At 71.4% G+C, this 55,631-nt stretch carries 55 protein-coding genes (1 of these 55 cut by a window edge); 27 read left to right on the top strand and 28 right to left on the bottom strand.

Annotated elements, in window-relative coordinates; genetic code table 11:
* The 4 genes from secA2 to GA0070612_RS22685 form a co-directional block, all read right to left on the bottom strand.
* Positions 1–746: the 5' portion of an accessory Sec system translocase SecA2 gene (secA2, locus tag GA0070612_RS22670; protein WP_088989752.1), read on the bottom strand. 1,546 nt of this gene lie to the left of the window's left edge; only the first 746 of its 2,292 coding nucleotides appear in the window; the start codon lies at positions 744–746; its stop codon lies off the left edge, out of view.
* A gap of 72 nt (positions 747–818) precedes the next feature.
* Positions 819–2,594 (bottom strand): ABC transporter ATP-binding protein, encoded by a 1,776-nt coding sequence (locus GA0070612_RS22675; protein ID WP_088989753.1) that lies wholly within the window; start codon positions 2,592–2,594, stop codon positions 819–821.
* An 84-nt stretch (positions 2,595–2,678) separates the two neighbouring features.
* On the bottom strand, positions 2,679–3,767 hold the full coding sequence (locus GA0070612_RS22680) for a zinc-dependent alcohol dehydrogenase (protein ID WP_088989754.1): 1,089 nt from the start codon (positions 3,765–3,767) through the stop codon (positions 2,679–2,681).
* Positions 3,760–4,770 (bottom strand): Gfo/Idh/MocA family protein, encoded by a 1,011-nt coding sequence (locus GA0070612_RS22685; RefSeq protein WP_088989755.1) that lies wholly within the window; start codon positions 4,768–4,770, stop codon positions 3,760–3,762. The genes GA0070612_RS22680 and GA0070612_RS22685 overlap by 8 nt, the downstream gene beginning before the upstream one ends.
* Before the next feature lie 144 nt (positions 4,771–4,914).
* On the opposite strand from GA0070612_RS22685, the gene GA0070612_RS22690 reads away from it, so the two are divergent.
* From GA0070612_RS22690 to ctaD, 5 genes are all read left to right on the top strand, one after another.
* A complete protein-coding gene (locus GA0070612_RS22690) occupies positions 4,915–5,979 on the top strand; it encodes a glucosyl-3-phosphoglycerate synthase (RefSeq protein WP_408630512.1) in 1,065 nt (354 codons plus the stop codon).
* 22 nt (positions 5,980–6,001) lie between these two features.
* Entirely contained in the window at positions 6,002–7,159 is a 1,158-nt protein-coding gene (locus tag GA0070612_RS22695; protein ID WP_088989756.1) for a glycosyltransferase, read from the top strand.
* A gap of 125 nt (positions 7,160–7,284) precedes the next feature.
* Positions 7,285–7,743, top strand: coding sequence for a DUF4383 domain-containing protein (locus GA0070612_RS22700; RefSeq protein ID WP_088989757.1), 459 nt, complete (start codon positions 7,285–7,287; stop codon positions 7,741–7,743).
* A gap of 111 nt (positions 7,744–7,854) precedes the next feature.
* Positions 7,855–8,577: an ATP-binding protein gene (locus GA0070612_RS22705; protein WP_088989758.1), complete on the top strand. Its 723-nt coding sequence runs from the start codon at positions 7,855–7,857 to the stop codon at positions 8,575–8,577.
* A 124-nt stretch (positions 8,578–8,701) separates the two neighbouring features.
* Positions 8,702–10,693: an aa3-type cytochrome oxidase subunit I gene (gene ctaD / locus GA0070612_RS22710; RefSeq protein WP_088989759.1), complete on the top strand. Its 1,992-nt coding sequence runs from the start codon at positions 8,702–8,704 to the stop codon at positions 10,691–10,693.
* Positions 10,694–10,819: 126 nt separating this feature from the next.
* Here the strand turns inward: ctaD and GA0070612_RS22715 are convergent, their stop codons facing one another.
* Positions 10,820–11,962, bottom strand: coding sequence for a SigB/SigF/SigG family RNA polymerase sigma factor (locus tag GA0070612_RS22715; protein ID WP_088989760.1), 1,143 nt, complete (start codon positions 11,960–11,962; stop codon positions 10,820–10,822).
* A gap of 223 nt (positions 11,963–12,185) precedes the next feature.
* Positions 12,186–13,628, bottom strand: coding sequence for a hypothetical protein (locus tag GA0070612_RS22720; RefSeq protein WP_231924296.1), 1,443 nt, complete (start codon positions 13,626–13,628; stop codon positions 12,186–12,188).
* Between the two features lie 145 nt (positions 13,629–13,773).
* On the opposite strand from GA0070612_RS22720, the gene GA0070612_RS22725 reads away from it, so the two are divergent.
* Positions 13,774–14,004, top strand: coding sequence for a CDGSH iron-sulfur domain-containing protein (locus GA0070612_RS22725; protein WP_088991693.1), 231 nt, complete (start codon positions 13,774–13,776; stop codon positions 14,002–14,004).
* A 346-nt stretch (positions 14,005–14,350) separates the two neighbouring features.
* Here GA0070612_RS22725 and GA0070612_RS22730 read toward each other — a convergent pair whose 3' ends face one another.
* The 3 genes from GA0070612_RS22730 to GA0070612_RS22740 are packed head-to-tail and all read right to left on the bottom strand — an operon-like array spanning position 14,351 to position 18,378.
* Entirely contained in the window at positions 14,351–15,457 is a 1,107-nt protein-coding gene (locus GA0070612_RS22730; protein WP_088989761.1) for an iron-containing redox enzyme family protein, read from the bottom strand.
* A gap of 49 nt (positions 15,458–15,506) precedes the next feature.
* Positions 15,507–17,261: a thiamine pyrophosphate-binding protein gene (locus GA0070612_RS22735; protein ID WP_088989762.1), complete on the bottom strand. Its 1,755-nt coding sequence runs from the start codon at positions 17,259–17,261 to the stop codon at positions 15,507–15,509.
* Positions 17,254–18,378 (bottom strand): baeRF2 domain-containing protein, encoded by a 1,125-nt coding sequence (locus GA0070612_RS22740; protein WP_088989763.1) that lies wholly within the window; start codon positions 18,376–18,378, stop codon positions 17,254–17,256. Before GA0070612_RS22740 ends, GA0070612_RS22735 begins: the two co-directional genes overlap by 8 nt.
* A gap of 142 nt (positions 18,379–18,520) precedes the next feature.
* Between GA0070612_RS22740 and GA0070612_RS22745 the strand changes: the two genes are divergently transcribed.
* Positions 18,521–19,069 (top strand): hypothetical protein, encoded by a 549-nt coding sequence (locus GA0070612_RS22745; RefSeq protein WP_197699470.1) that lies wholly within the window; start codon positions 18,521–18,523, stop codon positions 19,067–19,069.
* A 94-nt stretch (positions 19,070–19,163) separates the two neighbouring features.
* Here GA0070612_RS22745 and GA0070612_RS22750 read toward each other — a convergent pair whose 3' ends face one another.
* Positions 19,164–19,502: a DUF3817 domain-containing protein gene (locus tag GA0070612_RS22750; protein WP_088989765.1), complete on the bottom strand. Its 339-nt coding sequence runs from the start codon at positions 19,500–19,502 to the stop codon at positions 19,164–19,166.
* 132 nt (positions 19,503–19,634) lie between these two features.
* Here GA0070612_RS22750 and GA0070612_RS22755 point away from each other — a divergent pair, with 132 nt between their 5' ends.
* Together GA0070612_RS22755 and GA0070612_RS22760 are read left to right on the top strand one after the other, a co-directional pair.
* Complete coding sequence (locus tag GA0070612_RS22755; protein ID WP_088991694.1) at positions 19,635–21,113, top strand: glutamate--cysteine ligase family protein; 1,479 nt, start codon at positions 19,635–19,637, stop codon at positions 21,111–21,113.
* A 187-nt stretch (positions 21,114–21,300) separates the two neighbouring features.
* A complete protein-coding gene (locus GA0070612_RS22760; RefSeq protein WP_088989766.1) occupies positions 21,301–22,305 on the top strand; it encodes a S66 peptidase family protein in 1,005 nt (334 codons plus the stop codon).
* A 71-nt stretch (positions 22,306–22,376) separates the two neighbouring features.
* Here GA0070612_RS22760 and GA0070612_RS22765 read toward each other — a convergent pair whose 3' ends face one another.
* The 4 genes from GA0070612_RS22765 to GA0070612_RS22780 form a co-directional block, all read right to left on the bottom strand.
* A complete protein-coding gene (locus GA0070612_RS22765) occupies positions 22,377–22,763 on the bottom strand; it encodes a DUF2267 domain-containing protein (RefSeq protein WP_088989767.1) in 387 nt (128 codons plus the stop codon).
* Between the two features lie 107 nt (positions 22,764–22,870).
* Complete coding sequence (locus tag GA0070612_RS22770; protein ID WP_088989768.1) at positions 22,871–23,467, bottom strand: GNAT family N-acetyltransferase; 597 nt, start codon at positions 23,465–23,467, stop codon at positions 22,871–22,873.
* A gap of 425 nt (positions 23,468–23,892) precedes the next feature.
* On the bottom strand, positions 23,893–25,065 hold the full coding sequence (locus GA0070612_RS22775; protein WP_088989769.1) for a zinc-dependent alcohol dehydrogenase: 1,173 nt from the start codon (positions 25,063–25,065) through the stop codon (positions 23,893–23,895).
* A 31-nt stretch (positions 25,066–25,096) separates the two neighbouring features.
* Complete coding sequence (locus tag GA0070612_RS22780) at positions 25,097–26,047, bottom strand: SRPBCC family protein (protein ID WP_088989770.1); 951 nt, start codon at positions 26,045–26,047, stop codon at positions 25,097–25,099.
* A gap of 231 nt (positions 26,048–26,278) precedes the next feature.
* On the opposite strand from GA0070612_RS22780, the gene GA0070612_RS22785 reads away from it, so the two are divergent.
* From GA0070612_RS22785 to GA0070612_RS22795, 3 genes are all read left to right on the top strand, one after another.
* Positions 26,279–27,295, top strand: a complete 1,017-nt coding sequence (locus GA0070612_RS22785) for a carboxypeptidase-like regulatory domain-containing protein (RefSeq protein WP_088989771.1) — start codon at positions 26,279–26,281, stop codon at positions 27,293–27,295.
* A 169-nt stretch (positions 27,296–27,464) separates the two neighbouring features.
* Positions 27,465–27,863, top strand: coding sequence for an SCP2 sterol-binding domain-containing protein (locus GA0070612_RS22790; RefSeq protein ID WP_088989772.1), 399 nt, complete (start codon positions 27,465–27,467; stop codon positions 27,861–27,863).
* A gap of 3 nt (positions 27,864–27,866) precedes the next feature.
* Entirely contained in the window at positions 27,867–29,924 is a 2,058-nt protein-coding gene (locus GA0070612_RS22795) for an amylo-alpha-1,6-glucosidase (protein WP_088989773.1), read from the top strand.
* 61 nt (positions 29,925–29,985) lie between these two features.
* Here GA0070612_RS22795 and GA0070612_RS22800 read toward each other — a convergent pair whose 3' ends face one another.
* The 3 genes from GA0070612_RS22800 to GA0070612_RS22810 form a co-directional block, all read right to left on the bottom strand.
* On the bottom strand, positions 29,986–30,975 hold the full coding sequence (locus GA0070612_RS22800; RefSeq protein ID WP_157742569.1) for a hypothetical protein: 990 nt from the start codon (positions 30,973–30,975) through the stop codon (positions 29,986–29,988).
* A gap of 136 nt (positions 30,976–31,111) precedes the next feature.
* Positions 31,112–32,107, bottom strand: coding sequence for a MerR family transcriptional regulator (locus GA0070612_RS22805; protein WP_088991695.1), 996 nt, complete (start codon positions 32,105–32,107; stop codon positions 31,112–31,114).
* Positions 32,108–32,111: 4 nt separating this feature from the next.
* Positions 32,112–32,780 (bottom strand): HEAT repeat domain-containing protein, encoded by a 669-nt coding sequence (locus tag GA0070612_RS22810; RefSeq protein WP_088989775.1) that lies wholly within the window; start codon positions 32,778–32,780, stop codon positions 32,112–32,114.
* A gap of 121 nt (positions 32,781–32,901) precedes the next feature.
* Between GA0070612_RS22810 and GA0070612_RS32855 the strand changes: the two genes are divergently transcribed.
* The 3 genes from GA0070612_RS32855 (at position 32,902) to GA0070612_RS22820 (ending at position 34,442) form a co-directional block, all read left to right on the top strand.
* Positions 32,902–33,030, top strand: coding sequence for a hypothetical protein (locus GA0070612_RS32855; RefSeq protein ID WP_269458268.1), 129 nt, complete (start codon positions 32,902–32,904; stop codon positions 33,028–33,030).
* 141 nt (positions 33,031–33,171) lie between these two features.
* A complete protein-coding gene (locus GA0070612_RS22815) occupies positions 33,172–33,324 on the top strand; it encodes a carbonic anhydrase (RefSeq protein ID WP_231924297.1) in 153 nt (50 codons plus the stop codon).
* 26 nt (positions 33,325–33,350) lie between these two features.
* On the top strand, positions 33,351–34,442 hold the full coding sequence (locus GA0070612_RS22820; protein ID WP_088989776.1) for a winged helix DNA-binding domain-containing protein: 1,092 nt from the start codon (positions 33,351–33,353) through the stop codon (positions 34,440–34,442).
* A gap of 4 nt (positions 34,443–34,446) precedes the next feature.
* On the opposite strand, the gene GA0070612_RS22825 is transcribed toward GA0070612_RS22820, so the two are convergent.
* Positions 34,447–34,890 (bottom strand): DUF5990 family protein, encoded by a 444-nt coding sequence (locus GA0070612_RS22825; protein WP_088989777.1) that lies wholly within the window; start codon positions 34,888–34,890, stop codon positions 34,447–34,449.
* A 254-nt stretch (positions 34,891–35,144) separates the two neighbouring features.
* On the opposite strand from GA0070612_RS22825, the gene rph reads away from it, so the two are divergent.
* The 3 genes from rph to GA0070612_RS22840 all read left to right on the top strand — a co-directional run bounded on the left by rph (position 35,145) and on the right by GA0070612_RS22840 (position 40,227).
* Positions 35,145–37,769 (top strand): rifamycin-inactivating phosphotransferase, encoded by a 2,625-nt coding sequence (gene rph, locus GA0070612_RS22830; RefSeq protein ID WP_231924298.1) that lies wholly within the window; start codon positions 35,145–35,147, stop codon positions 37,767–37,769.
* A gap of 356 nt (positions 37,770–38,125) precedes the next feature.
* On the top strand, positions 38,126–39,631 hold the full coding sequence (locus tag GA0070612_RS22835; RefSeq protein WP_088989778.1) for a DUF1996 domain-containing protein: 1,506 nt from the start codon (positions 38,126–38,128) through the stop codon (positions 39,629–39,631).
* An 80-nt stretch (positions 39,632–39,711) separates the two neighbouring features.
* The gene (locus GA0070612_RS22840; protein ID WP_157742570.1) at positions 39,712–40,227 is read left to right on the top strand and encodes a hypothetical protein; all 516 of its coding nucleotides are present in this window, start codon (positions 39,712–39,714) and stop codon (positions 40,225–40,227) included.
* Positions 40,228–40,359: 132 nt separating this feature from the next.
* Here GA0070612_RS22840 and GA0070612_RS22845 read toward each other — a convergent pair whose 3' ends face one another.
* From GA0070612_RS22845 to GA0070612_RS22860, 5 genes are all read right to left on the bottom strand, one after another.
* Complete coding sequence (locus GA0070612_RS22845) at positions 40,360–40,692, bottom strand: hypothetical protein (RefSeq protein ID WP_088989780.1); 333 nt, start codon at positions 40,690–40,692, stop codon at positions 40,360–40,362.
* A 112-nt stretch (positions 40,693–40,804) separates the two neighbouring features.
* Positions 40,805–40,966 (bottom strand): hypothetical protein, encoded by a 162-nt coding sequence (locus GA0070612_RS31575; protein WP_157742571.1) that lies wholly within the window; start codon positions 40,964–40,966, stop codon positions 40,805–40,807.
* Positions 40,967–41,328: 362 nt separating this feature from the next.
* Entirely contained in the window at positions 41,329–41,952 is a 624-nt protein-coding gene (locus GA0070612_RS22850) for a DUF6518 family protein (protein WP_088991697.1), read from the bottom strand.
* Between the two features lie 85 nt (positions 41,953–42,037).
* On the bottom strand, positions 42,038–42,472 hold the full coding sequence (locus GA0070612_RS22855; protein ID WP_088989781.1) for a DUF6069 family protein: 435 nt from the start codon (positions 42,470–42,472) through the stop codon (positions 42,038–42,040).
* Positions 42,473–42,512: 40 nt separating this feature from the next.
* Entirely contained in the window at positions 42,513–43,490 is a 978-nt protein-coding gene (locus tag GA0070612_RS22860) for an RNA polymerase subunit sigma-70 (protein ID WP_088989782.1), read from the bottom strand.
* A gap of 510 nt (positions 43,491–44,000) precedes the next feature.
* Between GA0070612_RS22860 and GA0070612_RS32860 the strand changes: the two genes are divergently transcribed.
* Complete coding sequence (locus GA0070612_RS32860; RefSeq protein WP_269458269.1) at positions 44,001–44,132, top strand: hypothetical protein; 132 nt, start codon at positions 44,001–44,003, stop codon at positions 44,130–44,132.
* Positions 44,133–44,236: 104 nt separating this feature from the next.
* On the opposite strand, the gene GA0070612_RS22875 is transcribed toward GA0070612_RS32860, so the two are convergent.
* Complete coding sequence (locus GA0070612_RS22875; protein WP_088989784.1) at positions 44,237–45,559, bottom strand: TolB-like translocation protein; 1,323 nt, start codon at positions 45,557–45,559, stop codon at positions 44,237–44,239.
* 333 nt (positions 45,560–45,892) lie between these two features.
* Between GA0070612_RS22875 and GA0070612_RS22880 the strand changes: the two genes are divergently transcribed.
* On the top strand, positions 45,893–46,564 hold the full coding sequence (locus tag GA0070612_RS22880; RefSeq protein WP_231924299.1) for a hypothetical protein: 672 nt from the start codon (positions 45,893–45,895) through the stop codon (positions 46,562–46,564).
* On the opposite strand, the gene GA0070612_RS22885 is transcribed toward GA0070612_RS22880, so the two are convergent.
* Complete coding sequence (locus GA0070612_RS22885) at positions 46,514–47,764, bottom strand: DUF418 domain-containing protein (protein ID WP_088989785.1); 1,251 nt, start codon at positions 47,762–47,764, stop codon at positions 46,514–46,516. The two genes, GA0070612_RS22880 and GA0070612_RS22885, sit on opposite strands and share 51 nt — an antisense overlap.
* 78 nt (positions 47,765–47,842) lie before the next feature.
* Between GA0070612_RS22885 and GA0070612_RS22890 the strand changes: the two genes are divergently transcribed.
* The gene (locus GA0070612_RS22890) at positions 47,843–48,586 is read left to right on the top strand and encodes a TetR/AcrR family transcriptional regulator C-terminal domain-containing protein (RefSeq protein WP_231924300.1); all 744 of its coding nucleotides are present in this window, start codon (positions 47,843–47,845) and stop codon (positions 48,584–48,586) included.
* A 102-nt stretch (positions 48,587–48,688) separates the two neighbouring features.
* On the opposite strand, the gene GA0070612_RS22895 is transcribed toward GA0070612_RS22890, so the two are convergent.
* On the bottom strand, positions 48,689–49,021 hold the full coding sequence (locus GA0070612_RS22895; RefSeq protein ID WP_088989786.1) for a YciI family protein: 333 nt from the start codon (positions 49,019–49,021) through the stop codon (positions 48,689–48,691).
* A 50-nt stretch (positions 49,022–49,071) separates the two neighbouring features.
* On the bottom strand, positions 49,072–49,617 hold the full coding sequence (locus GA0070612_RS22900) for a TetR/AcrR family transcriptional regulator (protein ID WP_088989787.1): 546 nt from the start codon (positions 49,615–49,617) through the stop codon (positions 49,072–49,074).
* Positions 49,618–49,838: 221 nt separating this feature from the next.
* On the opposite strand from GA0070612_RS22900, the gene GA0070612_RS22905 reads away from it, so the two are divergent.
* The 3 genes from GA0070612_RS22905 (at position 49,839) to GA0070612_RS22915 (ending at position 52,666) form a co-directional block, all read left to right on the top strand.
* The gene (locus tag GA0070612_RS22905) at positions 49,839–50,624 is read left to right on the top strand and encodes an SDR family NAD(P)-dependent oxidoreductase (protein ID WP_231924301.1); all 786 of its coding nucleotides are present in this window, start codon (positions 49,839–49,841) and stop codon (positions 50,622–50,624) included.
* Between the two features lie 46 nt (positions 50,625–50,670).
* Entirely contained in the window at positions 50,671–52,218 is a 1,548-nt protein-coding gene (locus GA0070612_RS22910; protein WP_231924302.1) for an aldehyde dehydrogenase, read from the top strand.
* A gap of 70 nt (positions 52,219–52,288) precedes the next feature.
* Positions 52,289–52,666 carry a hypothetical protein gene (locus GA0070612_RS22915; RefSeq protein WP_088989790.1) on the top strand — a complete coding sequence of 126 codons (378 nt, stop codon included), beginning with the start codon at positions 52,289–52,291 and terminating at the stop codon, positions 52,664–52,666.
* 24 nt (positions 52,667–52,690) lie between these two features.
* Here GA0070612_RS22915 and GA0070612_RS22920 read toward each other — a convergent pair whose 3' ends face one another.
* Positions 52,691–53,032, bottom strand: a complete 342-nt coding sequence (locus tag GA0070612_RS22920) for a GlsB/YeaQ/YmgE family stress response membrane protein (RefSeq protein WP_231924303.1) — start codon at positions 53,030–53,032, stop codon at positions 52,691–52,693.
* 141 nt (positions 53,033–53,173) lie between these two features.
* Here GA0070612_RS22920 and GA0070612_RS22925 point away from each other — a divergent pair, with 141 nt between their 5' ends.
* From GA0070612_RS22925 to GA0070612_RS22935, 3 genes are all read left to right on the top strand, one after another.
* Positions 53,174–53,827: a hypothetical protein gene (locus GA0070612_RS22925; protein ID WP_088989791.1), complete on the top strand. Its 654-nt coding sequence runs from the start codon at positions 53,174–53,176 to the stop codon at positions 53,825–53,827.
* Between the two features lie 49 nt (positions 53,828–53,876).
* The gene (locus GA0070612_RS22930; RefSeq protein WP_197699221.1) at positions 53,877–54,092 is read left to right on the top strand and encodes a DUF6357 family protein; all 216 of its coding nucleotides are present in this window, start codon (positions 53,877–53,879) and stop codon (positions 54,090–54,092) included.
* Positions 54,093–54,468: 376 nt separating this feature from the next.
* Positions 54,469–55,449 carry an AraC-like ligand-binding domain-containing protein gene (locus GA0070612_RS22935; protein ID WP_088989792.1) on the top strand — a complete coding sequence of 327 codons (981 nt, stop codon included), beginning with the start codon at positions 54,469–54,471 and terminating at the stop codon, positions 55,447–55,449.
* Positions 55,450–55,631: the final 182 nt, after the last annotated feature.

A 55,631-nucleotide genomic window follows, 5' to 3' on the forward strand; every position in this document is an offset into this window, starting at 1 on the left:
GTGTAGTGCTTGCCCTTGCGCAGGCCGCGCACCAGCCCGGCGGCGGCGTGCACCGGGTCCTGCTCGCCCGGCACCGCGCCGGCCAGGACCATCGGCACCCGCGCCTCGTCGATCATGATCGAGTCGGCCTCGTCGACGATCGCGGTGGTCAGCGGGGGTTGCACCCGGTCCTCGACGTCGGTGACCAGCTGGTCGCGCAGGTAGTCGAAGCCCGCCTCGCTGACCGAGACGTAGGTGACGTCGCAGGAGTACGCGTCGCGCCGCTCCTGCGGCGAGGACGCCTCGTTGACCCAGCCGACGGTGAGGCCGAGCAGGGTGTAGACCGGCTCCATCCACTGGGCGTCGCGGCGGGCCAGGTAGTCGTTGATGGTGAGCACGTGCACCGGCCCGTTGCCGAGCCGAACGTGCCCGTACGCGGCGATCGTGGCGGTGAGGGTCTTGCCCTCACCGGTGGCCATCTCGGCGACCTTGCCGGACAGCAGCGACATCGCGCCGAGCAGCTGCACGTCGTACGGCCGCTGGTCGAGGCCCCGGCGGGCGGCCTCGCGGCCGACGGCGCAGATCTCCTCGTAGCCGGTCGCGGCGCCGGCGGCCTCGGTCAGCTCGGCGTCGTCGAGCGCGGCGAGCTCGTCCGCGCGCGCCTCGATAGCCGGCAGCAGTTTCTCCAGCGGAGCAAGATCCACGGTCGAGCCGGGGCGCTGAAGGAACCGCCGGAACTTGCTCTTGAACCGTTGCGACACACCCATGAGCGGCAACGGTACGCGATTCGGGCCGGCCTGCGCGGCCCGGCCGCCGACAAGTTGGCGGATCGGATGCGCTCAGCCGACCAGTAGCTGGTGGGCGGCCAGCTCACGGTAGAGCGGGTCGGTCGCGGTCAGCTCGGCATGGGTGCCGACGGCGACCACCCGACCGCCGTCGAGGACCACGATCTGGTCGGCGTCGACCACGGTGGCGAGCCGGTGCGCCACGATCAACAGCGTCCGGCGGACGGCCACCGCGTCGATGGCCCGGCGCAGGGCGGCCTCGTTGCGCGAGTCGAGGTTGCTGGTGGGTTCGTCGAGCAGCAGCACCGGCGGGCCGGCGAGCAGGGCACGGGCGATGGCCAGCCGCTGCCGCTCACCACCGGAGAGCAGCACCCCGCCCTCCCCCACCTGGACGTCCAGCCCGTCGGAGGTGCGGTGCGCCAGGTGCGCGAGGTTGACCTCGTCGAGGACCTCGCGAAGCCGGTCGTCGGTGGCGTCCGGCGTGGTGATCAGCAGGTTCTCCCGCAGCGTGCCGGCGAGCACGGGGGCTTCCTGTTCGACGTAGCCGAGCCGGGCCCGCAGGGCGTCGCGGGGCAGGTCCCGCACGTCGCTGCCGTCGAGCCGGACCGCTCCGGCGCTCACCTCGTAGAAGCGTTCGACCAGCGCGAGCAGTGTCGACTTGCCGGCGCCGGAGGGGCCGACCAGCGCGGTACGGGTGCCGGTGGGCACCGTGAAGCTCACCTCGTGCAGCACCGGCTCGCCGCCCGGGTAGCCGAACCCCACCCGGTCGAACTCGATCATCGGCGCGGGCCGCCGCGGGCTGGTCGTCGCGACGGCGGGCGCCGGCCGGTCCGCCGCGCCCTCCGCGGGCACGGCGAGGATCTCCTCGATCCGCTGGAGGGCGCCCAGACCGGACTGCAACTGGGTGTACGCCCGCAGCACCTGGCCCAGCGGCAGCGCCAGCAGGAACAGGTACATGACGAAGGCGACCAGGTCGCCGACGGAGATCGCCCCGGCGGCGACCCGCGCCCCGCCGATGCCGAGCACCAGCAGGAACGCGCCCTGCACGGTGATCGAGCCGATCGGGCCGACCACCGACTGCACCCGGGCCACCCGCAGCCCGGCCGTGTACGCCTCCCGCGCGCTGCCGGTGACGGTCTGCGTCTCCCGGGCCTCGGCGCGGCTGGCCCGGATCGTCCGGGCCGCCGAGATGGCCCGCTCCACCGCCGAGGTCATCTCGCCGATCCGCTCCTGGGCGGCACGGGCCAACGCCCGCACCCGGCGGACGAAGGTGAGCGCGAAGCCGAGCCCGAGCGCCACGCCGAGCAGGGTGACGCCGAAGAGCAGCGGGTCGAGCAGCACCATGGCCGTGCCGGCGCCGACCACCGTCACCGCCCCGGTGACCGTCTCGAACAGCCCGGAGGTGACGACCGCGCGCAGGAGTGTGGTGTCCGAGCCGACCCGGGACAGCAGGTCGCCGGTGCGTCGGCTGTCGTACTCGGCGATGGGCAGCCGCAGCAGGTGACCGGCGAGCCGGCGGCGGGTGCCCAGCACCAACCCTTCGGCGGTGCGTTGCAGCAGGTAGTCGCGTAGCCCGCCGATGGCCGCGCCGAGCACCACGAGGACCACGAGGATCGTCACCAGCGCCGAGACCGGGTGGGCGTTGCCGATCCGGTCGAGCACCGACCGGGTGAGCAGCGGCTGCGCCAGCGACGCCGCCGCGCCGAGCAGCGACAGCACACCCACGACGACCAGGGTGCCGCGGTGCTCACGGAGGTACGGCAGCAGCGCGGCCAGGCCGACCGGCCGGTCCTTCGCGGTGCCGACCGGCCGGTCCTTCGGGGTGCTCATGCCGGGAACGGTAGTCCGCCGCGTCACCCGCCCGGGCGGGGTCCGGGCCGCGACCGGCCGGTCCGGCACCCGCCCGGGGTGCGCTCAGGCGGACAGCACCACCTGGAGTTCCCGGCGTCGACGGTCAGCCAGGTCGGTGAGCAGCGTGGGGGCCTCGTCGAACGGCACCACCGCCGAGACGAGGTGCTTGCGGACCGTGTCCCCGTACGCGCGGAGCAGGTCGACGGTCTCGGCGGAGAGCCGTTCCCGGTCCCAGGTGGGGGCGAGCCCGCGGGGCACCCGGCCGATCTGCGCGCAGCGCAGCGAGAGGCCGTTGTGGTGGAACTCCTCGCCGAGCCGGACGGCGTCCGCGCCCTCCTGGTAGAACGCGAGGTCGATGACGGTGCCCTGGGGGCGCAGCAGCCGCAGGGCGAGGTGCAACGCCCAGGCCTGCCCCCGGCACTGGAACACCACGTCGGCCCCCCGGTCGCCGGCGGTGTGCGCCCAGCGGGTCTTGAGCACGACCGCCGGGTCGTCCGCTTCCGGGTCGAGGGTTTCCAGGCCGAGCGCCTCGGCGGCGTGGCGGCGGTGCGGGGTGGGGTCGAGCACCACCACCGAGGCAGCGCCGTTGCGCCGGGCGAACAACGCCGTCAGCAGCGCCACCACGCCGGCGCCGACCACGGCGACGCGCCGGCCGCGTACCCCGTCGCCGAGGGCGCGGACGTCGGCGCCGTGCAGGTCGGCGGCCGCGTGCAGGAGGCCGTTGGCGCAGATCGGGCCCATGTGCGCGACGTAGACGCCGAGCAGCGGGTCCAGGTCCTCGGGCAGCGGCACGAACCGTTCGGCGACCGGGTCGGCCAGCCAACCGGTCCGGTGCCCGTAGGTCATGGCGCCGACCGCGCCCACCGCGACGGCCGGCGTCGCGCTCTCCACCACGCGGCCGACCTGCATGTAGCCCAGCCGGGTCACCGGGTACGGGGTGCTCGCCGCGCCCGGCTGGAACAGGCCCAGGTCGGCGTTCCAGGTGACGTTCAGGTAGGGGTTGGTGCCCTTGACGTAGCTCAGCTCCGTGCCGGCGGAGACGCCACTGAAGAGCGTCTCGACCCGGAACGTGCCGGGGCGCAGCGGCGCGGCGTCCTGCTCGACCAGCTCGACCCGGCCGGGACCGGTGACCACCACGACCCGGTCAGGCATCGACGGTCACCCCCGTGTGCAGCGCCGCGGGGGCGGTCGGGGTGGCGAGTCGTACGGTCGTGCCGGTGCGGGCCGAGTCGGCCACCGCGAGGGCCAGTCGCTGGGTCGCGAGGGCCTCGGCGTACGGGACGCGCACGTCGTCGCCGACGCCCCGGACGGCGTCGACGAAGGCGCGGTCCACCGCGACCCGGGCCGCCTCCGGGTCGGCGGGCACGTGTCGTTCGCCGTCGGCGTCGCGGATCGACAGGCCGTCCTCGGTGAGGGCGAGAGCCAGCCCGTCGGCGAGGATCTCCAGCCCGGCGCGGTGCTTCCAGCCGAGCACACAGGCCGCGCTGAGGGTGCCGACCGCCCCGTCGGCGAAGCGCAGCACGGCGGTCGTCACCGAGTCGATGTCGGCGCCGTCGACCGGCGGCGGGGTGCCGTTGCCGTACGCGGTGACCTCGGTCACCTCGCCGGCCAGCACCCGGACCAGGTCCAGCACGTGGGCGGCCTGCTCGACCACCGGGCCACCGGAACGGTCCCGCCGCGACCACCAGGCCACCGGGGGCACCTTGTCCAGCCAGGTGCCGGAGACCATCCGGACGGGACGGTCGGCGAGCAGGTCGCGGGCGTGGTCGAGCACGTCCAGGTACCGCCAGTGGTGGCCGACGGCGGTGCGCAACCCCCGGCGTGCGACCAGGTCGGCGATCCGTTCGGCGGTGCCCAGGTCGACCGCCACGGGTTTCTCCACGAACATCGGCACCCCGGCCTCGACCAGCGCCTCCTCGGCGGGGCCGTGCGCGAACGGCGGCACGCAGACGTACACCGCGTCGGGGTTGGTGGCCAGCAGCTCGGCGATGTCGGCGCAGACCCGCGCGCCGTGCCGTGTGGCCAGCGCGGACGCCGCCTCCCGCGCGACGTCGGTGACCCCGACCAGTTCGACGTCGTCGAAGCCGGACAGCACGCGCGCGTGACGTTGTGCCACTCCGCCGGCTCCGACCAGACCCACCCGGCACTGACGCATTAGTCACCCCTTCGAAGGACTTTCAGGTGCGGTGGGAGCAGTCCCCCGGGGTGTGCGCAATCAAACGTTCATGCCCCGGGAACGCACTGGCGTCACCTCTGTGATCAAGCTGTTGCCAAGAAAGCGGTTAACGCGTGGCAGGCAATGGGAACAACCAAATTCGGTTTTCCACGCACGAATGGAGGGGTGCCCGTGCGGGATGCGACATCGAGCGTTTCACCGGTGGTGGAGGCGTGGGCCACGTATCGGACGACGACGACGGCAGACTGGCCGACGCGTCGGCTGATGCGGGCCAAGGGCGAGACCCGGGTCAGCGTGGTGCTGCCGGCGCGCAACGAGGAGGCCACCGTCGGCGCGATCGTGTCGACCATCCGAGAGCACCTGATGGACCGGGTCGCCCTGGTCGACGAGCTGATCGTGGTGGACTCACGCTCGACCGACCGCACGGCGCAGGTGGCTCGGGCCGCCGGCGCGGAGGTCGTCGGTCAGGACGCGATGACCCGGGGGCTGCCCCGGCTCACCGGCAAGGGCGACGCCCTGTGGGCCGGACTGGCCGCCGCCGAGGGGGACGTGGTGGCGTTCATCGACGCCGACCTGCGGGAGTTCCGGCCGCACTTCGTGACCGGGCTGCTCGGCCCGCTGCTGACCGACTCCTCGGTGGACTTCGTGAAGGGGTTCTACCACCGGCCGTTGGTCGGCGCCGCCAGCGTCGAGCAGGACGGCGGGGGTCGGGTGACCGAGCTGATGGCCCGACCGCTGCTCAACCTGTTCTGGCCCGAGTTGGCCGGTTTCGTGCAGCCCCTCGCGGGTGAGTACGCGGGCCGCCGGGACGTGCTGGCCCGGGTGCCGTTCGTGTCCGGGTACGGCGTGGAGACGGCCATGATGATCGACCTGCTCGACCTGGTCGGCCTGGACGCCATGGCGCAGGTCGACCTCGGCGAGCGCAAGCACCGGCACCAGGACACGGCGGCGCTGGGCCGGATGTCCGCGCAGATCATGCTGACGGCCTGGTCCCGGTTGCAGCGGCGCGGCTGGGCGACCCCCGGGTTGACGCCGGAGGCGTTGCTGACCCAGTTCCGTCGCGGCGGCTCGGACACCCTGCCCAACCTGGACCGCGAGATCGTGGTCACCGACGTGTCCATCGAGGAACGCCCGCCGCTGGCCGAGCTGCGCCACCGGCTGCCCCGCCGACGGGTGGCCGCCGCGTGAGCGCGAGAGAGGGACGAGCCGGATGAGCCTTACCGTGCTGATGAACGCCGGGCCGTGGCTGTCCGTGCCACCGCCCGGCTACGGCGGCATCGAGAACGTGGTCGCCACCCTCGTGCCGGAGCTGCGCCGACTCGGCGTACGGGTGGTGCTCGCCTCGGTGGGCAGCAGCACCCTCCCGGTCGACGAGCGGGTGTCGGTGTTCGCCGACGGGCAGTTCGCGTCGTTGCAGCGGCCGTACAACCAGGTGTGTGGTGTCGCCCAGGCGCACCTGGCCGGCGTGGTCCGCGAGCTGCACTCCCGCGACGACATCGACCTGGTGCACGACCACGTGGAGGCGGTCGGTCTGGCCACGCTCGCCGCGATGGGACCGGCCGGCCCGCCGACCCTGCACACCCTGCACTGGGACCTGGCCAAGCACCCGGCGCTCTACGGCAGCCTGGACGGCGGCGACCGGGTCCGGGTCAACGGGGTCTCCGCGTCGCAGCTGGCCCGGGCACCGCTGGCGCTGCGGGAACACTCGGTGGGGCACGTGCACCTGTCCACCCCGCTCGCCGTCGACGCCGACCGTCGACCCCGACCGGAGAAGGGCGAGCACCTGCTCATCCTGGGCCGGATCAACCCGGGCAAGGGTCAGGACGTGGGTGCCCGACTGGCCCACCGGGTCGGGTTTCCGCTGGTGCTGGCCGGTCCCGTGGGGCCGTACCATCGACCGGCCGATCTGGCCGCGGCCGGCGACGAGGCCCGGCAGAACCCGGACGTGCGGTTCTTCCTCGACGAGGTGGCCCCGCACGTCGACGGTGACCTGGTCCGCTGGGTGGGCACGGTGGCCGGCCAGGAGCGCGACGACCTGCTCGCCAGCGCTCGCGCGTCGCTGTTCCCGCTGCGGTGGGAGGAGCCCGGCGGCACGGCGGTGGTCGAGTCACTCGCCCTGGGCACGCCGGTGGTGGCGACCTCCCGGGGCTGCCTGCCGGAGCTCATCGAGCACGGCCGTACCGGCCTGCTCACCGCCGAGGAGGAGGAGTTGGGCGATCTCGTGCTCGCCGGCGACCTGCTCGACCCGGACGAGTGCCGGCGGGTGGCCGCGCAGCGGTTCACCCCGGCGGTGATGGCCCACCGCTACGTGGAGCTGTACGAGCGGGTCCGCGACCTGTCCCGCGCGCCGAGGCTGCTGCCGGCCTGACCGTCGCGGCCTCTGTCGGCCTGACCGTCGGCGGCTCTGTCGGCCTGACCGTCGGCGGCGTTTGCCGGTGGCGGCAACGGGTAGCCGGCAGCGCTCGTACCCGCCGTCGCAGCGAGGAGCCGGGAATGGTCGGACCGATGGCCCACTCCCGGGCCCGACCCAACCCGGCCGACGGCAAGGCGCCGGTCCGGCGGGCCGCGTCGACGGTGGGGGTGCTGTTCCTGCTGATCGGCGTGCTCGGCTTCGTACCCGGGATCACCAGCGGGATGCACGACCTGCGCTTCGCCGGCCACGGCTCGGGCGCGTACCTGTTCGGGGTCTTCCAGGTGTCGGTGCTGCACAACCTGGTGCACCTGGCGTTCGGGGTGGCGGGGCTGGTGCTGGCGCGGACGGTCGCCGGGGCCCGGACGTTCCTGATCGGCGGCGGTGCCGTCTATCTGGTGCTCTGGCTCTACGGTCTGTCGGTGGACCACGACACCGGGGCGAACGTGCTGCCGGTGAACGGCGCCGACGGTTGGCTGCACCTGGGCCTCGGCGTCGGCATGATCGCGTTGGGCGTCCTGACCGGGCGACCCCGACCGTGACCTGCGTCATCGCGGCCGGTCAGCCGTCCCGCTGCGCCGTCGGCCCGGTTTGACGGCGGGCGGCCACGGGTAGTGGGGAGCTCCCGAACCCGCAACGAATCGAGGGCGCCGATGTCGAGCCGGATCACCTGCGAGGTGCGCACCACGGCACCGGTGGCGGTCGTCCGGCTCGCTGGTGCGCTGCATCTGGGCACCATGCGCTCGGTGCACCGGGCGCTCAGCGACGCGCTCGTCGACCAGCCGGAGGCGTTGGTGGTCGACCTGGCCGACGTGAGCGTGGAGGACCGCCTCGCGCTGTCCGTCTTCGCCGCGACCGCGCGTCGCGCCGAGGAGTGGCCGGCCGTGCCGGTGGTGCTCTGCGCCCCGTCGCCGGTCGCCGCGCGCTGGCTGGCCGAGTCGACCACCTGCCGCGTGGTCCCGGTCACCGCGGACTGCGCGGAGGCCACCCGGATGGCGAGCGCCACGCTGCGGATGCGGGCCCGGTTGGAGCCGGTGGCCGAGGCGTGCCGGCGGGCCCGGGAGCTGGTCACCGACGCGTGCGCCCGGTGGAACCTGCCCGAGGCGGCCGGACCGGCCGCGTTGGTGCTCAGCGAGCTGGTCGGCAACGTGGTACGCCACGCCGGCACCCCGATGCAGGTGACGGTGACCCTGCGCCGACCGTACCTGCACCTGGCGGTGGTGGACGGCAGCAGCGCGCAGGCCCAGCCGGGCGGGACTGACCTGCACGCCGAGGGTGGCCGGGGGCTGATGCTGGTCCGGGAACTGGCCCAGCGTTGGGGCAGCGTGCCGGCCGGTCAGGGCAAGGCTGTCTGGGCGATGCTGCCGGCAACCTGAGTGTTCGGGCGCTTGCGCCCGGTACCAGCGATCTGACCGAATTTACCGCTCTGGCCTGGTTACATGGTGCAAGGGTCGGGTAGGCACGCCCGTCCTTTCTGCCGTCACGACGGGGTGAGCAGCCATGCCCAAGCGGGTAACCACGGAACCCGGTCGCGACCGGGGCCCGGCGATCCTGGCACCGGCCCGGTTCGGGGGGTTCCCGGGAGCGGTACGAGCACCGGTCCCCGGCAACTCGTTGATCAAGTTCCTGGCCACGACCGACCACAAACAGATCGGCCTGCTGTACCTGCTCACCTCCTTCGGGTTCTTCGTGGTGGCCGGGCTGCAGGCGATGGTGATGCGCGCGGAGCTGGCCCGACCGGGGATGCAGTTCCTCTCCCCCGAGCAGTACAACCAGTTGTTCACCTCGCACGGCGCGGTGATGCTGCTGCTGTTCGCCACACCTGCGGCGTTCGGGTTCGCCAACTTCATCGTGCCGATCCAGATCGGCGCGCCGGACGTGTCGTTCCCCCGCCTCAACGCGCTCGCCTACTGGCTGTACCTGTTCGGCGGGCTCATGGTCATCGCCGGGTTCATCACGCCGGGGGGTTCGGCGGACTTCGGCTGGACCGCGTACAGCCCGCTCAGCGATGTGGACCACAGCCCCGGCGTGGGCGCGAACATGTGGGTGCTCGGCCTGGTCGTCTCCGGCCTGGGCACCATCCTCGGCGCGGTCAACCTGATCACCACGATCCTCACCCTGCGCGCGCCTGGGATGACCATGTTCCGGATGCCGATCTTCACCTGGAACATGCTGTTCACCAGCGTTCTGGTGATCCTCGTCTTCCCGCTGCTGGCCGCCGCGCTGCTGGCGCTGTCGGCCGACCGGTTGCTCAACGCGCACGTGTACGACCCGGCGACCGGCGGGCCGATGCTCTGGCAACACCTGTTCTGGTTCTTCGGCCATCCCGAGGTGTACATCATCGCGTTGCCGTTCTTCGGCATCATCACCGAGATCATCCCGGTGTTCTCCCGTAAGCCGCTCTTCGGCTACACCGGGATCGTGCTGGCCACCGTCGCGATCACCGTGCTGTCCATGACGGTGTGGGCGCACCACATGTTCGCCACCGGCCAGGTACTGCTGCCGTTCTTCAGCATCCTCAGCTATCTGATCGCGGTGCCGACCGGTGTGAAGTTCTTCAACTGGATCGGCACCATGTGGAAGGGCCAACTCACCTTCGAGACGCCGATGCTGTTCGCCATCGGCTTCCTCGTCACCTTCCTGCTCGGTGGTCTCACCGGGGTGCTGCTGGCCAGCCCGCCGGCCGACTGGCACACCCACGACAGCTACTTCGTGGTGGCGCACTTCCACTACGTGGTGTTCGGCACCGTGGTCTTCGCCCTGTTCGGCGGCTACTACTTCTGGTGGCCGAAGATGACCGGGCGACTGCTCGACGAGCGACTCGGCAAGGCGCACTTCTGGACGATGTTCATCGGCTTCCACGGCACCTTCCTGGTGCACCACTGGCTGGGCAGCGAGGGCATGCCGCGCCGCTACGCCGACTACCTGCCCACCGACGGTTTCACCACACTGAACACGATCTCCAGCATCTTCGCCTTCATCCTCGGGCTGTCCACCCTGTTCTTCATCTACAACGCGTGGAAGTCCTGGCGGTACGGGGCGGTGGTGACCGTCGACGACCCGTGGGGCTTCGGCAACTCGTTGGAGTGGGCCACCAGTTGCCCTCCCCCGCTGCGCAACTTCGACCGGATGCCGCGGATCCGGTCCGAGCGTCCCGCGTTCGACCTGAAGTACGGCCCGCTCGTCGCCGACCTGGGCCGGGACCTCCCGCAGCGCACCACGAAGCCGCCGCAGCAGTTCGCCGAGGAGTTGCGGTTGGAGCACCACGCCCCGGAGTCGCCGGCCGCCGAGGGCGCGCACGGCGCCCGCGAGGCCGCCGAGTTCCAGCCGGCGCCGCGCTCCGGCGCGCGCCCCGTGGACGTGCCGGAACCCGAGGGGATACGGCGTCCGAGCTTCGAGCAGAGCGACGCGCCCGAGGACAGCGAGGACGCGCCCAAGCCGCACGAGCGCTGGCGTCACCCGCACAGCGACGACAACCCCGAAGAACGCTGACCGGCGTACGCCGAGAGGGCCGACACCCGGCGGGTGTCGGCCCTCGTCGTTCGTGTTCCCGACCGCGGCGTTCCGTTCGAGGGCCGGCTGGCGCCATCCCGGCGGCGGATCAGTTCCTGCGTCGACTCAGTCCCGGGCGGGGGCCAGGCCGGCGGCGGTGAGCGAGCGGCGTACCGCGGGCTGGACCCGGGTGAGCCGCAGCGGCACCCCGGTCCGCTCCGCGGCGTCCCGTCCGGCCATCAGGGCAGCGATCCCACCGGCGTCGAACCCACCCGCGCCGACCAGGTCGACCACCACCTCGCTGGGCTGGCCGGTGACGGCCTCCAGCATGGCCCGGCGCAGTTGGTCCGCGCCGTCGCGGTCGATCTCGCCGCCGACCTCGACCACCACCCGGTCGCCGTTCTGCTTGACCGAGATCCGGGTCTTGCCCGGGTCGGGTTCGGCCGCGCCGTTCTGCCACGGCGGCGGCGCGTCGGCGAGCATGGCCTGACGCAGCCAGGTGAGCGCGCGCGACAGCAATCGGGACACGTGCATCTGCGAGATGCCGAACCGGGCGGCGATCTCCGCCTGGGTCTGGTTGCCGTAGAAGCGCATGGCCAGGATGCGCCGCTCCCGCCAGGGCAGTCGGTGCAACAGACCGCTCACCGTGACCCGGTCGTCGACCGACTCCAGCGCGTTGTCCGATTCGCCGACCAGGTCACCGAACTCCGCCGAGCTCTCCCCGCCCACCGGGGCGTTGAGCGAGGCCGGGCTGTAGCCGGCCGCCGATTCCAGCGCGGCGAGGATCTCCTCCTCCGGGGTCTCCAGTCGGGCGGACAGTTCGGCCACCGACGGGGCCCGGGACAGTTCGCTGGTCAGCGCGGCCGTCGCCTGTCCCACCTCGAGGATCAGGTCCCGCAGCCGGCGGGGCACGTGCACGCCCCAGGTGCGGTCCCGGAAATGCCGTTTGATCTCGCCCACGATGGTGATCGCGGCGTACGCGGTGAAGGACCCCCGTTCCGGGTCATACCGGTCGACGGCGTTGACCAGCCCCAGCCGGGCCACCTGCTCCAGGTCCTCCAGGGGCTCCCCACGACCCCGGTACCGGCGGGCCAGCCGCCCGGCGAAGGGCAACGCGAAGCGCACCAGGTCGTCGCGGGCCTCCCCCCGACGCTCCGGCGGCAGCCCTTCGATCCGGGCCGCGTACGCGAGTGCCGCCGCGTCGAGGTCCTCCAGACCCCGATCGGTGGGTGGTGGTGTGGTCGTGGTCGTACTCGTCTGTCCGAACATCCGCGCCTCCCTCAGGAAGGTCCCCCGCCCGGATCGGGAAACCGGTCGTGCGCGTGGTCGAGCCACGCACCGGGCCGGAAAAGTGGGTCAGTGACTGGGATGCCAGCGGGCGACAACGCGTCCACGCAGCGCAATCAGGCCGTCGCAGCCAGCGATGTTCCCGCTCCGTAGGTACTCAATCACGGGACCCCGGGTTCGCGAGGATGTTTCGGCGTGCTCCGTCTCAGGAGACCGACAACCCCTGGTGGCCGCCGCTGTCGCTGAGCGCGGCGAGGGCCTCGTCGGCCCGCAGCGGGGGCGGGACGGGCAGGTCGTACGGCTGGGCACGCAGGACCTCGGTGGCCCGGCGGGTGGGCACGGACGTCACCGGGTAGCCGCGCGCGGTGGTCCGGTCCAACGCCCGACGCCGCTGCCCGAATCCGGCCACGGCCAGCCACTGCGGCAGCCCGGCCAGGGCGGGTGAGCGCATCCCGGGCGGCTCGGGCAGCACGTCCACCGAGCTGAACGCCTCGCTGCCGGCCAGCCACCACTCGGCCTCGTCGACGCTGCGGCGGGTGGCGTTCTCGCACCAGTACGGCACCAGCCCGGCCCGCATCACCTGCCACGGGTCGAGCAGACGCCCGCACTCCACCACCAGCCGGTTCCCGGTCTTCCCGGCGGCGCGCAGCCACCGCCGGTACAGGTCGGCGACGCCGGCGCTCAGCGCCGCCGGGCGAGGCACCAGCACCCGGCGCAGTGGGTGCTGGTGGCGCGTCGACCAGTCCCGCGCGGCCGTCTCGAAGCCCTCGTCGACGCCGTGCTCGGCGGCGCCGGACGACACGGTCACCTCCGGCGGCGCCCACCGGGCCGCGTCGCCGCCGGCGGAGCGCAGCACCTGTCGCAGCGCGTGGCTGTCCGGGTGGAAGTCCACCGGGTCGAGCCCGCTGGCCGGGCAGCCGACCTGGAAGCTGCGCCCCGGACCGATTTCCAGGACCGGCCAGGTTCGCGCGTCGCGGACCAGCAGCACGGGGGCGCCGGGGAGCAGCCGGTCGGCCAGAAACCGCGTGTACGCGGCCGGCAGGGCCCTCCACGAGGCAGCCAGCGCGACGGTGGCCCCGGTCAGCGGGCCGCGGCTGGCCGGGCAGTGCACCTGCCGCAGGTGCAGGTCGGCGTTGCCGGCGAGCAGCCGGGTGGCCAGTGCCGCACCGTGTTCCAGGGCGTCCGCCGGGCGGTCCACCGCGCCGTCGGACCAGTGCACGGTCATCTCGAAGCCGGCCGGCAGCCAGGGCACGCCGAGAGCCACCGCCAGGTGCGCCAGGCCACCGTGCGGAGAGCCGATCAGCACCCCGGGGTAGCGCCGGCGGGGGTACTGGTCGACGAACCAGCGGGCGACCCGGGCGGCGTCCACCTCGTCGACCTGGGCGACGGTGAGCGCGACCCGTCCGGCGGCCCGGGTGACCGCGGCCCGGCGTACCGGTTCCGGAGCCCCGGGGAAGCGCGACGTGGGCCCGGTGTGCCCGAGGTCGGCGCAGTCCGCGCCGCGCAGCGCCCGGGCGGTGGCGGCGACCAGCACCCGGGCCGCGCTGCCCGCGGCCACGACCCGGTCGCCGGCCAGGCCGGCGCCATCGGCCGTGAGCCCCTTGTGCACCTTGTGCACCGGCCCCACCTTGCCTCGTTCGCTCACCACGCGGCCCGGCTTCCCGTCCCGATGGGGTTCAAACGGGGCATCACCCACCCGGCGGCACATTCCGCAGGTCAGAGGGGTGCGCCGCTCATCAATGGCGTTCGGTCGCTCGGGTTTCGGCGGTGCCAGGGCGGGCACTTCCGGGTCCATGGGCACCGACGACACCAGCGAGCCAGCCGCCGCCACGATCACCCCGTACGAGGACGGACCGTTGCTGGTCCGGGGTGACTTCGCGTTGGTCACCCCGGACGGCGAGCGGATCGACGCGCGCCGGGGCACTGTGGCGCTGTGCCGGTGCGGCAGGTCGGCGCTCAAGCCGTTCTGCGACGGCACCCACAAGGCGATCCGGTTCCGGGCGGGCACCACCCGCGAGGGCTGACGACCCGACGCCACATCACGCTCCGAGAGCACGCTCCGGCAGGCCCGACCAGCACACCGCCGCCCTCTTCTCCACGCCTGCCCTGCTCAGCGCCGGCTCGCCGTCCGGACCCCATCCCCCACTCTCGCCACCTTTGCTCTGCACCCATCCCTGCACCAGGCACGGTCCGTAACCGTCGCCTCGGTGGGTGCAGAGCAAAGGACGATGCAGGGACCCCACGTCCGAGGCGGCGGCGATACCTCACCAGCTCCCAGCGCGCGGCACCGCCGACAGCGCACAGCGGCGCGGCACCGCGGACAGCGCACATCAGCGCGGCCAGCGCGCGGCAGCGCGGGCGGCGGGCTGGTCAGACGAGCGCGGTCGGGGCCGGCGGGGCGACCGCGGCCGGTGGGGTCGACGCGACGAGCGGAACGGTCGGCGGCAGGGCCGGCGGAGCAGGTGGCCGCAGGGAACTGCGACCGGCGGCCCAACTGTCCAGCAGATGCGCGGCGAACAACCGGTCCAGCGCGAGCCCGGCCGCCGCGCCGAACAGCACGTCGGGGGCGAGGGCCGGCTCGACGGCGACCAGTCCGCCGCACATGTCGTGGGCGGCGATCTGTTCGTGCACCGCGTCGGCTTCGACGTGCTCGTCGTAGAAGCGGGTGGCCACCTCGTCGAAGCCCAGCCGGCGCAGTCCGTTGCCGTAGCGACGGTTCGGCAACGAGGAGGTCATCTCGAACGCGGCGAGGTGTCCCAGCAGCGCCCCGCGCAGTCGCCGGTGCAGCCCGAACAGCGACATCAGGTTGTTGGTCGCCAGGGTCACCGCCGGTACGGCGTCCAGGTGGGCGGCGTACCCGACGTCCAACCCGAGCCGGTCGAGGGTGCGCCGGAACAGTTCGGCGTGCATCCGGTCCAGCCGGCCGTTGCCGTACTCGTCGGTCTGGATCTCCACGAGCGCGGCCTTGGCCGGGCCGCCGAGGCGGGGCAGCGCCCAACTGTGCGGGTCCGCCTCGCGCAGGTGGTACACCGACCGGTGTACGACGAACTCGCGGAACTGGGCGAGGTCGGCGCGTCGCTGGAGGTTGGCGGCCAGCGACGGTCCGTCGTCGGCCGCGACCACCTCGACCAGGCCGGCGGCCACCCCGGCGGCGGGCACCACCGGCGTGCCGACCAGCCGGCGCAGCGCCGCCTCGAAGAGCCGTTCGCAGTGGACGCGCAGGGCGAGCAGCGTCGGCTGCCACTCCCACGACTCGTCGACACCGAACCAGCCCCGGTAGTGCAACTCGTAGCAGAGGAACAGGGTCAGCTGAAGGTCCTCGTCGGTGACCGGGTCCGCCGGGTCCAGGTCGACGCCGAGACCGGGCGGCAGGTCGTGCGGCGGACGCCGCAGGGCCTCGACCACCGCCGCGGAGAGCGGGCCGCGCGGCCGCGGAAGGGTCGCGGGACCGTAGCGGCGGTCAGCGGGCTCGGACATGGGACCTCCAGCGTCGTCGGGCCGCTTCTGATGCCCTGGCCAGGGGCGACTAAACGACGTCCTGGGCGTTCGCGGTGACCTCCACCTGCTCCCGGACCTTCCGGGCGGGAGCCCCGTCGGCGTACAGGCCCCGCAGGTCGGCGAACGCCGGCTCCGGCGGCGCCAACGACACCGCCGGGTCGACGACCGCCTCCAGTACGCAGGGACGGTCCGCCGCGAGGGCCTCGTCCCAGGCGGCTCCGACCAGCTCCGGGCGGTCCACCCGCACCCCGTGCAGCCCGAGCAGTCGGGCCCAACCGGCGTACGGGACGTCGGGGCGGCGACGGGTCGAATCGGACGAGGGCGCCCGCCCACCGCCCATGCCGCTCTGGTCCCGGTTGTTGAGCACCAGCACCACCAGGCGAGGGTCCCGCCACTGCTGCCAGTGGTGGGAGACGGTGATCAGCTCGGCGAGCCCGTTGAGCTGCATCGCCCCGTCGCCGACCAACGCGACCACCGGTCGGTCGGGGGCGGCGAGCTTGGCGGCCACCGCGTACGGCAGGGCGCAGCCCATCGACCCGAGTGTGCCGCACAGTTGGGCGTTCACCCCCGGTGGCAGGGTGAGGTGCCGGGCGTACCAGTAGAGGACCGAGCCGACGTCGACCGCGACGGCTCCGGTGCCCGGCATCCGGGCGGAGAGCTCCTGGAGGACGAGCTGCGGGTTGACCGGGTCGGCGGGCGCGGCGACCCGCTCGGCGGCGACGTCCCGCCACCGGTCCACCGAGGCCTCCACTGTGGCGCGCCACCGCTGCTCGGGTTGGCCGCGCAGTCGGGTCAGTAGCGCCCGCAGGGTTTCGGCGGCGTCACCGACGAGCGGGACGTCGGCCGGGTAGCGGGCGCCGATCCGGCGACCGTCGATGTCGATCTGCACCGTGCGGGCCTGTTCCGGCATCGGGAAGTACTCGGTCCACGGGTCGTTGGTGCCGACCATCAGCAACGTGTCGCAGCCGCCCATCAGTTCGGCCGCCGCCGGGGTGCCCACCTCGCCGAGGACACCGGTGTGGAACGGCAGCCGCTCGTCGAGCACCGGCTTGCCCAGCAGTGAGGTGGCCACGCCGGCACCGAGCCGGTCGGCCACCTCGATGATCTCGGGCGCCGCGTCGCGACCGCCCTGGCCGACCAGGATCGCCACCCGCTGGCCGCCACCGAGCAGTTGGGCGGCGGCGTCGAGGTCCACGTCGTGCGGCAGCACCCGGGCCAGCGGCTCGCCCGGGGTCGCCGAGACCACCCCGACGGCGGACGGTTGCAGGTCGGGCACCACGGCCTCCTGCAACTGCCGCGGCAGCACCACACAGGTCGGGCTGCGGGTCGCCGCCGCCGTACGGAACGCCTGGTCCAGCAGTGCCGCCACGTCCTCGGGACTGCGGCCGTACCGGACGAACTGGTTGCACACGTCCCCGAAGAGCCGGCTCAACCCGATCTCCTGGTGCGCGCCGCCGAGTGGCCCGGCGATGTCCTCCCCGACGATCGCGACCACCGGTTTGCTGTCCAGCTTGGCGTCGTAGAGGCCGTTGAGCAGTTGGACGGCGCTGGGCCCCTGGGTGGCGAGGCAGACCCCGATGCCGCCGGTGAACTTGGCGTGCCCGGTGGCCATGAACGAGGCGGTCTCCTCGTGTCGCGCCGGGACGAACGCCGGTTCGCCGCCGGTGCTCTCCAACGCCTCGACCAACGGGGCGATCGCCGCCCCCGGGTAGCCGAAGACGCGGGGTACCCGCCAGGCCAGGAGCCGTTCCACCACCAGGTCCGCGACGCGGCGCTCAGCCATTGCCGCGCCCCGGTGTGCCGGGGTCGACGTAGCGCAGCACCGCGCCGACGCCGTCGGTCAGCTCGGGCGCCTCGTCCGGGCCGAGCACGGTCAGCGCCGCGTCGGTGCCGACGAGCGCCCGGACCAGCGCCGCGTCGGCGCGTACCCGTTGCGGGTCGTCCACCGACATGGCGGCCAGCTGCCCCGGGTCGACGGCGATCTCGGTGGGTTCCGCGCCGATCCACAGCTCACCGTTGGCCGACGGGTCGTCCACGATGATCATCGTGTCCACCTGGTTGCGTTGCAGGGCCGAGACGACCGCGTCGAGACCGCCGCCGACGTCCTCCTGCACACCGAACTTGTCCAGCGTGGCGGCGATCCGCTGGTCGGCGACCTCCGCGATGGTCTGCACGGTGAGGTCGTCCAGCAGCGTCTGGTCGGCGCCGCCGGCCCGGGATCCGGCGTCGGTACGGACCACGAGGTCCTGCCAACGCTCCGGCATCTGCGCGGCGATCATGCCGGTGGCGCGGACGTCACCGGCGACGACCACGACGTCCGCGCCGACCCGGTCGGCCAGGTCCGCGGTCGCGGCGGTGACGTCGCCGGCGTTCTGGTGCCAGGCCTCCATGGCCGCCCGCTGGTACCGCGACTGGGACCAGCCGCCCGGCTTCGTCCGCCGCAGCGGGAACTCGTCCCGACCGGCGACGTGCGCCCGCCGGGGAACCCCGCCGGCGCTGACCGCCATGGCGTCGGCGCCCATCCGGTCGGCGATCACCCGTACCCAGGCCACCTGTTCGCCGCGCTGGGCGAGCAGCGGCATGACGTGTGGCAGTGGCGCGAAACTGGCCAGGTCACGCACTGGCGGCGCGGACAGGTACTCGGAGAGCACCACCCGACCGTGACTGGCGAAGACCGCGAGGCCGTAGTCCCCGACCATCGGGTCGTGCCCACGGATCACCCGGTCCAGCGCGGCGACGCTCGCCTCGTCGGCCCCCTGGTCGATGAGTTGGCTCTGCAGGGCGCGCCAGCGCAGGTCCAACGCGGGATGGGCGTCCTCCGTGTCCGCGGAGGCGTCCAGGTACACCGAGCACCACGGCCCGGGACGGTCGTAGAGCGGGCGCAGGAAGGACAGCTGCATGCTCGACCCCTTTCCAGCTCGGCCCCCCGCTTACCCCTGTCGCCCGGGATGTCACCTCGTTGCCGTGAGCCCGTGACCAGGTTTCATTCATGTCGTTCAACCGAGGACGTCGATACGATCTGTGAACACAAGCGGACTCTCGGTGGTGGAAATGGACAGCGGACTCGATACCCGACGCATCGTGCACCCGACGGAGCGAATCGTCACGGGGCGGCTGATCCGCCTGCTGGACGGCTACACCCGCGAGGTACGCATCGGGCAGCCGGTACTGGTGGCGGTGCTCGCGGCGGCGGCGGTCGCCAGCCTGCCCGCCCTGCTGCTGCGCTCGCTCTTCTCGTTCGGCGGTGGTGGCGCCCGTCGCCGTTGGAAGCAGTTGAAGCAGGGCCCGGAATATCTGGTCACCCCGGTGCGACTGCGCAACACCGCCGGTCAGCTCTGCGAGGTGGAGCTGCACGGTCACCTGCCGCAGAGCGCGCTGCACCCGGCCGACCAGGTGCAACTCACACTGCGTCCGCAACGGGATCCGGAGCTGCCACCCCGGATCGAGCGGATCGTCAACCTCACCACCGGTCAACTGCTGACCCCGCGTACCGCGACGCTCTGGTCGCACCTCGGGCCGCCGTTGCTGTTGCAGGCGTTCCTGGGCGGTCTGTTGCTGACCGGCGTCGTGGCCTGCTCCGCGCTGACCTGAGCGCCCGGCCTGCTCCGCGCTGACCTGAGCGCCCGGCCTGCTCCGCGCTGACCTGACCGGCCCGGCCCGGCCCGGACGTGACCGGTCAGCCCGGTCAGCCGACCGGCGCGGGCTCGCGGGCGGGCTGGCGGTCGACGCCGAGCATGCCCCGGCGGCGGGCCCAGCGCTCGAAGATCAGCGTGGCGAACGGCGGCACCGCACTGGCGAGGGCCACCGCCGTGGCCAGGAGGCTCCACCGGTGCAGTCGGGCCACGGCGAGCACCAGCAGGACGTACGCGACGAACAGGCCGCCGTGGATCGGCCCGAAGATCTTGACGCCCAGCTCGTTCTCCGGCGGACCGTACTTGACCAGCATGCCGACCAGCAGAGCCAGCCAGGAGCAGGCCTCAGCGATCGCCGCCACGACGAACAACCGGGTCACCTTCTCGCGCATCCGCACGCCACCACCTTTCGCGGCGCAATGCTAGCCGGGCGCGCTGACTGGGTAGGAAAGAACCGTCAGCCCTTCCCCCGCCCGTCGGTCGCGTGCGAGGTTGGAGGGACCAGCGGTGACAGGGTGGTGACCATGGGCGAGGACGTCGGCGTACGAACCTTCAGTCGAGAAGATCGGGCCCGCTATCGCGACAAGGTCCGCCGCTGTCTGGATGTCTTCGCCGAGATGCTGCGCGAGTCGCGCTTCGACGTCGACCGGCCGATGACCGGTGTGGAGATCGAGCTGAACCTCGTCGACGAGTCGTCGAACCCGGCGATGCGCAACGCCGACGTGTTGGCGGCCATCGCCGACCCGAGCTTCCAGACCGAGCTGGGCCAGTTCAACGTGGAGATCAACGTGCCGCCGCGCCGGCTCACCGGCACCGGCACCGCCGACTTCGAGGAGTACGTGCGGGCCAGCCTCAACGCCGCCGAGGTGAAGGCGCGGACGATCGGCGCGCACATGGTCATGATCGGCATCCTGCCGACGTTGCGCCCCGAGCACCTGACCGCCGAGACGCTCTCGGCCAACCCTCGTTACAAGCTGCTCAACGAGCAGATCTTCGCGGCTCGCGGTGAGGATCTGCCGATCGCCATCAGCGGCGTGGAGCGGTTGGCGGTCACCGCCGACACGATCACCCCGGAGGCGGCCTGCACGAGCACCCAGTTCCACCTTCAGGTCAGCCCGCCCCAGTTCGCCGACTACTGGAACGCCGCCCAGGCGGTCGCCGGCATCCAGGTCGCGGTCGGCGCGAACTCGCCGTTGTTCTTCGGCCGGGAGCTGTGGCGCGAGACCCGCATCCCGCTGTTCCAGCAGGCCACCGACACCCGGTCGGAAGAGATCAAAGCCCAGGGGGTACGCCCCAGAGTCTGGTTCGGTGAACGCTGGATCACCAGCGTGTTCGACCTGTTCGAGGAGAACGTGCGGTACTTCCCGGCGTTGTTGCCGGTCTGCGACCCGGAGGACCCGGCGCAGTCCCTGGCGGCCGGCGAGGTGCCCAACCTCAACGAGTTGCGACTGCACAACGGCACCGTCTACCGGTGGAACCGCCCGGTGTACGACGTGTCGCGCGGCCGGCCCCATCTGCGGGTGGAGAACCGGGTGCTGCCGGCCGGCCCGACGGTGTCGGACACCGTCGCCAACGGGGCGTTCTACTTCGGTCTGGTCCGGGCCCTCGCCGAGGCGGACCGACCACTGTGGTCGCAGATGTCGTTCAGCGCCGCCGAGGAGAACTTCACCAACTGCGCCCGGCACGGGATCGACGCGCAGGTGTTCTGGCCCGGCCTCGGCTACCTTCCGGTGAGCGAGCTGGTGCTGCGCCGGTTGTTGCCGCTGGCGCATCACGGGCTGGACCGGTGGGGGCTCGACCCGGCGGAGCGTGACCGGTTGCTCGGCATCATCGAGCAGCGTTGCCTGACCGGCCGTAACGGCGCGAGCTGGCAGGTGGAGACGCTGCACCGCCTGGAGTCCGCCGACCACCTGGACCGGCCGGAGGCGCTGCGTGAGGTGGTCCGTCACTACGTGGACCTGATGCACAGCAACCGGCCGGTGCACGAGTGGCCGATCCCGTAGGCTCCTCCGTCTCCGACCTCTCCGTCTGTTGTGGACACCCCACGTCATCGACGTTTGTCGTAGGCTGTGGCGGCTCACGCATCGCTACGGGGACGATGAGGAGACGCCGATGGCCACGTCTGGACCAGATCACTCTTTGACCGACGGACGCGCACGGGCGGCTTTGTCCCGGCGCCAGGTGCTGGGAATGGGCGCGGCGGCCGCCGGCAGCGCGGTGCTGGTCGGCCCGACCGACAGGGCGCAGGCCGCGCCGGCTCGTCCGAAGCGGGTGCTGCGGGCGCCGGCGCTGGCTCCCGGTGACCGGGTCCGGGTCGTGTCGCCGGGCAGCACTCCCGATCCGACGAACATGGCCCGTGGCATCGAGATCCTGCGCGGCTGGGGGCTGGAGGTCGAGCTGGGCACCCACGTCTTCACCAGGTACGGCTACCTGGCGGGCACCGACGCCCAACGGCTGGCGGATCTGAACGCCGCCCTCAACGACCCGGGAGTCCGGGCCGTCTTCGCCGCCCGCGGCGGCTACGGCACCCAACGGATCGTCGATCACATCGACGTGTCCGGCCTGCGCCGCGACCCCCGGGTGGTGGTGGGCTTCAGTGACATCACCAGCATCCACGGCAAACTGTGGCGCGAGACCGGGCTGTCCACGTTCTACGGCCCGATGGTCAACTGGACCGACAACCGCACCGGTGCCGACTCGGCCGAGGCGCTGCGCAGGGCGGTGATGACCACCGCACCCGTCACGATCACCAGGGATCCGGCCGAGACCGCCGCCCCCGTGCTGGTGCCGGGACGGGCATCGGGTCCGCTGCTCGGCGGCTGCCTCACGTTGATCTCCACGTCGCTCGGCGCGGGCGACGCCCCGAGTTTCGACGGCGCCATCCTGTTCTTCGAGGACGTGGACGAGGCGCCGTACAGCATCGACATGATGCTGACCGAGCTGCGCCGGGTGGGCGTGTTGTCCAGGGTCGCCGGGGTGGTGATCGGCCAGATCACCAACAGCGTCGGCGAACCAGGCGAGTGGGACGCGGCGGCGGTGCTGAAGGACCGCCTGTACGACCTGGGTGTGCCGGTCCTGGGCGGGCTGCGGTTGGGGCACGGCAACGGCCAGCTCACCGTGCCGCTCGGCGCACGGGCCACGATCGACGCCGAGGCGGGGACCCTGACCGTGGAGGCCGGGGTCCGCGCCCGCTGACCGCGTGGCCCGCGTACCCACGCGGGCCGCGACGCCTCGGTGCTGCGCCGCGGGCCGCGACGCCGCGGTGGTCAGCCGCGTGGGGTGGGCACGCCGAAGAGATCGGTGATACCGCCGGGTAGTTGGGCGAGCAGGTCGTTCCGCTCGTCGTCGTCGAGCGCCTCGGCGACGGTACGCAGCACCGCCTGGGCGTGTTCGCGCACCTGGTCCGCGTTCGCGACCTGTTCGCGGTCACCGACGTGCTTCAGGAAGTCGCCGACGTCCCACCGGCGGCCCTGCGGGTTGCGGGTGACGGACCCGTTGAGCGGCTCGGGCAGTTGTGCCGCCAGGTTGTCGGCCTCCTGGCCGGCGAGCCGTTCCCCGAGCACCGACAGGACGGCCTGCACGGACCGGACAGCCTCGTTCTCCCCGAGACCGGCGCGCTGCCGGACCGTGGCGATCATCTGCTCGTACTCCATGACGCGCTCCCTCCCCTCGACCGCCGACCGGCCGGCCAGCGGGCGAACGGGGTGGGTTCCCGCGGGCCCGGGTCACAAACGGGCCGCCCGCCGACCCGGACGTCGCGTCACATGACGGGCAGGGCCTGGGTGAGCGCCGCAGGAGGCGGGTCGTCGCGCAGTCGGCTGTAGAGGTAGCCGTCACGCCACCGACCGGCCCGGAACTCGCAGGCCCGGATGACGCCTTCGAGCTGGAAGCCGGCCTTCTCCAGCGACCGCTGCTCGGCCAGGTTCTCCGGGTGGGTGCCGGCCTGGATGCGCTGCGCCGGGGTGTGCTGGAAGAGGTAGTCGCAGAGAAGTGCCTGCGCCCGCCAGCCGATGCCCCGACCCCGCCACGGCGGCAGCAGGACGATGCCGATCTCCCAGTACGACGCCCGCCCGGCGTAACGCCCAGCGGTGTAGCTGACGATGCCGACGGCAACCTGCTCCTGCTCCCGTTCCTGTTCGACCTCCACGACGAGCCGCCCGTCGTCCTCGCCGAGGTAGCCGTCTTCGGCGAACCGCCTGGCCGGCGCGCCGGCGTCGCGGAAGCCGGCCCAGTCCAGCCCGATCAGGCCCGGCTCGGTGCGGAACCGCCGGAACATCCCCAGGTCGGGCTCGGTAACCGGCCGCAGCCGGACGGTGGGGTCGACCGAGACCGGCACCGGCGTGTCACCACTGTCCATGGCGACACGCTAGCCGCCGCACGACGGACGACGCGCCCGCAGTTCGCGGCGCGCAACGCGCAACGCGCAACGCGCAGCGCGCAGCGCGACCCAGGGTGGCAGTCGGCCCCTTTGGACCTGAATCGTTTATGACATCAGACGGCCCGACGGGTCACGAGATCGCGCATTCGTCCCGTGACGACAAGCCGCGCCCGGACCGCGACGACCACCGCCCCGGGCCGCAACGACAAGCCGCCCTCGGGGCCATGGCTATCTGGCGCGTCCGGGCTGCGGCGACATGTCACATTCGGGCCGCGACGCCATCACGGATCCGACGCTCGGCTTCGCCACCGGGGCGCTCCAGGCCGGCTCGGGCTGAATCGTTTACGGCATCAGCTCCATAGGCAGCCCACAAAGCATCCCCGGCCGGCCGGCTGACCGCCCGGTCAGACCTTGAGCAGCACCTTCGTGCAGTCGTCCTGCTTCTTCTGGAAGATCTTGTAGCCCTTCGGGGCGTCGCGCAGCGGCATCCGGTGGCTGACGATGAAGCTGGGGTCGATCTCGCCGCGTTGGATGCGGTCCAGGAGCGGGCGGGTGTAGCGCTGGACGTGGCACTGACCGGTCCGCATGGTCAGCGACCGGTTCATGAACGCGCCCATCGGGAACGTGTCGACGAACCCGCCGTACGCGCCGACGACCGACACCACACCACCCGAGCGGCAGGCCAGGATCGCCTGGCGCAGGGCGAACGGCCGTTCCGTCTCGACGCGCGCGGCCTGCTTCGCCCGGTCGTAGGCGTACATCGCGGCGTTGCCGTGGTGTCCTTCCAGGCCAACCGCGTCGATGCACGCGTCGGGCCCTCGGCCGGCGGTCATCTCGTTGAGGGTGTCCAGCACGTCGGACTCCTCGTAGTTGACGGTCTCGGCACCGATGTGCTCCTCGGCCAGCCGCAGCCGGTACGGGTAACGGTCGATGATGATCACCTGCTCGGCGCCGAGCAGGCGGGCGCTGGCCGCGGCGAACAGCCCGACCGGCCCGGCGCCCCAGACCGCGACGACCTGACCGGGTTTGATGTCGCACATCTCGGCGCCCATGTAGCCGGTCGGGAACACGTCGGCGAGCATGACCGCCTGGTCGTCGGTGACCTCGTCGGGCACCTTCAACGGGCCGACGTCGGCGAACGGCACCCGGGCGTACTCGGCCTGACCGCCGGCGTAGCCGCCGAGCAGGTGGGAGTAGCCGAAGATGCCCGACGGCGAATGCCCCATGATCTTCTCGGCGATGCCGGCGTTGGGGTTGGAGTTCTCGCACACCGAGTAGAGGCCACGCTGACAGGACGAGCAGTGCCCACAGGCGATCGGGAAGGGCACCACCACCCGATCGCCCGGCTTGAGGTTGCGGACCTGCGGGCCCACCTCGACCACCTCGCCCATGAACTCGTGACCGAGGATGTCGCCCTTGCGCATCGCGGGGATGTAGCCGTGGTAGAGGTGCAGGTCGGAGCCGCAGATCGCGGTGGTGGTGATCCGCACTATCGCGTCCCGGGCGTTCATGATCGTGGGGTCGGGTACGTCGATCACCTTGACGCTGTCGGTGCCCATCCAGGCGGTGGCCTTCATTCTCGGTCCCTCTCCAAAGCGTGGGCGCGGATCAACGGCGGGACGACGGCAGCGGCTGGGCGGGGCGCTGCGCGGCCTGTTGGCGTACGGAGATGCCGTTGGGGCTGCTCTCGGAGCGGACCACCTCGCCGGTCTCCAGCACCTGCTTAAACCGGCGCAGGTCGTCCCGGACCTGCTGCTCGGGTTCCTCGCCGAAGAGCTTCGCCACCGTTCTGCCGAGCGCTCCGGCGGGTGGCGCGTAGCGCAGCTCCACCCGGACCTCGGTGCCCCGGTCACCGGGCGCGGGCACGAATCGCACCCGACCGGCGTTGGGCACGCCGGTACCGGGCAACGATCGCCAGGTGATCGACTTGTTCGGCTGGTCGTCGATGATCTCGGCATCCCACTCGACGTGTCGACCCGCCGGGCCTCGGGCGACCCAGTGCGAGCGGCGCAGGTCGTCGGCGCGTACCGATTCGAGGTGCGCCATGAACCGGGGCAGGTTCTCGACGTCGCGCCAGAACCGGTACGCCTCGGCGGGCGAGCGGTTGACGGTCACGGCGATCTCCATCCGGATCACCCGGGCGCGAGCACGTCTTGCCCGGCCGATGCGCACCGCGGAGAGCAGATCGAGGGCGGTGATCCCGGCGACCGCGGCCGTGGTCAGCGCGACCCGGCGGCGGCGCTCACCGTCGCGGTCGGCGAGGGCACGCCCGAGCACTGTCAGGTCCATGGCGTCGCCGGCCACCCGGCTCCACGCCCAGCCCGCGGGGCGACGGCCGCTGAGCAGGCCGGCGGCGCTGCCCAGCTCGCGCAGACCGATCGTCGGGAGCACAGCCCGCGCGGCCGGCGAGTCGTCCACCCCGGTCAGTCGCGCGAGCGGGCCGGGCGCGACCAGCGCGCCCACGCCCAGGGCCAGGCTCAGCAGGCCGAGCGCGCTCGGCAGCCTCGCCGGCACCGGCCCGTCCAACTCCGGCAGGAGCACAGTCTCGACACGGCTCATGTCCGTTTCCTCCGGTGAACGTCACCACCGGTCCACCGCGGAGCGCGGTGGACCTGCCCCGTGACGCTATGCGGTACTCGTGACCCGTGCGCCCGATTCGGGCACAAGGCCCCTTGCGCACAGGCCCGCGCTGATTGCCGGCCCTCCAACCGTCGGCATAGCGACATTGACCGATTTGGATCGGCTACGGACCGTTAGCGTCGGCTCACCCCAACGGAAGGGACCACGCCCATGAGCCGCGCACTCCTGCGCCACCTGACCGCCACCGTCGCCGTAGCACTGCTCGTCGTGGAGGCCGCCGCGCCGGCTGCCGCGCGTACCCCAGGGTCCGGGTCTTCCACGCCCGGCCAGGTCCGCACGGTGGTGCGCGACGCGGCCACCGGCGCGCCGGTCGCCCGGGCCTGCGCCGCGCTCGTGCCGACCGACGCCGCCGCGTTGTCGGCCGTCACGCAGGGCGAGGACCAACTCGGCCGGTACGGGGGCTGCTCCGACGAGCAGGGTGTCCTGCTGACCAGCGACGTGGCCCCGGGAACGTACCGGCTGCTGGTGCGCCCCTACGACGCGACGGTCCACGGCTGGCAATGGGTGGGCCGGCACGGCGGCACCGGTGAGCGCGAACGGGCGCAGGTGGTCCACGTCCGGGCCGGCACGGTGACCAACGCCCCGGCCGTCCGGCTCGACCCGCCCGGCACCGTCGTCGGCGTGGTGACCGATGCCGCGACCGGCGCACCGGTTCCCTACGCGTTGGTGATGGTGGTGCCGTACGTGCCGCACCCGAAGTACGGCGACCACGGCCCCATGACCGACGAGGAGGGCCGTTACACGATCACCGGTCTCGGGCCGTACCACTGGCCGGTGCAGTTCGCCGCGAGCGGGTTCGCGACCGTGTGGTCCGGTGGGGTGGGCACCCGGGCGCAGGCGCGGACGGTGCGGGTCCGCGCCCAACAGACGGCGACCCTGAACCAGGCGCTTCCCGCCGGGACCCCGCTCACCGGGGAGGTACGCGTCGACGAGCTGGCCACCTACGCCCAGGTGGTCGCATTCGACGCGGTGACCGGGGACCTGGCCGGCGTGGCGGACGTGGGCGACGGTTACGGCCTGCGCCTGCTCCCCGGTCAGCGGGTGAAGCTGCGCTGCGACTGCTCGTACGCCCAGCCGGTGTGGCACCGGGACGCGGCCGGATTCGACGCCGCGACCTCGGTGCGGATCCGGCGTGCACCGCGCGTCGTGGACTTCGACCTGAGGTGACCCGGCGGCCTACCGCACCCACCGGATCACGGTGACCAGACCGACGACGGTCAGTGCCACCAGGACCACGCCGACAGTCGGATATCGCTGACCGACATGTGCCCGGCAGAGTTAACAGCGGCCCAGTTCGGGTAGGCACCCGGGCTTCTGCAGCGGCCGGGGAGGTGGGATGACGGCGACCAGCGCCTTTTTCGACCGGTTGACAGTCGCCGGCCAGGACCCGCGTTTCAGCAAGGTCTGTGGGAGTGTGCGCTTCGACATCCGGGACGGGGACCACCTCGACCAGTGGCTCCTCGACATCGACCACGGCCGGATGCGGGTGACGAGGAGCGGCGCGCCGGCCACCACCGTGATCATGGTTTCGGCGCGGGTGGCGGACGCGATGGCCCGTGGCGAGGTGAACGGGCTGGCGGCGATCACCCGGGGCGAGATCCTGGTCGACGGTGACCTCGGCCTGGCGTTGCGGATCGGGCGCCTGTTCCCGCGGGAGCCGGAGCCGCCGGAACACGGCGGCCGAGACGACGGCCGGGACGCCGCCCGAAACGACGGCCCGGACGGCGGCGGGTGACCGATGCAGGACATCCAGGGCACCGTGGCGTGCATCGACGGGAACACCTTCATGGTGTCCGACGCCAGTGGCGATGTGGAGTCCTCCCCCGCCGCTCCGGTCGGGCTGTTCGCCGCCGACACCCGCTTCCTGTCCCGCTGGATGCTCTTCGTCAACGGCGAGTGCATGACCGCGTTGTCGGTGGACGACAGCCAGTACTACGAGGTCACGTTCTTCGTGGTGCCGGGCGCGGCGGTGGACTACGTGCAGGCCGACGTGTCGGCGATCCGGCGCAGGCGGATCGGCCCGGACCTCACCGAGTCGTTGACGATCTTCAACTACGGCGAGCGGGAGATGGAACTCGACATCCGCCTGGAGGTGGCCGCCGACTTCGCCGACATCTTCGAGATCAAGTTCGACGTCAGCGACAAGGCCGGCACGTACTACACGGAGGTCGGGCCGAACGATCTGCGCCTGGGATACCGGCGGTCCACGTACCACCGTGAGGTGGTCGTCTCCGCCACCGAACCCGCCGAGTACGACCCGGACGGCCTGCGGTTCACGGTCCAGCTCGGCCCCGGAGAGCAGTGGTCGACGCGCCTACAGGCGGCGATGCGGGCGCTACGCCCGGACGGCGTCGACCTGCGCTCCGCCCTGCGGGCGCAGCGTCCGGACGAGACCACCCTGCCGGCCAGTCTGCGGGCCTGGGTCGCGGCGGCCCCGACGTTGGACACCGACAGCGTCGCCCTCCAACAGGTGTACACCCGCAGCCTGGTGGACCTGGCCGCGCTGCGCTTCGCTCCGCTGTCGTTGGGCGGCGCGACAGTGCCGGCGGCCGGGCTGCCCTGGTTCATGACCCTGTTCGGCCGGGACAGCCTGCTGACCTGCTTGCAGACCCTGGCCGTGACGCCGTCGCTGGCTCCGCCGACGCTGCGGATCCTGGCGTCGCTGCAGGGCGCCCGGCGCGACGACGTGCTGGAGGAGGATCCCGGCCGGATCCTGCACGAGCTGCGCTACGGGGAGTCGGCCGCGTTCGAGGAACAGCCGCACTCCCCGTACTACGGCACGGTGGACGCGTCGCCGCTGTTCGTGGTGCTGCTCGACGAGTACGAGCGGTGGAGCGGCGACACCGCGCTGGCGCTGGAGCTGGAGCAGGAGGCTCGCGCCGCCCTGACCTGGATCGACAGGTACGCGGACCTGACCTCCACCGGCTACATCTGGTACGAGCGGCGCAACCGTGCCACCGGCCTCGACAACCAGTGCTGGAAGGACTCCTGGGACAGCATCTCCTACGCCGACGGTCGGCTGCCCGGCTTCCCGAGGGCCACCTGCGAAACCCAGGGGTACGCCTACGACGCCAAGATCCGGGGTGCGCGGCTGGCGCGTACCGTCTGGGGCGACCCGGCCTTCGCCGACCGGCTGGAGCAGGAGGCGGCGGCCCTGTACGACCGCTTCAACCGGGACTTCTGGTTGGAGGACCGCGGCTTCTACGCCCTCGCCCTGGACCACGACGGCACTCCCGTCGACAGTCTGTCCTCCAACATCGGGCATCTGCTGTGGAGCGGCATCGTGCCGCCGGAGAGGGCCCCGCGGATCGTCGAGCACCTGATGGGTCCGGCGCTCTTCTCCGGTTGGGGGGTGCGGACGTTCGCCGAGGGGCAGCGCCGGTACAACCCGCTCGGCTACCACAACGGCACGGTCTGGCCGTTTGACAACTCGTTCATCGCCTGGGGTCTGCGCCGGTACGGCTTCACCAGCGAGGCGGGCCGTATCGCCGAGAGCATCCTCTCCGCGGCCACCTACTTCCAGGGGCGGCTGCCCGAGGCGTTCGGCGGGTTCGACCGCGCCACCACCCGGTACCCGGTCCGGTACCCCACCGCCGGCAGCCCACAGGCGTGGTCCAGCGGGGCGTGCATGCTGCTCATCCGCACCATGCTCGGCCTCAACCCGCACGAGGACCATCTGGCCGTGGACCCCGCGCTGCCGCACGCCTTCGGTCGGATGGCGCTGCTGGACATCCCCGGCCGTTGGGGCAAGGCCGACGCGTTCGCCCGCCATCGCCCCGATCATCCCCCGTCGTAGCGACGACAGCGGGCGGGCGCGACCGGGGAGCAGTTCCGGTTGCGCCCGCCTCGTGCGTCGGTCAGTCGGCGGACAGCCCTCTGGTCGCCAGTTCGCTGAGCGACCCGCCACCGCCGCCGAGGGCCTCGCGCGCCGCCTCCGGGTTGCACACCTGGAACGCCTCCACCACGAAGGTCGGCGAGCCGGAGCGACCCTTGATGCCGTCCACCTCCTGTCGGTCGGGGTTGAAGGGCAACGTGCGCCACTGCTCCGCGACCTGCGGCCAGGTGGAGGAGATCGTCGTGACCAGGCTGTCGACCAGGCTCGCCCAGTCCTCGGGGCTGATCGGCCGGCCCCGCCCGTATCGGTCGCGCAGCGCGAGGATGTCGGCGCCCGCCGTGCCGGCGTAGCTGTCGTCCAGCCCGAGCCACCAGTGCGCGAAGTACGCACCCTGGTAGCCCTGGGCAAGATAGCGCGTCCCGTCGTGGTGCACCTCGATGACGAAGTTGTGCACCTGGGGGAACTGACAGTCCAGCAGCAGGACGGTCTTGGCACTGGCGGGCGTGGCGAGCAGTGCCTTCCTGAGATCGTCACCCTCACCCGCGCCGAAGGTCTCCGCCGGCTTCCCGACGAGTTCGCCGCCCTTGGCTTTCAACTGCTCACGGATCTGGTACGCGGCGAGGCCGCAGTTGGCCCACCGTCGGCTCTTGTCGCGCAGTGTCACCTGCTTGTCGTCGGTCCGCCCGGTGCTCGCCAGCGCCGTGTCGAGCTTCGTCAGCACGGCGCCGTCGAGGGCCTGGTCCCGCTGCCGCTGGTCGGGGCCGCCGGCGAACCCCTTCCGGGCGTAGTCGGTGGCGGCCTTCACGGCGTCGACCCAGGTGTCGAAGCGCTTGGCGTCGCCGAACCTGGTCGCCGACCAGGTGACCAGCTGCCCGAGCGCGTCGCCCTCGAAGCCTTTCGGCAGCAGCGTTTCGATCCGCTCGGCGATCTCGCCGTAAGCCTTCTCGTCGTCCTCCAGGTTGGGGATCTGACCACCGGGGTACGTCGCCTTGTCCTCGGCGATGAACAGCATGCCGAACCTCCACAGTCCCTTGTGCACGGTCACCCGCAGTGGCGAGTCGACTACCAGGCTGGGCCATCGGAGGGGCATCGCATGCGCAACGTCGGAATTTTGTCCACCGTCCTCCACTGTGGGCGGACGCCGTCGATCAGCCGTCGCGCAGCCCGAGGACGTACGTCGCCGTCATGGCGACGACCCGGTCCTGGTCCCGGCTCAGCTCGGCGAGGGCGCAGGAGGCGGCCGGCCCGGGGATGTCCGCGAGCGCCTGGGTCAACCGTCGACGCGCCGACTGTCGCACCGATTCGTGCGCGAGGCGGTCGACGAGCGTGGTCGTGATCCGGTCCGCCAACGCGCTGTCGTTCGCCAACGCGCTCAACGCGTCGGCGGCGTCGACGTCGTGGGCCTCCTCCACGACCATGTCGACGAGTGTCGCAACGGCGTCGGCCACGCCCCGCGCGCCGAGCGCCAGAGCCGCGTGTCGGCGGACCACGACGTCGGCGTGGGTGAGGGCGTCGCGCAGCAGGTCGGTCGCCGCGTCGTGCGGGATCTCGACGACCGTTTCGACGGCCCGTCTGCGTACCACTGCGTCCGGCGACCGCAGTCCTTCCGCCAGCAGGGCCAGCCCGCTGTCGGCGGACTGCGCCAGGGCCCAGCGCAGGGCACCGGCGACGTTCGGGTCGGCCTCGCCGAGCACCGCCTCGACCAGGGCCTCCACCGGGACCTTCTCCGCCGAGGACAGGGCAGCACGCTGACGCCGGCCGGCGCTCTCCGAACCCAGTCCGCGCAGCAGGGCGACGGTCTCCAGGACGTCCGCCCAGTCGGCCGGGTCCGCCGCACCGATCCGGCGCAGCCGGTTCAGCAACTCCGTCTCGCCCGCGATGCGCTCCCGCGTCTGTCGGATGAGGTCGTCGACGAGGGCCGAGGGAGCGAACCCGGGGTCGTCGAGCGCCCGCCGGACGTCGCGCAGCGACAGCCCCAGCGACCGTAGGCTCTCGACCTGGAAGATCAGCTGGATGTCCGCGGTGGTGTACTCGCGGTAGCCGGTGCTGGTCCGACCGGTCGGCCGGACCAGCCCGAGCGAGTCGTAGTGCCGGAGCATGCGCGCGCTCACCCCGGACCGCCGTGCCACCTCGCCGATCAGCACCCGGTCACCCGCTCGCCGCCGCCGGGCCGAGTGCCACCACACGGATGGCCTCGTCGGTCGCGTACTCGAAACCGGCGTCCGGGTCCTCCCACAGCCGCTGGGTGGCGGTGGCGTGCGCGCGTACCCGAGGATCGGGGTCGGTCGCCGCGGCCCCCAGGATCGGGATGATCACCTCGCCGAGCGCGATCAGCGCTCGGCTCAAGCTCAACCGCGTCTCCCGGTTGCCCCGCCCCAACTGCGTCGACAGCACCTCGGCCAGGTCGGTCGCCGCACCGTCGGGCACCAGGGCGACCGCCGCCCGCCAGGCGCTGCGGGCCACCTCGTCGTCGGCGTCGGTGAGCAGCGCCCGCGTGATCGCCGGCCACGCCCGCCGGTCCCCGATCTTCGACAGCGTGTGCAGCGCCTGGCTGCGCGCCTGCGCGCGCTCCGCGCCGAGTTCGCCGAGCAGCCTGGGGACCGTCAGCGCCGCCGGGTGGCGGGTCAGGGCCCAGGTGAGCATTTCGCGTACGGAGAAGTCGGGCTCGACCGCGCAGCGCGCGACGAGCGGGTCGACGCCTCGTGGGTCCGGGGTCGTGCCGACGGCCAGGGCCGCGCGCAGCCGCACCGACGCGTCGGTGTGTTTCAGCCCCTGGAGAGCCCTCATGGTGGTCGTGTCCTGTTGTGGACCGGTCATCGAACTCACCTCCTCGGACCCCAGTGCAGACCTTGTCACTGTGTCAAGGTCAAGCGATCCTCGCCTGCGCCTTTTCCGCACTGCGGGCCGGTACCGCGTGCCACACTCCGAGGTGTCCTCGATGGTCCTGCACGTTCGGCTGCGGGCGGCGGGTCGACGCCCAGCTGCGGAAGGGGCGAGGATGCCACCAACCTGGCTGCTGGCGCTGTCCTGGGCCGCGCTGGCGGCGGGGTTCGTCAGCACGGGATGAACCCCAGCACGGGGGCGATCCACGCCGCGTGACCCGCTCGACGCGCCCAGGCCGGCGGTGGTGGCGTAGGCGGGGCGTCGACTGCGGGCCGGAAACCGGCGGTTCACCTCCGGGCACGGCCGGCACCAGCCCGGAGACCTGGTGGAGAACGGGGTCCGCGCCAACGCCGTCGCCCAGGTGGCGGCGCTCAGTGCCCGCAGCTCGATCATCTCGGAGAAGGTGCACCAGGGCACGCTGCGCGTCGTGGGCGCCCGCTACGACCTGGACAACGGGCGAGTTTCGCTGGTGGCCTGACGAGAGCCGCCGACTAGGGTTCAGTCATGGTCGATCGGCGCCAGGTGTTGAACTTCCGCGTCCACGCCCAGCAGCTCGACCGGGGCGCGGGCACGCTCGCCGACACCGCCGTGCTGGACATCGGGGTGCAGAACACCGGGCCGGACGGTGCCCGGTGGGCGCTGGCGGTGCGCGGGGTCGACGTGACCACGTTGTCCGACACGGAGGTGGTCCTGCTGTGGACCGTGCGGGGCGCTCCACACCTCTACCGTCGTGCCGACGTCGGCACGGTGGCGGCCGCTGTCGAACCCTTCACCGACGCGGACGCCGGCAAGCGCATCTACGACGCGTCCCGACCCTTGAAAGCCGCTGGCATCGGCAACCTCGCGGCCCTCGACGAGGTGGCCGCCCGCATGCGGGCTGTCGTCACCAGGCCGACGGTCAAGGGGGACGTGTCCGGCCGCCTGGCCACGATGCTGCCCGAGCCGTACCTGCGGTCCTGCCGGCCGTGCGACGCCACCCACCTGTACGAGATGCCGTTCCGGCTCGCCGCCGTGCGGGCCGGACTGGAACTCCAGCTCGACACGTCACCTCCGATCCTGCGGCGCATCGCCGGGTTCCGGAAGGCAGCCGCTGCGGGCGACCGGTTCGACCTCATCCGCGCGTACCTTCGGCTGCTCGGCCCGGCGACCCCGAAACAGGTGGCCGACTATCTCGACGCCCCGGTCAAGGACGTGAAGACGCTGTGGCCCGAGGACGTGGTCGAGGTGACTGTCGACGGTGAGGTGCGCTCACTGCTGGCGGCCGACATACCTGCGCTGGAGTCGGCCGACGGCACGGGCACCCGCCTCCTCGGCCCGTACGACCTGTTCCTGCAGGCGAAGGACCGGGCGACACTGGTGCCGAACGCTGCCCACGCCAAGGAGTTGTGGCCCGTGCTGGGTCGCCCCGGCGCCGTCCTGGTCGACGGCGAGTTGGTGGGCATCTGGCGTCCGCGCACGTCCGGCAGGAAGCTCACGGTCGCCGTGCGTCCCTGGCAGCGGCTGTCGGGCGCGACGCGCGACGCCATCACCGCCCAGGCCGAACGCCTCGCCGCGCACCGGGCCGTCGCCCTGGCCGGTGTCGACGTCGCCGGCTAGTCACTCACCGCACCGTCCAGGCGACGGCGGGAGGCTGCACCCGGGCGCAGCGCGGCCCGCCGGCGGCGTCGGTCAGCCCGACCCGGCCGACCAGCACCCCGCGGCCCTCGTGTGCGGCGCGCAGCAACTCGGGCGGGACGTCGGTGAACATCAGCTTCGCTCGTCGGAACACCGCGAAGCCGTCCTCGGTCACCGCGCCCCAGCTCAGGTACAGGAATCGTGCACCGGGGCGGCCGTGCACCCACGGGCCGCCGACGTCGAGCATCCCGTCGATCTCACGGCTGGACACCTCGACGTGCCAGGTGGCGTCGGCGGCGTCGGCCGGCACCAGATCGACCACCTCGGCCTTGCGTTGGACGCCGACGTGCACGTTGCCCCGCCGCAGCGCGTCGACCTCCGCACCGGTACCGCGACCGGGCAGGTCGGTGCCGTCGATCCGGATCCGCATGCTGGCGATTCTCGTTCCTCGACCGGTGCGGGTGCGCCAGTCGGTGGTGGCGGTGCCCGCCTGGTGGGGCCGACCGGGAAGTGCGGCGGTCAGGCAGGTCACCGCACCGCCCGAGGGGCAAAAAAGTAAAGGCAAGGAGATGACTCTCCCTGCCGCTTCTAACGTATATCGCACCTGGGGGCTTGCGGCAAGACCCCGGTCCTGGCGCAGAATCTGCGGCCGGACCAGCATCAGGACGCAACGGGGGGCACGACATGGGTGTGTTGTCGATGGACGAGGGCCGCAGCGACCTCGCACCGCTGGTGGACCTCCGGGAGGTCGACGAGACGCAGGTGGCGGTCGTCGGGGGCAAGGCCGCGCACCTGGGCGTGCTGTCGCGGATCGACGGGGTACGCGTACCGGCCGGGTTCTGCGTGACGACGACCGCCTTCCGGCGGGTCATGGCGCAGACTCCGTCGGTCGACGAGCTGCTCGACCAGCTCTCCCGCCTCGACCCGGACGACCGGGAGGCGATCGGTACGCTCAGCGCGGAGATCCGCCGGAGCATCGAGGAGACCCCGGTCCCGGGCGACCTGGCGGCCGCGATCACCGGCGCGCTCGCCGGGTTCGGCGCGGAGGCGGCCTACGCCGTCCGGTCCAGCGCGACGGCGGAGGACTCCCCCACGGCCTCCTTCGCGGGTCAGCAGGACACCTACCTGAACGTGGTGGGGCCGCAGGAGATCCTGCGGCACGTCAGCCGGTGCTGGGCGTCGCTGTTCACCGAGCGGGCCGTCGTCTACCGGCTGCGCAACGGCGTCGACCACCGTGCGGTGCGGATGGCTGTCGTCGTACAGCAGATGGTCTTTCCGGACGCGGCCGGCATCCTGTTCACCGCCGACCCGGTGTCGGGCGACCGGAGGGTCGCCACGGTGGACGCCGGCTTCGGTCTCGGCGAGGCCCTGGTGTCCGGCCTGGTGAACCCGGACGTCTTCACGGTGCGCGACGGCGAGGTCGTCACCAGGGCGGTGGCCGCCAAACACCGTGCCGTCGTCGCCGTGCCGGGCGGCGGTACGCGGGAGGTGGCGATCGACCCGCAGCGCCAGGAGCAGCCGGCGTTGACCGAGGCGCAGGTCGTGCGGCTGGTGCGGCTCGGGCGACGGATCGAGGCTCACGTTGGCCGCCCGCAGGACATCGAATGGTGCCTGGTCGACGACGACTTCCTGATCGTGCAGAGCCGGCCGATCACCACGCTGTTCCCGCTGCCCGCGGCCGGCGACCAGGGCAACCACGTCTACCTCTCGGTCGGTCACCAGCAGATGATGACCGACGCCATGAGGCCGCTGGGGCTGTCCATGTGGCAGTTGACGGCCATGGCTCCGATGTTGGAGGCCGGCGGCCGGTTGTTCGTCGACGCCATCGGGCTGCTGGCCTCGCCGGGTCGCGCCGGGTTCCTGGAGATGGTCGGGAAGTCCGATCCGCTGATGAGGGACGCGTTGCAGACGCTCCTCGACCGCCCGGGGTTCGTTCCGACGACGCCTGTGGCTGAGGGTGGTCCCGCCCGGCTGCCGACCGGCGGCGCGTCGATCGAGACCGACCCGACCATCGTGACCGAGCTGGTCGAGCGCAACGAGGCGTCCGTCGCCGCCCTGCGGCGGGACATCGCGACGGTGACCGGTACGGCGCTGTTCGACTTCCTGCTGGAGGCCTCCGAGGAACACAAGCGGATCCTCACCGACCCGCTGACCATGCAGGCGATCATGGCCGGCATGGAGGCCACCTGGTGGCTCAACGACCGGCTGTACGAGTGGCTGGGCGAGAAGAACGCCGCGGACACCCTCACCCTGTCCGCCCCCGGCAACATCACCTCGGAGATGGGCCTGGCGCTGCTGGACGTCGCCGACGAGATCCGTCCGCATCCGGAGGTGGTGGCGTTCCTGCGCGGCGTCGAGGACGACGGCTTCCTCGACGAGCTGCCGAAACTCCCGGGCGGGGCCACCGCGCGCGACGCCATCGAGGCGTACCTCGACCGGTACGGCATGCGCTGCGTCGGGGAGATCGACATCACCCGGCCACGGTGGAGCGAACGCCCCGGCACGCTCGTGCCGGTGATCCTCGACAACGTCCGGCTCTTCGAGCCCGGTGCCGCCAGGAGACGCTTCGCGCAGGGGCAGCGGCAGGCGCGCGAGAAGGCGCAGGAGGTGTTGACGCGCCTGCGGGCGCTGCCGGACGGGGAACGCAAGGCCGACGAGACCGAGCGCATGATCGAGCGGGTACGGACCTTCGTCGGCTACCGGGAGTACCCGAAGTACGGCATCGTCAGCCGCTACTTCGTCTACAAGAAGGCCCTGCTCGCCGAGGCCGAGCGCCTCGTGCGGGCCGGTGTGCTCACCGAGCGGGAGGACGTCTTCTACCTCACGTTCCAGGAGTTCCACGAGGCCGTGCGCTCGCACCGGGTGGACCACGAGCTGATCAGTCAGCGCCGGGACGAGTTCCGGGCGTACCAGGCGCTCACACCTCCCCGGGTGATGACCTCGGACGGCGAGGTCCTCACCGGGGCCTACCGACGGGACGACGTGCCGCCCGGCGCGCTGATCGGGGTGCCGGTGTCCGCCGGGACCGTCGAGGGCCGCGCCCGCGTCATCCTCGACATGGCCGAGGCCGATCTCGAAGCCGGCGACATCCTCGTCACGGCCCACACGGACCCCAGCTGGACGCCCCTGTTCGTCGGCATCGCCGGCCTGGTCACGGAGGTCGGCGGGTTGATGACGCACGGCGCGGTGATCGCCCGGGAGTACGGCCTGCCGGCCGTCGTCAGCGTCCTCGACGCCACCCGGCTGATCCGCGACGGGCAGCGGATCCGCGTGCACGGCAGCGACGGGTACGTCGAGATCCTGCCCTGACACTCGCGGACCGACAAACAGCCGCCGCCGGCGCGGACCACGCCGCGCAGAACGCCCCACCGGTCACACATTACCGATTTTCGGCGGTCGACTGAATCACATTCACGGTGCCGGCCGGCCCGGCGATTCCCGTCTACGTAATCCCAGGTGAAGCCCCCATCGATCCACTCCAGGCGCTTAATGGAGACTTAAGAAAGTGCGGCCGAAAAACTGTTATCCGACGCCGACAAGCCGGCCACCAGGGAACGTCCGAAATGGTTCCCTTAATTCTTCGTCCACGAGTTGATGCGAATCCCCCGGCCCACTCATACTTCTTTCGCCATCAGCTGTGTCGTCGACTCGAAGGACAATTGGTAATGCGGACTCCCCCCGCGCATGTCGCACCGCCGGACCGGGCGCGCAAGCGTCGTCGTGTCACCCGCCTCACGCTGGCCGGCGCGGTCGCCGCCGCGCTGACCGCGAGCGGCATCTACATCGCCGGCGCCCAGGCCGAGGAGGTCGCCGTCCCGGGCCGGGTCCAGGCGGAGGCCTTCGCGGCGCAGTCCGGCGCGCAGACCGAGAGCACCGGCGACGCCGACGGCGGCCGCAACGTCGGCTGGCTGGCCAACGGCGACTGGCTGCGGTACGACGGCGTGTCCATCACCGGCGCCGACCTGACCGCCCGGGTGTCGTCGCACAACTCCGCCGGCGGCACCGTCGAACTGCGCCTCGGCGCGCAGGACGGCACGGTGCTGGCCAGCTTCCCGATCGCCCAGACCGGCGGCTGGCAGAAGTGGACGACAGTCGCCGCGAAGGCGTCGAGTGTGCCCGCCGGCCCGCAGACCGTCTTCGCCGTGCTGAAGAGCACCTCGACGTCGGACTTCGTCAACCTGAACTGGTTCACGTTCGGCCCCGCGGCCGGCGCGTCGCCCAGCGCCTCGACCACGCCGAGCACGTCGCCGAGCGCCTCGGCCACCCCGAGCGTCACGCCGTCGTCGTCCGCCTCCGCGTCGGTGCCGCCGAGCGCGCCGGCCGGCTGGGTGCCTGTGGACCAGGCCCGGTGGAACAGGGAACTGGCCGCCTTCAACGCGATCACGCCGAAGGCGGTGACGCCGGGCACCACCAGGGTCCCCGAGTTCCACACCGACTGCGAGGTCGCCAACTCCGCGCCGGACGACCCGATCGTCGTGCCCGGCCTGCCCGGCGCCTCCCACATGCACACCTTCTTCGGTACGAAGGTCGACGCCTTCACCACGACGGACCAGCTGCTCTCCGCGACGACCAACTGCAACGCCCCGGGTGACAACAGCGCCTACTGGGTCCCGGAGCTGCGCAAGGACGGCAAGGCCGTGCCGATCAAGAGCTTCCGCGTCTACTACGGCTCACGGGTCAAGGACCCGTCGACCGTCAAGCCGTTCCCGCCGGGCCTGCGGGTCGTCGAGGGTGACGCGAAGAGGCAGGTGGACACCCCGAAGAACGCCGGTAGCAACCAGTTCTGGTGCGCCGGCAGCGCCGAGATCGGCCGCAGCGCCGACGGCAACTGGCCGGTCTGCGCCCCCGGCGGCAACCTGATCTTCCAGCTCGTGTTCAAGGACTGCTGGGACGGCAAGAACATCGACTCGCCCGACCACAAGTCGCACATGGGCGACCCGGTGAACGGGGTCTGCACCGGCAAGTACCCGGTGGCCGTGCCGGATCTGTCCTTCATGGTGAACTACCAGTCGCTGGGCGGTGACGGTCTCAGCCTCTCCTCCGGCAAGCCGTCGTCCATGCACGGTGACTTCATGAACGCCTGGGAGCCGGCCCGCCTCGGTGCACTGGTGAAGTCCTGCCTCAACCAGAACGCCAAGTGCGACACCGAGGTGACCTTCGCCGGCGGCTGACCGACCCTGGACAGAGATGGCCCTCGCACTCCGGTGCGGGGGCCGTCAGTCTGTGGGAGGCGGGTCCTAGAGTGGCCGGCGTGTGGATCAAGACCGGTGCCGTGACAGCCACACTGACCCTGCTGGCGACCCTCACTGTCGGCTGTACGTCGACCCCTCCCCCGCCGATCCCGACGAACGCCGACCTGACGCGAGCCTGGTGCGGCTCCTCCGGCGACCGCATCGACCTGCGGCAGGACGGGTCGTCGCGGGTCGAGCCGATGTCCGACACCTATCTTTCACACCTCCTTCGCGACCTCCGCGACACGTGGACCGACCAGTTCATCTGGCGTACCTACTTCGACGGCCGCAAGCCCACGTCCACCGACGGCACGTGGCTGCTCAGCGAAGACGAGCACGTCGACTCCCGCTGGTGGGTGCGGCTGGACTTCGGAAAACGCGCGTCCGCGAGTCGGCACGAGCAGGAGGCCCCCGATCCGTACGAGTTCGGCGACGCGTTGCTCGTCAGCCACGACGGCAACGGCTTCGAACTGCTCGCCCTCAACGGGAGGCCCGACGAAGGCTGGTCGAGCCGGTTCACGGCCTGCGTCGACTGATCGATGGGCACCACCGTGCGGGCGAGTCGATGACGGGCAGTCTCTGGGTCGAGACCACGACCTCGACCTGGCCGGCGCGGTGCGCGCCGTCCGCAACCGCCACGAGCACGTGAAGGTCGTCGGGAGCCGGCCTCAGCGGGCGGCCTCGTCGGGGACGGACCGCGGGTGCCGGAGCGCGCTCAGCAGGGCCGTGACGACGGCAACCACCAGCAGGGCCCGCACCACGTTGAACAGCACCGTGTCGCCGGTGGAGTGGGGTGGGAAGAAATCCTTCACGAGCCAGCCGCCGCCCAGCCCGAGGCCCAGGCAGACGTACATCCCGGCCCGCAGTCGTGGGAAGGGCTGTGGGCGGCCGAAGATCCGGGGCACCTGCGTGCCGCCACGGCTTCGGTAGAGCAGCACGGTGGCCATGGCCAGGCTGGCCGTGAGGCAGGCGACGGCCAGGACCACGTCCACGGATTCCACGGGCCACAGGTTATCCGAGGTACGCCCGCAGCAGGTCCGCGTCGGGTGGCCGGTGGAGAACCGCAACAGCGCAACGCGCGGGGGCACCGGCGACCGCCAGGCCGAGCCGGGATCAGTTGTAGAGCCAGGCGGCGCCGCAGCAGGCGAGCAAGGCCAGGAGCACAGCCGAGATCAGCAGCAGTACGAGAAGCGTGGCCAGGTCGCTGCGCGCCGGCACGCTCTCGGCCACCCCGGCCGGGCTCTGCTCGGGCAGGGCCGCGTCGTCGGACGGCACGGGAGATTGTGGCGGTGACCCGCCTTCGGATGGCTCGGCTACGGACACCCCATGATCATGCCAATTCTGCCATCGGACTCAGCCCCCCGCCCAGCATGGCCGGGCCGGCGGCAGTGGCAGGGTTCGGGCCCCACACGGCAGTCCGCCGCGCCCGCTCATGGCCTGCTCGTGGCCTGCGCCGGCTGCCCGCCGCCACGATCCGCACAACATCACGGATGTTGGTGTCTCCCGCCTGCCGGAGGCAGCAACATCCCGGAACTTGCGCGGATCTTGGGGCGCCGCGCCGCGCCGCGCCGCGCCGCGAGCCCGGGAGCGCAGCGGCGCGAGCCCGGGAGCGCAGCGGCGGGAGCGCAGCGCGGCTGTTAGGAGAGGGCTCCGCCGACCAGCGCGAAACTCACCAGGATCACGGCCGCCAGGGGTACGGCCACCGCGAGGGCGAGTGCCCGCTGACGGTGTGACCTGCCGGTCAGCGCGACGATCAGCAGACCCAGGGCGATGTCGATGGCGACGTTCCACCACATGCTGGAGGAGTAGTTGGGGTGGGTCGCCTTGCCGGCGAACCGGACGGCTTCCTCGAAGAACACTGCTGCCGGCAGCGCCGCGCCGACGACCTGCCGCCAACCCGTGCCGCGCGCCCACGTTCCCGCGGTGCCGAACACCACTCCGGCGAGCACCCCGAAGAACATCCAGACCAGGGACGACGGTGCCCAGAGGACCGCGAGGTCGTCGCCTTGCAGGAGTGTGGCCGCGAGGTAGTAGCTGGGTACCGCGACGACGAGCAGGACGGTGGCGCCGAGCGCGGCGCGAAGCCACCCGGACCGTACCCGGTATCCGAAGAAGAAGGCAGCGACCGCCCAGGTGGCGGTGGAGTTGCCGAGTTCGGCGACGGGGAACGGCAGCCACTTGATCCAGCAGAAGTCGAGGACGCCGAGCAGGAAGCCGCCCACCACGGAGGCGAGCGCCACCGTCCGATCACCAGGTCGCATGATCACCGAGCATACCGAGTATGCGGCACCACCCCGGCGGCCCCCGCAACCGGAGGGCCGAGGTCCGGGAGCCGGGGTGCGACCGTCAACCCGCCCGGGCGTGGAGGCTTCGCGTCAGGGTGGGGATCATGACCGTCGCCGGTACGAGGTGCAGCGCGAGGAGAGCGACGGTGGTGGCGGTGTTCGCCCCGGCGAGCAGGGGCGGGACCAGCGAGATCACGGTCAACGACACCGCCGTCCAGAGGAACCGCTGGGCGGGGTGGGCGCTCCACCGCAGCAGAGCGACGGCGATGACGATGCCGACGACCGAGAAGAAGCCGGTCACCACGGCGAACCCGCCCAGCGGGATCTTCTCCCCGCCGTCCGGGATCGCGAAGTCGACGCCGGCGGCCTGGGTGAGTGCGGCGGCGACTGTGGTGGTCACCATCGCCGCGAGGGTGGCGACGAGGCCGGTGCCGGCGAGTCCGAGGATTCGGCGGTTGGTCTGAGTGGATGCCGGGGTTGCGTTGGTGCTGGTCATGTCAGTGCTCCATTGGTTCGGTGGCGGGCGGACAGCGGGACTACTGCGTGCCGCCTGCCGGCAGCCGCTCCGGCAGCCCGAGCCGCGGGAACTGGCCGCCGTCGAAGATGGTGACTTCGGTGATCGCCCCGCCGGTGATGCGCAGGACGTCGATCGACAGCGGCAGGTACGCGTTCTCCCGCTCCCGCCAGTGGTAGAAGGCGACGGCGGGTTGCCGGTTGACGGCGGTGGGGACGCCGCGCAGGCCCGTCATGCGGTCGAAGCCGCCGTCGATCCAGTCCTTCAGCACCGGGTCACGGCCGATGTGCAGGCCCGGAGTGGGCGGCATCGAGCACCGCACGTCGTCGCGCAGCATCGTGGTGAGCCGGCCGATGTCCGTGGCGACGCTAGCCTCGGTGAAGCGGCGTACCAATTCACGGGTCTCGGCGTCCTCGTCGCCGCCGGTCCAGTCCTGCCGTTCGGCGGGCAGGTGCTCGCGCATGCCGGCGCGGGCCCGTTGCAGCGCGCTGTTCACCGAGTTGACGGAGTCGCCGAGCAGTTCCGCGACGTCCTTCGCGGGCCAGCCGAGCACGTCGCGCAGGATCAGCGCGGCCCGTGGGCGCGGCGCGAGGTGCTGGACGGCGACCACGTACGCCAGCTCGATCGTCTCCCGCGCGACGGCGACGGCCTCCGGCCCGTCGGCGTCGCCCGACGGCAGTTCGTCGAGCAGCCGGTCCGGGTAGGGCTGCAACCAGCGCGCCTCGCCGCCGGCCGCCGGCTGCGGGCGGCGCTTGGCGAGGAAGTCCAGGCAGGCGTTGGTGGCGATCCGGTACAGCCAGGCCCGGAACGTCGAGCGCCCCTCGAAGGTCTCCCGCCGCCGCCAGGCCCGGAGGAACGTCTCCTGCACGGCGTCCTCAGCGTCTTCGAACGATCCGAGCATCCGGTAGCAGTGCACGTGCAGCTCCCGCCGGTGCCGCTGCGCCAGGCCGGTGAACTCCGGCTCGTCGACCTCGGCGAGGTCCCTCACATTCGCGCTCATCACGCCATCCTTCCGCCTCATCATGCCCTGTCGTAGGTGTGACGGGCGCGGGTCGGAAAACTCATCACCGGTCCTGGCCGGTGGGCTCGTGAGCACATCGCCAGATCGACAGGTGTGCCCGCCCCGCGTCGCAAGCTTCTCCGGGCCCCGCCGCGTCTTCGTGTTCCCGGCCAACCGGCCCGTCGACGGCGAGATCAACTCGGGTTCCGGGAAACCGGCCTGTCGAAGGAGCTTGGACACCCCCGGTTTCCGTGAAAGCGAGTGGATCACGCCCTAGGCACACGCGACCACGAGCGCGATATTCAACCGGATCACGCAGATGCTCGACTTCGTCGAGACCGACCCGGCTCCGTCGCGGGCCGACATCATCGACCGGCTGCGCCGCGGTGAGATCACCGCACAGCAGGCGTTGGCCGAGTTGGACGGCCGATCGTGATGCCGCAGTTGGTGACCGTCACTGTCGACCGCCCGGACCATCGGCCCATCCGCTTCTGGGTTCCGGTGCTCCCCGTGGCGCTCGTACTCCTGCCGGTCGTGGTCCTGGTCGTCCTCGCGGCGATCGTGGCCTGCCTCGTGTTCCGCATCCGTGTGGTGCGGGCGCTCGGTGCCGGTTGGCGCGTCGTCTCCGCGCTGCCAGCCTGAGGTCTAGCCGCTACCCAACGACCAGCGAAGGGACCACTCGGGTGCGTGGTCCCTTCGTACTGTGGCGGACGGGCGCCGCGAACCCGGGCAGCGAGCCCGGTCGGTCAGCAGTTGCGCAGGCAGCGCACGAAAAGGTGGCTACGACCGTCGCCCGGGTGCACGCCCAGGTCCGTCGCGGAGGAGATGAAGACGACCCGGCTTCCGTTGGCCGAGGTGACTCCGTCGAAGCTGTCGCCGTTACCGGTCGCCCCGGCGGCGGTGGTGCTCACCGCCGTCGTCCGGCCGGTGTTGAGGTCGCGCACGAAGACGTCGCTGTAGATGCCGTTGCCGTCACTTGGGGCGAGGTCCGAGGCCTGGGAGTAGAACGACACGTAACGACCGCCGGCGGCCAGTTGGCCGGACATGCTGTGGCTGTTGCCGGCGCCCGTACCTGCACGGTTGGCACTGACCAGGACGGTCGTGTCGGCGATCAGGTCACGGACGTAGATGTCGCTGGTCGTGTTGGTGTCCGCCGCCACGAACGGCTGGTACGACTCCCACGACACCTTCGTGCCGTCCTTGCTGATGCTCGGGTTCAGCCCGCCGCGGAACCCGCCCTCGGTGGTGGTGGCCAGGTTGGCCCGGACCGTCGCGCCGGACGAGAGGTCGTGCACGAAGATGCCGGTGCTCGTCCCGCCGTCACCGATCCAGTCGCCGGACCCGCTGAACACCACCCGCCGTCCGTTGCCCGACACGACGGCCTCGTACGCCGCGAGATTCGTGCCGCCGTCGGCCTGCAGGCTGACCCGGGTGGTCCTGCCGAGCACCGAGTCGTGGATGTACGCCACCTGCCCGTAGAGCCAGCGACCCTGGTCGTCCAGGTCGCCGCTGTAGGAGGTGACGATGAAGCTGGTGAAACGACCGTTGTCGGAGATGGTGGCGCCGCTGCTGCTGCCCCGGATCTCCCGCCCGCCCGCGAACGTGCTGACCCGGGTGGTGGCCCCGGTCTGTCGGTCGTGCACGAAGACGTCACGTTCGTTGTTGGTGTCACCGGGCACGAGGTTCGACGCGTACGACGTGAAGGCCACGTACCGGCCGTTGCCGGAGATCGCCGCCGTGTACTCGATCCCGTCGTTGGCCGGCTGACCGTCCAGTCCTCCGCTGACCAGGGTGGTGACGCCGGTCTCCGTGTCGCGGACGAAGACGTCCGCGCTGTCGTTGGTGTCGCCAGGGACGAGATTGTAGGAGGTGGAGGCGAAGGCGACGTACCGGCCGTCGTCGGAGATGTCGGAGCCACCGACACCGCCGTTGCCAGGAGACCCGTCGGGTGCCACATCGACCAGAGCGAGCGCCCCGACCTCGGCCGCCGAGGCGGGCACGGGCATGAGGAGCATCGTGGTCACGCCGGTGACCGCCGCGAGGCCACGGACCGTCCGAAGGGTACGCATGGACGCAGAGCCTAGTGAGGCAACACCGTCCGTGTTGCCCCGCGACGGCCTCGGGGTGGGCGGAAGCTGCCCTACAGTCGGCGGCACCGCCGACGGAAGGACCGTTGTGGACGGTATCGACAGGACGATGTTCCGCACGTCCGCCCGCCGTCGCCTTCAACGCTCTCACGGTGCTGCTGTATCGGAAGATCTGGTCATCGGTCGACGTCACCGGCCCACGATCCCGTCCCTTCGACGTGCGGCGCCCGCATGTCGGCAATCCGTCGTTGTCGGGGCGTCGGGCCACTCCGTAGCGTCGCGGCTACGTACCGTTGCCCAGCGGAAGGACCCCTCGTGTCCGAACTCGTCGCTCCGCAGCTCGTCGTGAACAGCAGAATGATCTACTTCGGTTGGCTGCCGGCCGACCCCGACGCGGTGGCCACCCTGGTGCCGGACGGGCTCACGCCGGCACCGAACCACCAGGTCTTCATGAACCAGTACGTCGTCGACGACGCCGGGCAGACCTCCGGCTTCGGCGCGTACTCCCTGACGTACATCGGACCGGATCTTTCCGGGGTTGACGCCCCCGACGGTGTCACGCCCGGTCGCTGGTGGACCCATTACTTCAATTCAAGCCCGGTCGTCCGGGCCTACGCCACCGCCCGGGGCGTGCCGGCGACCCCGGGCAAGACCACCATCGAGGTACGCGGACACCGGCTGATCGCCACCACCGAGGCGGACGGCGTACCCGTGATCAGGACGACGGCCCACGTCGGGCGCACCGGCGACGCCGTCAACAAGGGCCAACTGCGCTACCTGACCCGGCTGGACGGCAGGCTGCACAGCGGCACCTACCCGTTCGTGGCCCAGCCGGTCGACCCGTTCGCTGTCGAGTCGGTGGAGTTCCTCGAACCCGACCACCCCGTGTACGCGCTGCGCCCTGCCGACCCGCTGACCGTCGTCTGGGGTTTCTACTCACCGCGCGCGTCGTTCGCCTACCCGGGCGGCGAGTCGCTGCTCGACTGACGGGACGCCGGCCGGTGCTGTCGTTCCGTTCGTCACCCGCCGCAGCGCCCACTCCGCCGGCCCGTACCGGTGCTGGCGCAGCCACCACGCGCTCACCGCAAGCTGCGCCGCGAAGATCAGCAACGCCAGCCCGGTCGTCCCCACCGGCGACACGCTCCCGGCCAGGCCGAGCCCGATCCCGCTGAAGATGAGCAGCCCCAGCAGCGATTGCCCCAGATAGTTGGTGAGCGCGATCCGCCCCGCCGGTGCCAGGGCTGACCGCACGAACCCGAACCGCGGGCTGTGCATCACCCGCAGCAGTGTGGCCACGTACGCGGCCGTCAGCAGCGGTGCGGTCGCCGCGCTCACACCGACGGCCAGTGACGCGCCGTTGCCGCCGCCCAGCGCGTACACCACGCCGCCCGCGACACCCACGGGGAAGCCGATGACCTGGATCCGCCGCAGCACCGGCTCGTAACCGCTGACGCCGGCGAGGAGCCGCCGTCGGCCGGCAACCATGCCGAGCAGGAACATCGCCAGCGCCGTCGGCCCCTGGAACGTCGCGGACTGGAGCACCAGGAAGGGGAGCCCGGAGAGGTGGTGGCCGATGACGTCGCCCCAACCGCCGAGCATCGCGGCCGTCGCCTTCTCGGCGTTGGCCAGCGCCTCGGTTCGGGTCGGCAGGAACGCGGAGGAGTTCACGAAGAGCCCACTGGCCAGCAGGCTCAGCAGCACGACCCCGTAGAGCACGCCGGCGACGCGCAGCGCCGTCCGGTCGCGGACCCGGCGCATCGCGAGCAGGACCAGGCAGACGACCGCGTACGTCATCAGGATGTCGCCGCCGTACAGAAGCGCGGTGTGCAGGGCGCCGAGGATGAACAGGCCGGCGATCCGGCGCAGCATCCGCGGCGCGAACGCGGCGCCCGCGCGCCCCGCCGCCGCCATCTGCAGGGTGAAGCTGTATCCGAACAGGAACGAGAAGAGGATGTAGAACTTCATGTCGACGAACACCGCGGACAGGAACCGCGTCACGTCGTCGAGGACCGACGAGAACGCCGGGTCCGTGATCAGGTTGCCCGGGTAACCGGAGGCCATGAAGGTGATGTTCACGACGAAGATCCCGAGCAGCGCGAAGCCCCGCAGCGCGTCGAGGTCGTGGAGGCGCTGCCCGGCGCTCGACCGGCTCGTCGTGGCGTCCATCGCGCCCGCTGACACGTCCATATGCTTCTTCTCCCCGTCCGGCCCGACGACAGCTTTAATGTACAGGAGATACTATCCATGGGACACAATGTGCCGTCAATGGCCGGTGACGTGCCCGCCGACCTGGCGCGACTCTGGCGACTGCCGACGTCCGCACGCCGCGGCCGGCCCGCCGAACTCGACGTCGAGCGGGTCGTCGGCGCTGCGGTGGACCTGGCGGACCACGAAGGGCTGGACGGGGTGACCCTGCAGAAGGTCGCGCAGACTCTCGGCTTCACCAAGATGTCGCTGTATCGGCACGTGGGTTCGAAGGAGGAACTCGTCGAACTGATGACCGACCACGCCACCGGGTCCGCCCCCCGGCTGGACGCGGACGACTGGCGTGACGGCGTGCATCGCTGGGCGGCGGCGATCCGCGCCCGGTACGCCGAACACCCGTGGCTCGTGGAGGTTCCGATCGCCGGCCCGCCCCGAGGGCCGAACGCCATCGGCTGGATGGACGCGTTCCTGCGGGTCCTGCACGACACGGGCCTGGACCCGAGGACGAAGGGAGGCGTACTCGTCGTCGTCAGCGGTTATGTGCGCAACGCGATCCTGCAGGGCCGGCAGATGGCCGAGGGCCGCAGCGGCACCGGGCTGAACCAGGCCGACGTCGAGCAGAACTACGGCCGGGCCCTCGCCGCGCTCGTCCACCCGGAGCGCTTCCCCGAGGCCGCGCCGCTGTTCGCGGCGGGCGCGTTCGAGAGCGAACCGGGCGAGGACCCGGAGGACCAGGACTTCACCTTCGGCCTCGACCTGATCCTCGACGGCGTCGAGGCCGCCATCGCGCGGCGCACGTCCTGAAGCGCAGCACGCCGTCGTGCTCCGAAACCCGGCTCAGCCGCACGGTCTTCGAGTGACCCGCGACGCGCCGCCGTCGACGAAGCCGCCACCGCCGGGCGAGTGTCAGCTGGGCGGGGGCGGGCACTCCAGGACCGCGATCGAGTTCCCGGCGAACAGCCCCAGGTGCGGGTGCCCGGAGAAGATCTGCACGGCCTCGTCGTGCGAGCCCGCTTCGACGATGGTGTAGCCGGTCAGGGAGTCGGTGACGTCCTCGACACCCCGCGCGGTGACCAGCTTCTTCGCGTTCAGCGGAGCGCCCGGGTCGACGATGGACTTCTCGTTGGCCTGCGCCCACGACGCCCAGGCGTTGATGAACTCGGTCTGCTGCTGCTCGGTGAGGTCGGCCTTGCCGACCTCGTCAGCAGCGCCGTGGAAGAGCGCGAGGAATCTGCCCATCCCCGCATCGTATCGGGCGGCATCCGGGCGGGTGGTGATCGCTCCGACCGTCAGGCCGCGCCGAGGCCGCTCATGAAGGTGGCTACGACGAGGTCGGCGGCCTGCGGTGGCGTCAGGGTGGGGAACTGGTGGGCGGCGGCGTCGACGAGTTGGTCGAGGACCGTTCGTGCCCAGGTCAAGTCCACGTCGCCGCGAAGGTATCCCTCGTCTCGCGATCGGCGGATGAAGGCGTCGACTCGGGCGCTCTGCTCCTGACGGCGGACGCTGGCGACAGGGTCGTTCTGCATCATGCGGCGAGTGTCGAGTGGCCATTCGCGGCTGACGGGGACGATTCCCTCCACGTAGCGGTGCAGGGCGACGGGCACGGGAGCCTCGGTCAGGCGGGCCTCGTCGAGGACGTGCTCGGCGGAGTCGAGCTTGGCCCGGAAGACGGCGCTGAGCAGGGCTTCGCGGTTCGCGAAGCGGCGGTGCACCGTGGTGCGGTCCACCCCGGCGGCAGCAGCGACGGCTGACATGGAGGTGCCGGGGTCCTCGGCCAGAAGTCGAGCTCCGGCACGGAGGACGGCATCCAGGTTGCGGGCTGCGTCGGCTCTCATGGTGCTGCGACCTTACTCGACTGTTTCAGGTATCCGGCAATCTTCTGCTTGTGAGTTGCGGAACAGAATATTTCCGCCTCAGGCCTGTTGCATTTAGCGACCGTAGCTCTACGGTTGTGTTGCCGCCCGCCTCGGGTGGTGAGGAATGACCAGGGAGGATACGTACGATGACAAGGACTTGGCTGATCACCGGCGGCTCGCAGGGCCTGGGCAGGGCACTGGTGCTCGCAGCGCTGGAGGCCGGCGACCGGGTAGTGGCGACGTCCCGCAAGCCGGAAGCGCTGGCCTCCCTGGTGGCAGAGCACCCGGAGCGTCTCGCGGCCGTCGCCCTCGACGTCACCTCCCCGGCGCAGGCCCGAGTGGTGGTCGACGCGGCGGCGCGGCGGTTCGGCTCCATCGACGTGGTCGTCAACAACGCGGGCTACGCCACCAGCGGCTCGATCGAGGACTTCCCCGAGGAGGAATTCCGCGCGCAGGTCGAGGCGAACCTGTACGGCGTGGTCAATGTGACGAGGGCGGCCCTACCCGTGATGCGCGGGCAGCGCTCCGGGCACATCGTGCAGATCTCCTCGATCGGCGGCCGCGTTGGCGGCACCCCCGGCCTGGGTGCCTACCAGACGGCGAAGTTTGCCGTGGAGGGCTTCTCCGAGGTCCTCGCCAACGAAGTGGCTCCCTTGGGCATCAAGGTCACCATCGTCGAGCCGGGTGGTATCCGCACCGGCTGGGCCGCCGGGGCCGCCGAGCCGTCCGGTCCCATCACGCCTGACTACGCGCAGACGGTTGGCGCGTGGCTGGATCGATTCGCGCAGTATGCCGGGAACGAGCCCGGTGACCCGGATCGCATGGCCCGCGCCATCGTCGACACCGTGGACGCCGCGGAGCCTCCGCGCCGGCTGCTGCTCGGCAGCGACGCACTGGGGATCGCGATCAGCTCGGAGGAAGGCCGTATTGCGGAAGCCAACTCGTGGGCCACGGTGAGCCGGTCCACGGACTACCCCACCGCCTGACCGACACCGTGGTGGCTCGAACGTGCAGCGGGGCGACCCGGCCACGATGGCCGCCGCGATCCTGAGGCTCACCGAAGAGCCGGCGCCGCCGATGCGGCTTCTGCTCGGCTCCTCCACCCCTTCTCATCTCAAGGAATCAAACATGACTGTGCGCGACAAGCTCTACATCGGTGGTTCCTGGGTGACTCCCAGCGCGCCGGAGCTGATGCTCGACATCCTGTCCCCGCACGACCAGTCGGTGCTCGGCCGCGTGGCGCAGGCCGCACCGGCCGACATCGACAAGGCTGTCGCCGCCGCGCGCGCGGCGTTCGACCACGGTCCGTGGCCGCGCACCTCGCCGAAGGAGCGCCAAGACGTCGTGCGTCGTTACGACGCGCTGCGTACCGCCCGGGCGGACGAGATCGCCGCGGCGATCTCCAGGGAGAACGGCTCGGCAGGCTGGTTCACCGCGGTCGGTCAACCCTTCCTGACCCGTCAGACCAACGCCTACCTCCAGGCAGCCGAGGAGTTCGGCTGGGAGGAGATCGTCGCGCCGTCCGACCCTTCGGTGGCCTTCGACACCATCGTCCGGCGCGAGGCGATCGGTGTGGTCGCCGCGGTCATCCCGTGGAACTCCCCGTTCTCCGCCGCCACCGCGAAGCTGATCCCGGCTCTGCTGGCGGGCAACACCGTCGTACTCAAGGTCTCCCCGGAGAACTCGCTGAGCATGATGCTGCTGGCGGACCTCTGGCACGAGGCCGGGCTGCCCGACGGCGTCCTCAGTGTGCTCCCGGCGGACCGGGAGACCAGCGAGCACCTCGTCTCGCACGCCGACGTCGACAAGATCTCCTTCACCGGCTCGACCCGCGCCGGCCGGCGGATCGCGGCGATCGCCGGGCAGCAACTCAAGCGCGTCGGTCTGGAACTGGGCGGCAAGTCCGCCGCACTGATTCTGGACGACGCGGACCTGGCCGCCGCGATGCAGGGCCTGCGGTTCGGATCGCTGGGCAACAACGGCGAGGCGTGCATCCTGCAGACCCGCATCCTGGCTCCACGCAGCCGTTACGAGGAGGTCGTCACCGCCGTGAAGGACATGGTCGAGTCGCTGAAGGTCGGCGACCCCGCCGCATCCGACACCTTCATCGGCCCGATGATCCGCCGCGACCAGCAGCAGCGTGTCATCGACTACATCACCATCGGCATCGAGGACGGCGCACGTCTGGTGACCGGCGGCCCGCAGATCCCCGCCGGCCTGGAGAAGGGCAACTACGTCACCCCGACCGTGTTCGCCGACGTCGACAACGGCATGCGCATCGCGCAGGAGGAGATTTTCGGCCCGGTCCTGGTCGTCATCGCCTACGACGACGATGACGACGCCGTGCGGATCGCCAACGACTCCGATTACGGCCTGTCCGGCGGAGTCTGGTCCGCGGACGTCGCCCGCGCCCTGGCCGTCGCCCGCCGGCTGCGTACGGGCACCGTCACGCTGAACGGCTCGCCGATCAGCTTCGACGGTCCCTTCGGTGGCTACAAGGCCAGCGGTCTCGGCCGCGAGTACGGCACGGTCGGCCTGACCGGCTACGTCGAGCACAAGTCGATCACCCGCAGCCGGTAGTCGGGGGATCTTCGATGGGAAGAAGCCGCGCTCCGCGCACGGGTTGCCCGCCGCTGGCACCATCGTTGCGGTGAACGTTCGTCGCCTGGCGGCCATCGACATGCACGGCAGCCGGGGAACCATCCGCCGACGGCGGATCATCCTGGCCGAGTTCCTCGTCGGCGTGGTGCTGATGGTGACGTGGGGCGGTTGGCTGCTGGCGTCATCGGACGGCTTCGGCACCCGGGCGTTCGGCCTGTGGTTGGTCGGCGCGGGTCTCAACTACGCGCCACTGTCGGTGTACGCGCTCGCCCTGATGCGGCCCGGCGCCCTCGACGCGGAGCTGGCCGACGCCGACATCGGCGGGGACCTGCGCCGGTACACGGTGCTTCAGCTCTGGGTCTTCGTGCCGCTGTCGCTGGTGGTCTTCGCCGTCCGCGACACGCTGGCCCGGCGTCGGGCCGGATGACGGCCGACTGGGCGGGGTCGTTCGTCAGCTCTTGGTCTTGCTGCGCCGGGTCCGCCGACGGGGGTTGTCGTCACCGCCGGCCAGTCGGGTGAAGGTGAGCATGTTCGCCAGCGCCACGGCGATGATCGCGAGGCCGACCTGGATCGCGAGCACGATCCAGTCCCAGCGCAGCACCCACACCTTCACACCGGCGTCGTCGTCGACGTGCAGTGCCCGGGCGACCACGGTGCCGAGCACCGCCGAGCCGACGCCGAGGACGAACGTGGCGAAGACGCCGATCCGCTGCCTTCCCGGCAGGATGAGTCGCCCGAGCAGGCCGACGAGGGCGCCGATGAGCACCGCGCCGAGATAACCGGTTACCAGCATTGCTGTCACTCCCCTCCAGCAGTGCCGACATACATGCCCGAAACTCACGTTCCCGGAAACCCCGCCCCGATCAGGGGCCGCGGGAATGTCACCGTGATCCACTACTCTGGCGGCACTTTCAGCCCGACCGAAGGACGCCCCATGGCCCGCCCCTACCAGCCCGGCCCGAAGCAGTTCGTCTTCTCTGCCGGCGACAGCGACGATCACCACGCCTCGGTGGCCGACCCGCAGGAGGCCTATGTGGCGTTCTCCGCGTTCTTCCGGGGTCGCGAGGCTGACACGTACACGATCACCGACGCTCCGGCGCGGCAGCGCCTGGTGCTCATGCCGCGCCGGGGGGTGATCTCCCGGATCAGCGAGGCGGACCACCAGCGGTCGGAGCACCTCCTGGTCGACAGGGCCAACCGCTACCTGCCGAGCGCGATGCTGTTCTTCGAGAACGGGTACGCGGGCCTCGACCACTTCGGCCAGTGGTTCTCCGACCTCGCCGACCTCGACGCGTCACCGGAGACCAGGGGTGCCGCCCGGGCCGCCACGTTCACGACGGAGGCGGCGGCGATCGACGAAGTGGGGCGGATCTGGTCGGATTCCGGCTACGTCGACCCGACCGACCAGTACTATATCTTCTTCGACTCGACGGACGTCGACGACGACCGGGCCGACCGCGCCGAGCTGCTCCAGTTGATCGAGTTCCTCGGTCTCGAACGGGTCGACGCCCCGGCCGGAGCCGCCGGTGGCGAGGTCTGGGTGCGCTCCGACCCACGCCTCGACGCCCAGTGCGAACAGTGGGCGTGACGAGGTGAGGGACGTCGTCTTCACGCGTCGCAGCGGCTGAATCCCGACCGTGATCCGCGAGGCGGGCGAGCTGAAGCTGAAGCTCGCCGCCGGGGCCGACGCCAACCACGAGCCCCGGGAGTTCACGGTCCCGATCTCCGAGGCCCATCTCGCGGTGATCCGGGAGGACCTGCCCAGACACCTCCTGCTGTGGAGTGCCGTCCTGCCCCTGTGCGAGGCCGCCGGCACCGAGGGTCGGCTCGACGAGACCGCGCGTCGTCGGTGAGCCGGGAGCCCTGTTCCTTCCCGGCCGGTTGGGGCATCGTGGGCCGGTGAGTGAGTACGCCGCGACGAAGGTCACGACCCTGGAGTTCGACAAGTCGGTACGCCGCCGGCCGAGCGATCAGCGGGTGAGTGGGCCCGTCGTGGTCGGTGCCGGCGCAGATGGCTGGTCCACCTTCTATCGGTGTGCGTGCCGGCCGTAGCGCGCGACCATGGTGCGGCGTCGTCCACCACCGTGGTCACGCGCTCCGGGGTGACCGTCCATCCCGGGACCAGCAGGCTCGGCCAGAACAGGTAGTTGGAGATCATCAGCGCAACGCGCCATATCGACGCCAAGCTATCGTTGTCTGACCCCTGCAGCGACAGCGCGAAGGTGAGTCATGGACGTAGTCAGCACCACCGAGGTCCCGGTCAAAGACGGGTTCGCCTTTTGGCGCGAGGTAAACTCGAAGCTCTGGGTGCCCTACGATTTGCGCTGTGAATCGCAGTGGGAGCCCGGATTTCGGGCTCAGGTCGGAATCAGCGAGTTCGGCCCCGTGCAGGCGACATTAATGACCACGATGCCGCACTCGGTCCACCGTACTCCCAAGCTCATTCGGCAGGCCGATCCCGAGGTGTTCAAGCTGGGTTGCCTTGTGCGCGGTGGCGGCATGATCACGCAAGACGGCCAGCGCACAGATTTCGGCGTGGGGGACCTGATACTGTATGACACCTCCCGGCCCTACGTTGCGGAATTCACCCCGGATGCGCCAGTTAGTCAGCTGCTGCTCCTGCGCTTCCCGCGCTCGTTACTGCCGTTTCCCCCTCGGGAGTTGCGGCGCCTGAGCGCAGTTCGCATCCCTGGCACCCACGGCATCGGCGCGTTATCTTCACAATTCCTGCTGCGCCTTGCCCGGCACATGGACGAACTCAGTCCGTTGGACGCCGCCCGGCTGTCCACCCTCACCATTGACGTGTTGACAGCGGCACTGGCCAACGCGCTGGACGTCCAAAGCGCGGTGCCCTCCCACACCCAACAGCGCGCGTTGATCGCTCAGATCCACGCCTTCGTCCGAGAGAATCTGGGCGATCCGCGCCTGACACCGGACGTGATCGCCGCAGCGCATCACATCTCGTTGCGATACCTGCACAAGCTGTTCCATAAGGAAGGGCACACGGTCGCCGGCTGGGTCCGCGAGCGTCGCCTGGAGCAGTGCCGACGCGACCTCGCCAACCCCCACCTAGGCGCTCGCCCGATCCACTCGATCGCCGCCCGGTGGGGGTTCACCAGCCCGGCGCACTTCAGCCAGGCATTCCGCAGCGCCTACGGCCTTTCGCCACGCCAGTTCCGCGAGCAGTGCGCGAGAGTGCGCGCAGACTAAAGACGTGTGCGCTTACCAGTAACGACAGACCCGACTGTGGCCTGCACTCTTATCTGAGGAAGTCCGCTCAGTCGCTGTTGAATCTGATTCCGGCTTACGGAAGAAGGTTCACGTGAGCGTGTGACATCGGTCCGTGTTTTCGCGATGGAAGGAGTGCGAGGAAGTACTTCGATCACCTCATG

The sequence above is a fragment of the Micromonospora chokoriensis genome (assembly GCF_900091505.1).
Lineage (GTDB): Bacteria > Actinomycetota > Actinomycetes > Mycobacteriales > Micromonosporaceae > Micromonospora > Micromonospora chokoriensis.

Coding starts and splice junctions, on each gene's coding strand:
- GA0070612_RS22820 (WP_088989776.1), top strand. CDS start 33,351: ATGGTCGATCGGCGCCAGGTGTTGAACTTCCGCGTCCACGCCCAGCAG.
- GA0070612_RS22795 (WP_088989773.1), top strand. CDS start 27,867: ATGCAGGACATCCAGGGCACCGTGGCGTGCATCGACGGGAACACCTTC.
- GA0070612_RS22760 (WP_088989766.1), top strand. CDS start 21,301: ATGGGCGCGGCGGCCGCCGGCAGCGCGGTGCTGGTCGGCCCGACCGAC.
- GA0070612_RS22860 (WP_088989782.1), bottom strand. CDS start 43,490: ATGAGCGCGAATGTGAGGGACCTCGCCGAGGTCGACGAGCCGGAGTTC.
- GA0070612_RS32855 (WP_269458268.1), top strand. CDS start 32,902: ATGGTCCTGCACGTTCGGCTGCGGGCGGCGGGTCGACGCCCAGCTGCG.
- GA0070612_RS22850 (WP_088991697.1), bottom strand. CDS start 41,952: ATGCGACCTGGTGATCGGACGGTGGCGCTCGCCTCCGTGGTGGGCGGC.
- GA0070612_RS22780 (WP_088989770.1), bottom strand. CDS start 26,047: ATGAGCCGTGTCGAGACTGTGCTCCTGCCGGAGTTGGACGGGCCGGTG.
- GA0070612_RS22855 (WP_088989781.1), bottom strand. CDS start 42,472: ATGACCAGCACCAACGCAACCCCGGCATCCACTCAGACCAACCGCCGA.
- GA0070612_RS22730 (WP_088989761.1), bottom strand. CDS start 15,457: ATGTCCGAGCCCGCTGACCGCCGCTACGGTCCCGCGACCCTTCCGCGG.
- GA0070612_RS22715 (WP_088989760.1), bottom strand. CDS start 11,962: ATGTTCGGACAGACGAGTACGACCACGACCACACCACCACCCACCGAT.
- GA0070612_RS22785 (WP_088989771.1), top strand. CDS start 26,279: ATGAGCCGCGCACTCCTGCGCCACCTGACCGCCACCGTCGCCGTAGCA.
- GA0070612_RS22935 (WP_088989792.1), top strand. CDS start 54,469: ATGGACGTAGTCAGCACCACCGAGGTCCCGGTCAAAGACGGGTTCGCC.
- GA0070612_RS22775 (WP_088989769.1), bottom strand. CDS start 25,065: ATGAAGGCCACCGCCTGGATGGGCACCGACAGCGTCAAGGTGATCGAC.
- GA0070612_RS22675 (WP_088989753.1), bottom strand. CDS start 2,594: ATGAGCACCCCGAAGGACCGGCCGGTCGGCACCGCGAAGGACCGGCCG.
- GA0070612_RS22700 (WP_088989757.1), top strand. CDS start 7,285: ATGGTCGGACCGATGGCCCACTCCCGGGCCCGACCCAACCCGGCCGAC.
- GA0070612_RS22910 (WP_231924302.1), top strand. CDS start 50,671: ATGGCCGCCGCGATCCTGAGGCTCACCGAAGAGCCGGCGCCGCCGATG.
- GA0070612_RS22765 (WP_088989767.1), bottom strand. CDS start 22,763: ATGGAGTACGAGCAGATGATCGCCACGGTCCGGCAGCGCGCCGGTCTC.
- GA0070612_RS22925 (WP_088989791.1), top strand. CDS start 53,174: ATGGCCCGCCCCTACCAGCCCGGCCCGAAGCAGTTCGTCTTCTCTGCC.
- GA0070612_RS22890 (WP_231924300.1), top strand. CDS start 47,843: ATGGCCGGTGACGTGCCCGCCGACCTGGCGCGACTCTGGCGACTGCCG.
- GA0070612_RS22690 (WP_408630512.1), top strand. CDS start 4,915: ATGGGAACAACCAAATTCGGTTTTCCACGCACGAATGGAGGGGTGCCC.
- GA0070612_RS22810 (WP_088989775.1), bottom strand. CDS start 32,780: ATGACCGGTCCACAACAGGACACGACCACCATGAGGGCTCTCCAGGGG.
- GA0070612_RS22835 (WP_088989778.1), top strand. CDS start 38,126: ATGCGGACTCCCCCCGCGCATGTCGCACCGCCGGACCGGGCGCGCAAG.
- GA0070612_RS22755 (WP_088991694.1), top strand. CDS start 19,635: ATGGGCGAGGACGTCGGCGTACGAACCTTCAGTCGAGAAGATCGGGCC.
- GA0070612_RS22900 (WP_088989787.1), bottom strand. CDS start 49,617: ATGAGAGCCGACGCAGCCCGCAACCTGGATGCCGTCCTCCGTGCCGGA.
- GA0070612_RS22685 (WP_088989755.1), bottom strand. CDS start 4,770: ATGCGTCAGTGCCGGGTGGGTCTGGTCGGAGCCGGCGGAGTGGCACAA.
- GA0070612_RS22920 (WP_231924303.1), bottom strand. CDS start 53,032: ATGCTGGTAACCGGTTATCTCGGCGCGGTGCTCATCGGCGCCCTCGTC.
- ctaD (WP_088989759.1), top strand. CDS start 8,702: ATGCCCAAGCGGGTAACCACGGAACCCGGTCGCGACCGGGGCCCGGCG.
- GA0070612_RS22750 (WP_088989765.1), bottom strand. CDS start 19,502: ATGCGCGAGAAGGTGACCCGGTTGTTCGTCGTGGCGGCGATCGCTGAG.
- GA0070612_RS22875 (WP_088989784.1), bottom strand. CDS start 45,559: ATGCGTACCCTTCGGACGGTCCGTGGCCTCGCGGCGGTCACCGGCGTG.
- rph (WP_231924298.1), top strand. CDS start 35,145: ATGGGTGTGTTGTCGATGGACGAGGGCCGCAGCGACCTCGCACCGCTG.
- GA0070612_RS22790 (WP_088989772.1), top strand. CDS start 27,465: ATGACGGCGACCAGCGCCTTTTTCGACCGGTTGACAGTCGCCGGCCAG.
- GA0070612_RS22735 (WP_088989762.1), bottom strand. CDS start 17,261: ATGGCTGAGCGCCGCGTCGCGGACCTGGTGGTGGAACGGCTCCTGGCC.
- GA0070612_RS22725 (WP_088991693.1), top strand. CDS start 13,774: ATGGGCACCGACGACACCAGCGAGCCAGCCGCCGCCACGATCACCCCG.
- GA0070612_RS22740 (WP_088989763.1), bottom strand. CDS start 18,378: ATGCAGCTGTCCTTCCTGCGCCCGCTCTACGACCGTCCCGGGCCGTGG.
- GA0070612_RS22895 (WP_088989786.1), bottom strand. CDS start 49,021: ATGGGCAGATTCCTCGCGCTCTTCCACGGCGCTGCTGACGAGGTCGGC.
- GA0070612_RS22800 (WP_157742569.1), bottom strand. CDS start 30,975: ATGCTGTTCATCGCCGAGGACAAGGCGACGTACCCCGGTGGTCAGATC.
- GA0070612_RS22705 (WP_088989758.1), top strand. CDS start 7,855: ATGTCGAGCCGGATCACCTGCGAGGTGCGCACCACGGCACCGGTGGCG.
- GA0070612_RS22695 (WP_088989756.1), top strand. CDS start 6,002: ATGAGCCTTACCGTGCTGATGAACGCCGGGCCGTGGCTGTCCGTGCCA.
- GA0070612_RS22680 (WP_088989754.1), bottom strand. CDS start 3,767: ATGCCTGACCGGGTCGTGGTGGTCACCGGTCCCGGCCGGGTCGAGCTG.
- GA0070612_RS22770 (WP_088989768.1), bottom strand. CDS start 23,467: ATGGACAGTGGTGACACGCCGGTGCCGGTCTCGGTCGACCCCACCGTC.
- GA0070612_RS22885 (WP_088989785.1), bottom strand. CDS start 47,764: ATGGACGTGTCAGCGGGCGCGATGGACGCCACGACGAGCCGGTCGAGC.
- GA0070612_RS22825 (WP_088989777.1), bottom strand. CDS start 34,890: ATGCGGATCCGGATCGACGGCACCGACCTGCCCGGTCGCGGTACCGGT.